This is a genomic window from Shewanella sp. SG44-2, assembly GCF_014164215.1.
GTDB classification, from domain to species: domain Bacteria; phylum Pseudomonadota; class Gammaproteobacteria; order Enterobacterales; family Shewanellaceae; genus Shewanella; species Shewanella frigidimarina.
This window is the reverse complement of record NZ_JACJEU010000008.1, coordinates 57672-115342: the sequence shown is the minus strand read 5'-3', so window position 1 is coordinate 115342 and position 57671 is coordinate 57672. Positions and strand designations below refer to the sequence as shown.

Sequence of the window (57671 nt, the reverse complement as noted above, 5' to 3'; positions counted from 1 at the left end):
ATGAACTTAGGTTTTGAAGTTGCCGATGGTCAAATGTTGCGTTTTGCTGCTGCGCGTACGTTAACTCGTGCTCGTATGGATAAAATGAACGCTAACGTTAACTTTAGCTACAACCAAAACCCAAATGACGGTGTTAACTGGTCAGGTGGCGCAGGTAATCCTGAGCTACGTCCATGGTTAGCGCGTCAATACGACATAAGCTATGAAAACTACTTTAGTGACCAAGGTTATTTTTCGGTAGCGGTTTTCTATAAAGACTTAGAAAACTACGTTTATGATCAACAAACTAACTTTGATTTCAGCACCCTTTTACCACAAAACCCAGGTGACAACCCAATTGGGAATGTCAGCCAACCTCAAAACGGTAATGGCGGTTATGTACAAGGTATTGAAGCATCGTTATCAATCGACTTTGGTTTGTTTGCTGATTCTCTAAGTGGTTTTGGTACCATCTTAAGTGGTTCATACAACGACAGCGAAGTGAAAGAAACGTCAGACAGTGATCCAACGACTCTGCCAGGCCTTTCTGAAAAAACCTTCAATGCCACTGTTTACTATGAAAACTCTGGTTTTGAAGCACGTATCAGCTCACGCTATCGTAGTGACTTCTTAGGTGAAGTAACTAAAATCAGTCTACAGCGTGAAAACGTTAACATAAAAGCTGAAACTGTTGTTGATGCACAAATTGGTTATGACTTTACTGAAAGCGGTATCGATGCCCTATACGGTTTATCGGTGCAGTTCCAAATAAACAACTTAACTAACGAGCCATTTACATCGTACACAGGTGATGATCAACGTTTAGTACGTGATTATCAAAACTACGGTCGTAACTTTATGTTAGGCGCAAACTACAAGTTCTAATGGGCTTGTAGAATGTACTAAACCGACAAAAAAGCCTCTGTAACCTATTACAGGGGCTTTTTTACAATATCGGATTCAGTAAAAATAAATCAAAAATAGTTAAAAAGGCGATAACAATGGATCAAACGATAATAAAAAACATTGTCATTGTAGGCGGCGGAACATCGGGCTGGATGACCGCAGCCATGTTAGCAAAATTGTTTAAAACACAACTTAATATCACTCTCATTGAATCTGACACCATCGGCACTATAGGTGTTGGTGAAGCCACCATTCCGCCACTGCAGATATTTAACAGCGTATTAGGCATCAGCGAGAAAGACTTTATTAAAGCGACCCAAGCAACCTATAAATTAGGCATCGAGTTTGAAAACTGGCACCAACAAGGCGATGCTTACATGCACGCTTTTGGCAATATTGGTCGTGACTTAGGCTTTACCTCGTTTCATCATTATTGGCTCAGCGCACAAGCTCATTGTGGCCAACAAAATCAAAGTACGTTTAGCGCTAAAGATTTCTGGCAATACTCACTTAATTATCAGGCTGCTAAACACAATAAATTCCAACCTATTCAAAGTATTACTCAAGCGCAGATGAGTGGTATCACCCATGCATATCACTTTGATGCTAGTTTATATGCCAACTTACTACGCCAATACAGTATACAACGTGGTGTTGTTCGGGTTGAAGGCACTATTACCAGCACTCAACTCACCAATGATGGCGCGATAGACAGTGTCACCTTACAAAATGGTGACTGCATTAATGGTGACTTATTTATTGATTGTTCGGGTTTTTCTGCTTTATTGATTGAAAAAGCATTAGGAGTAGAATACGAAAACTGGCAGCATTGGCTACCCTGTGACAGCGCATATGCCGTGCCTTGTGAAAGCACCTCTCCTCTCACGCCTTACACTAAATCAACCGCTAATGATGCTGGTTGGCAATGGCGTATTCCACTGCAACATCGCACTGGTAATGGCATTGTGTATAGCAGCCAACATATGAGCGACGACCAAGCTAAACAGCATTTATTAGCCAACCTAGACGGAAAACCGTTAGCCGAGCCGCGTAAAATTAACTTCACCACTGGCAGGCGCGTCAAGCAATGGCATAAAAACTGTGTTGCTATTGGTTTATCGAGCGGATTTTTAGAACCGTTAGAGTCCACCAGCTTACATTTAGTCCAATCGGCTATCATTCGTTTAACAAAGTTATTTCCCCGAAACGGCATTCAATCGCAACACATTGATGAATTTAATCGCCAATCACAAACCGAGTTTGAACAAATCCGCGACTTTATTATTTTGCATTATCATCTTAATGCAAAACAATCTGCCGACGGTGAACACGGTTTATGGCAGCAATGTCGCGACATGAACATTCCCGAAAGCTTGCAACGAAAAATCGATTTATTTAAATCCACTGCAACGGTTTTCAGGCATCAAGATGAACTCTTTACCGAAGCAGCTTGGATCCAGGTAATGTTAGGACAAGGCATTATTCCTTTAGATTATCATCCACTTACCCAAGCTGTCAGCCGAGTCGATTTAACAGACTATTTAAGCAATATCCGTAAGGTCATTGCCACCACGGTTAACCAAATGCCGACCCATGAAGCCTATATAAAAAAATGTTAAGCGATTGATTAACAATCAGTCAAAAGAATAAAAACAAATTAAATAGAACAGGACCAGTAATCATGTCATCACATTGCTCACACCCAACGCCACTAGGCCAACACCGCATCAGCAAGCTCGCATCACGTTTATTATTGAGCTGTGCGCTCAGTGTCAGCGCCATGTCGGTGAATGCCGCACTTAACGTCGAACCCATGTCATGGTGGGCCGGTATGCAACAACCTAAGTTACAACTGTTGATTGCTGGCGATAATATTCGTGACACCCAAGTGAAATTAATCAAGGCTCAAGGTGTCACACTCAACAGCGTTGATAAAACTGACAGTAACGACCATTTATTTATTAATTTGGACTTAAGCCAAGCTAAACCACAACGACTTACTTTGGGTTTATATAAAGGCGAACAATTAGTTGAACAATTTGATTATGTGCTGCAAACACGTCAAAAAGGCTCACGCGATCGCCAAGGGTTTAGTAATAAAGATGTGATTTACTTAATCACTCCAGATCGTTTTGTTAACGGTAATCCCGACAACGATAACCATCCAGACATGCTTGAAAAAGCTAATCGTAGCCTTGATGGTGGTCGCCATGGTGGTGATATTATGGGGATCCGCAAAGCACTGCCCTACTTGCATGATTTAGGTGTGACTCAGTTGTGGATTAATCCATTGCTTGAAAATAACCAACAAAAATATTCTTATCACGGCTATTCCACTACTGATTTTTATAAAATAGACCCTCGCTTTGGTAGTAATCAAGAATACCAAGCCTTGGTAGAAGAAGCGCAAACCTTTGGCATTGGCATCATCCAAGATGTGGTTGTTAATCACATGGGATCCGGTCATAAATGGATGAGCAGTATGCCGAGTAACACTTGGATTAATGGTCAATCACGTTGGGTCAATGATCCGACAGATGTCAGTTACTCAAGCCATAGACGCACTACCGTACAAGATCCTTACTCTGTGAATGCAGACACGGTAGATTTTAGCGATGGATGGTTTGACGTCACTATGCCAGATCTCAATCAACGCGATCCGCACATGGCAACATACTTAATTCAAAATAGTATTTGGTGGGTTGAATACGCGGGGCTGAGCGGTATTCGCGAAGACACCTACTCTTATGCTGACAAAGATTTTCTAACAGCATGGTCAAAGGCCATTATGGATGAATACCCGCATTTTAATATTGTTGGTGAAGAATGGAGTAGTAACCCAGTGACGGTAAGCTACTGGCAAGCTGGAAAGAAAAATGCAGATGGTTATCAATCTTTTGCACCTAGCATGATGGATTTTCCGTTGTATGACACTCTTATAGCAAGCTTAACCAAAGAGGAAGATTGGGGAGCTGGATTTATCGATCTTTACCAAATGTTGGCTAACGATGTGGTGTATGCCAATCCAAGCCAGTTAGTGTTATTTGAAGGTAATCACGACACTAACCGTATTTACAGTTTAATGAAAAACGACATTGAACTGTACAAAATGGCCATGGCTTATGTACTGACCAGCAATCGTATTCCACAAATATTTTACGGCTCAGAAATAGTCATGCAAAGTCCTACAGAAGACCGTAACGACGGAGCTGTACGCGCAGACTTCCCAGGTGGCTGGCCGCAAGACAGTGTCAATGTATTTACAGGTAAAGGTTTGAATGCACAACAAACTGAAGCACTTACCTTCGTACGTACATTATTAAATTACCGTAAAAATTCATTAGCGATTCAACAAGGTAAGTTACAGCACTTTGTGCCAAAAGACGGTGTTTATGTTCAAAGTCGTCATCAAGGCGATGAAACGTTACTGATCATTTACAATAAAAACAGCCACGCCATTGAGCTTGATTTACAACGTTTTAAACCTGCTATTAATGACAACACTGCTGGCGTTGATATTATCAACAAACAAACGTATTCATTATCTAAACCGCTTACGTTATCCAATAAAGGTGTCACGATTCTTAAACTGAACCGTTGATTTTTATCACTGATATTTTGATCCGTTATTTGAAATTAAGGAGTGGTTCTATGTTCTTCAATAGAACCACTCCCATAAAAATAATAAAAGAGAGACTCATGCGCACCATCATTAAACCGTTAGCAAGCCAACTTCACCGACCTTCCCCAACCTCTAAGGCATTGGTACTAGCCAGTATGCTGGGATTAGGATTAAGCGCTTGCCAACCCAATACCGTTGAACAAACTGATACTGCGGTAAAAAACGATAACGAAAACGTATCAGTTACTCAAATAAACCAAACTGCTACAACAGGCAAACCGGTGGTATATCAAGTATTCACTCGCCTGTATGGCAACACCAATACCACCAATAAAGCTTGGGGAACTATTGCCGAAAATGGCGTAGGAAAATTCAGTGATTTTACCGATGTGGCATTACGAGATATTAAATCCTTAGGCACCACTCACGTTTGGTATACCGGCGTACCGCATCATGCGTTGGTCAATGACTATACGGCTGATGGTATTAGTAATGATGATCCTGATGTGGTAAAAGGCCGCGCGGGCTCACCATATGCGGTAAAAGACTACTACAACGTCAATCCTGATCTGGCTGACAACCCGGCTAATCGCTTGGCAGAATTCGAAGCCTTAATCGGTCGTACTCATGCCAATGGCATGCAGGTGATTATCGACATAGTGCCTAATCATGTCGCGCGCAATTATCATTCTATTTCAGCGCCAAAAGGCGAGCCAGACTTTGGTGCTAACGACGATAAAACTAACACCTATAGTAGACACAACAATTTCTATTATGTAGTCGGTCAAGACTTTCAAGTCCCACAAGCATCGGATGGTTATCAGCCATTAGGCGGCGAAACACATCCCCTCATCGACGCAAAGTTTGCCGAATCACCGGCAAAATGGACCGGCAACGGCTCACGTTTAGCCAAGCCCGATGCTAACGATTGGTACGAAACCGTTAAAATAAACTATGGAGTAAAACCCGATGGCAGCCATGACTTCCCTGCACTGCCTAATGATTATGCAAATAAAACCGCAGCCGAGCATTTAACCTTTTGGCAAGCACAAGCGGCCGATGATATTCCAGATTCATGGCGTAAGTTTGAGCACATCGCACAATATTGGCTAGCCAAAGGCGTAGATGGTTTTCGCTACGACATGGCTGAAATGGTACCAGTTGAATTTTGGAGTTACCTCAACAGCCACATTAAGCACACCAACCCAAATGCGTTTATTCTGGCTGAGGTGTATAACCCCGATTTATATCGCGATTATATTCATTTAGGTAAAATGGATTACTTATACGACAAAGTCGATTTATATGACACCTTAAAAGCCATAATTCAAGGTAAGGCCAGTACAGCAGCCATTGCCACAGTTCAAGCCAAAGTCAGCGACATCGATCAGCATATGCTGCATTTTTTAGAAAACCACGACGAACAACGCATCAACACAGCCGACTTTGCTCGAAATCCGTTTAATGCACTGCCAGCGATGGTGGTGTCTGCAACGTTAAGTCGCTCTCCCACCTTACTGTATTTTGGTCAAGAAGTAGGTGAATCAGGCGCTGAAAATGCAGGCTTTGGACAACCGACTCGCACCAGTATTTTTGATTATGTTGGCGTGCCTGCTCATCAACGCTGGATGAACAACGGCAAGTTTGATGGCGGACAGTCAACATCTGATGAAAAGACATTACGGGCTTATTACCAAACCTTGTTAACCCTAAGCCATAGTGCATCAGCATTAACTGGCGAATATAGGGAACTAGATAGTCTACAGCGCCAAAATAAGGTTGTGGGTTATGACGACAGCGTCTTTGCTTTTAGTCGTTTTAGCAATACTCAGCAATTGATTATTGTCAGTAACTTTAGTCAAGTCCAGGGCAAACAATTTACCCTTGAGTTACCAAGCTCACTAATACAAGCTTGGCATCTTTTGGGAAATGCAAAACTGACAGATTTACTAAAAAACGCTCAACTCAATCAGCAACTCATATTGAATAAAGATGGCAGTGCTAGTGTTAACATTGAACTATCCCCTTTACAGTCTGTGATTCTTGGAGTAAATAAATAATATATCCAAGAACAACTTAAGAGATATTATCACGGCTCTATAAATAATAACCAGTTGCTGTAAGTGCTTTAAATATGATAAAAGCATGACTATCAATCGAGATTAACGCATTAGACCTCGCTAGATAAAGCGAGGTCTAAGCTACAATTTGTTGATGTAAATGATTAAGGGTTGCTAATCTTTCAAGGCCATTTTTTCAACACATTGATGGTTCATAGCGTAAACAGTGAGTGACAAAACAGAAGCTTTACGGTGATGCTAACCTATATAAAAAGCCAATATTCGAGTTCATATGGCTAATAAACGCTTTCGTAATAGTTCGTCTGAAAGCACTTTACACTTTGTTGAGCAATTATTTATTAAGCGAGTGTTGCTTAGATTACTAGAAATAATCCACTCGCCTCGATTAAAATGCTTTTATTTAGAAAAAATTAACCAGCTAAGTTTAACAAACCCTAGTGATTACAGATTTTTTCTATAGCGGTTGTAATGCCACCTTCGCTTGGGATGAACTTGCCTTTGCCTTCTAAAAACTCAATCAACATCTCAGCATCCATCTCGGTTGCTGAACAAGTATGATAACGAGCCTCTGCGCCAAACTCAGTATGCATCATGGTTTTAAGATCATGCTTTGTTAACGCAGAGCCATGGGTTAGCATCATTTCCATCACTTTATGGCCGTGAACTGATTCTGACATTGTATCTCCAATTAAAGGTGTAATTTATTTGTATTTTATAACGTATTTTTTAGTTATAAATACCGATCTCACACACAAGATTTGAAAAATATTATTGTTGGCGCCTATATTGAAATTGATGCCGATAACACTCAACTTACCGGCATAAGAGGCGCTAATAAAAACCAAAAAATCATAGCGTAAAAAGATTTTCTGGTTAAATCTCAATAAAAACAGTTGTCAGGTAACTGTAAAATGTAGCAACATCTGCTGTTATTTTTACGGCTACGTTCATGACGTCAAACTTTTATTGAGCTTGTTTCAATTTCAACAACGGCAGCATGAATGGCTTGAAATATGAGCCTATCAGCTTCCACAGTGTCATTATCAGGGACATCCCACGCCATAATTTCGCGATATCGCTCTACGACTTGACGAACGTCTTCGGTGATCTGGTCATGGTAGCGTTCAATTTCTATATTTTGTATATCGGACATATAAATATACCTTAGCCATAATAAGTTAGAACACAGGACCTTGAACCGGAACGATTAATATTTCACAACGACTATGATTTTGAACGTAATGCGGCACTGAGCCTAATAACTTGTTTATGCCTTTTTTCTTTTTTGCCCCAAAAATGGCTAAATCAATATGTTGTGCTTCCAAAAAAGACACAACGCCATAATTTATCTCACCGCAAATCACTTTGGTCTCAATGGGAAAATTTGTATCCAAATCATTCACAAAAGCTTTCATCTGAAACTGAGCTGCATCAATATTTTTTTTGTTTTGATCTTTGATGATGTCTAGATCAACAACGTTGTAGCCCACTGGATCGCCATAGAGTGTATAAGCGAGTACTTCTGGAACAACATTGAGTAATGTTAATGAAGCTTGATAGTAGTTAGCTAATTCTATTGCGCGTTTGCATGCATGCTTTGAATACAGGGAGAAATCCACCGCAACCACAATGTTTTGATAGGGTTGCAATTGTTCTACCGCTTTTTCAAACTCTTGCTTTTCACGTAACCAGTCCCATGCTTGTTGCAGATTTTCTCGGTTAAAATAACGCACTTCACTAGATATCAAAAAAGGCTTCGCGATTAACGCCATCCAATGTTCCCAAGACTTATCGCCAACCATCGCAATGCGCTCAAAATCACTAAGGTGTTTCATACCAAACTTAATATCATCTATTGCGGCATCTAAATCCCAGCCGGAAAAATTATCAAACTCAAAAAGTAATGAGATTTTACCTAATCGTTTAATTTGCGTTTCAAGTTGGGGAAAGAATTGCTGGAAATCCTCAAGAGTTAGTTTTCCAGAAGCTCGCACAGCAATGGTATTGCCATCGAATACAGGTATAAATTGCAACATGGAATTTTCCTTCTATTTATGGATAGTTCACATCCAGAATGATGTTAAAACATACTGCTCATTAACTTCATCTTAAAACCTTTTTTTATGCTGATTATTGATCAATGACATCATTTCACTATTCAATTTCGTTTATTTTTCGTACTCATCGATTACAGTTTTTCATTTTTTGTTTATCTGTATTTCAAGCCTATACATAGCGCTATAATTGAATCAAAAAAACGGCCTACAGCGCGACTTAAAATTGATAACAATCTAACGTAATTAACGATTAGTTTATCGATTCAAGGAATCTTGATCGCAAGTGATTTATTGTTTCTTTGATGACTTAAAGGTCAAGCTAGGTATAAAGACTTATCGGACACATCACGAGGTTGATAATTTAACACTATGCGGCATATGAACAACAACATCATTTATCTCGGGTGGGTCAGTTTTTTTACTGATTTCGCTTCGTCTATGGTCACAACTCTAGTGCCTTTATATGTTGTTTATATCCTCAACGAAGGCGTCGACAAACTGGGCATTATTATCGCAGCGGCAAGCTTTATCTCTTATTTTTTCAGAATATTGTTTGGTTACCTAAGTGACCGTTTTACGCTAGTCAAACCTTTGGTCGTAAGCGGTTATTTAATCTCCGCACTTACCAAGCCAATGTTGGCATTGACGCAGGGTTACATAGGAGTAGCAATAATCCGTGGCGTGGAACGTGCGGGCAAAGCTGTCCGCAGCGCCCCCAAAGATGCATTAATCAGCGCCTACAGTGAAACGAATTACTCTGGCAAAACCTTTGGCTTTCACAAAACAATGGATATAGCTGGTGAGCTTGGCGGCGCTATCTGTATTTTCCTCATCCTCACGTGGTTTACACTGGATAAAGACAGCATTCGGCTAATATTCGCCGCCACGTTGATCCCTGGTCTCATTGCTAGCGCCATCGCGTTATTTTTGGTTAAAGATATTCCTACTTCAATTCAAGCCAAAAATGAAAAACGCAAAGCGGTAATCAACCAACAAGACATGCGCTTATTGCCTTTGATTATCATTTACTTTACTTCACTATTTTTTATCTTGAGTAATCAGTTTCTGATCATTAAAGTTAAACAAGCGGGTTATTCTTTTTCAATTATTCCTCTATTTATCATTATCCTGACGCTAAGCCAAACCTTATTCAGTTATTATAGTGGTGTAATAACGGACAAAATTGGCAACCATAAAATGCTGTTAATTGCCTTTGTATTCGGCACCCTATCTCTCCTAGCCTTATGGCAAGAATATTTATGGTTGTGTTTTATTTTATTGGGAATGTTTACGGTTATGTCACTTAACGCAATCAGAGCCTACATATCTCAATATGCTATTAGCAAAGCTTTCGTTTATGGCATCTTCTATGGTGGTATTGCATTAACTAGCTCGCTCGGAGCTATTATTGTTGGTCAATTATGGAAACAATTTGGATTTGAAACAGTTATCCTTTTTTCACTTTCTGGCATGATCATACTTTTGTTGGTACTGGCTGTTTGGATTTAGAAGAAACCAACTTATAAACATGAAGATAACGCTATTACATCTTTAGATATATAACCAACCCGCCACTAACAAAACCTATAACCTATAACCTATTGTCATAAAAGGAAAATACGTTATTTTTAGTTAATACCCTTCAGCACTCAAATTGGGGTAATTGAAGGCTGTTGTGTTCAATTCTTGGGATGATCAGCTAAACACGCAAGCAAATAGTTACAAAATATTGACTACAGGCTAACGCCCATTCAATCTTGATAATATTTGCTGCTTTTATGGCTTATCGACACGGAGCAATACTGGATAACAAACTGTTAACATACTAAGATTATGTTTCAAATATACTAACTACAAGGTTATAGGTCATAAAAATGAACAAAAAACTATTACTAACAATCGCAACTTTATCGCTGTCAACCAACGCCATAGCTAAAGACAATCTCTCAGAACATCATGCTACCGTCGCTGATAGCGTGGTCGCAGAACAAAGAGCAAATCTTGCCACTAGCACTAAAGGTGAGGGTTTTGGACCTCAGTCACCTCGAGATGTAAACTCACTTGTCGGTACTAATCCAATACAATTTTCTCAAGCCCCTTCTTTCACTAAAATGAATTTATGTAATATTCATTTTCATAAAAATGCTGAACACTCAGGTGGAGAGTTCACCACTTATGCAGGTAATGGCGATGGTAAAGGTTTCCAATCAGGTTTTAAGTATTCAGGTAAACTAAATAAAGCGGAATTAACGCCAACTAAAAATGCTATTTGCCCAAGTGAACATGGTGCTTTAAAGGCTGGAGATACCATTGAAGTGCATTATGTACATTCAAGCGCACAAGTCGTACCTGGTCCAACATTAGGTGCTTGTTTAAATGATGCGATAAACAACCCGCAACTACGAGTTGAAACTCAAGTGTTTGTGTTGGTCAATGACAATAAAGCGTTAGATTTTACAGCACTAACTGCATCAGAAATAAAACAAGGTTTTCATCAAGCGGTTAATATTCCAAATAATACCGGTGATGCAATTCAGTATAATGGCTCAACAACAGGCCCTGGTTATAATGAAATAGGCTCACCATTCCAAGTCTCTTGGAGTGTCCGTCCTAAAGTAGCTAAAGTGAATATTAACACTGTAGGCAAGTGGTGTGAGGGTAACGTCTTCAAGGAAGATCACGCTCATGGTGTGAGAAACCTAGTCACTAACCCAGCGCTACTGTCACCGATCAAATAAGCCTTAACAGCTGAAGTCTTCACTCAGAATAACAAAAAGCCACTGATGAAATAACAGTGGCTTTTTTAATTTTGTAATGATGTAAAGAGTTTCACTTTTGCGTCTCTCCTTTGATAAAAAGCGATATTCAGGAAACACATTACCTAGTATTTACAGTTATCCTACCGTTAGCTTTAATTTTGGAACCACAACATTTAACCACTATCTCCTTCACCTTAATTTTAACTAACGATAACTCACTTTAAAACATTACAATATTGCACGCTTAACGCTAAAAATTAATCGCGTTACAGCCACCACTAAAACTGAGATAATAGCCTGATTACAATGCGCAATAGCTGATAGATTTTCTATTTCAGTTATCACATTTACACTCCAATCTTTCCTCATTAGGATTTACTATGCGCGCTTTTGTCGTTCGAGCCAGAGCTGCTCCAGTTGATAGTCAACAATTTCTAGCCGCTATTGGTCATGAAGCTCACACTGAAATTTTAGCTCACACCTTAATGAATACCATTTTTGTCGCCCAATCTCATCGTGACGATGTTGTGGTGTATTTAGTGCTAGAAAGTACCCAAGACTTTTCTCGCACAATTTGCTTTCGTTCAAACGAATTAGGTCATATCGGTGGCTTTCACGAACAAAACTTAACCAATAAAATAGCTAAAGCCTTAACGGCATCTAAAGGCATGGCGAAAGAACAATTACGTGAAGTTGAAGCAGGAATTACGGTACGCACCGTGAGTTTCGAAAAATTGATACAGGAATTAGCTGAAGATTATCAACTGTATATGTTAGAGAAAAAAGGTACACCAGTACGTGATATAGAGTTTGCAGCTAACCCGTGTTTTTTACTCACCGATCACATCCCTATGCCTAAGAAGAGCTTTAATAGCCTTAAACGCTTGGGTACTCAACACATTAACTTAGGCCCTAAAATGCTGTTTGCATCGCAATGCGTGGTGCTGATCCACAATGAATTAGACATGAGATTGTAAATCAGTACGATTGAATAAAGGATAAAGTGTTGACGAATCAATGTGTGAGCCGATTAATCAACACTGAGCAATCATTGTTCATGAGGTAACAATATTGTTGCGTAAATTAACTTCAAGCACTTGCTTGGCACACTGAATACGTATGCAAATCTTTGCTGTATAAACGAAAAACGCCTTATATTACTTGTTCTAAAGATAAAATAATAATCAACAAGGACATACTATGGCGCGCGTTTTATTTAACGGTGCAAATCCGCTATCCACACAGTCACACTTTGCACTTAATGTTATCGCAGTAGCTTGTGCTATCGCGCTAGCCACCATTCCCAGTCTCGCTCAAGCTAAAACTGTCAACGTCGAATCCCCAGACAAACATATCAATATCAGTTTGACTGATGATAATGGCCGTCCAGAATACCAAGTAAAATTTAATGACAATATTGTTATTAATCCAAGTAAATTAGGGTTGGTATTTCAACAGTTAGGTGAATTAGGTACTGATTTCAACATTAAACATGTGACTAACAGCAGCGTAGACCAAACATGGCAGCAACCTTGGGGGGAGCGTGAAAATATTCGCGATCATTACAACCGCGTGGTCGCCACCCTGAGTAACGGCAAAATTGACTTCGATATCGAATTTAAAGCGTTTAATGACGGTATTGGTTTTCGTTACCTGGTGCCAAAACAAACCGGACTGGCTAACACGCCAAAACTTGATATTACCGATGAATTAACTGAATTTGCCATCCCAGACCCACAACACACAACCGCATGGTGGATCCCCGGGCGCGGCTGGAACCGATACGAATATTTATACCGTACAACCTCACTTGATAAAATCGACCGAGCCCACACACCTATGACTTTTAGAACTGCTGATGGCGTGCATTTAAGCATCCATGAAGCCGCCCTCACCGATTATGCCGCAATGGTGCTTAATCAAGGGCGTGACGGTATTTTACGTGCTGATTTAACGCCTTGGTCGGACGGTATTCGAGTGAAGACTCAACCTGGCTTTTCAACACCTTGGCGTACGATTCAAATTGCTAAAGATGCCCCAGGTTTACTTAACTCAGACCTGATCCTTAATCTTAATGAACCGAATAAATTAGGTGATGTATCTTGGGTGCAACCGGGTAAATACGTTGGGATTTGGTGGGGAATGCACCTAAATGAAAACACCTGGGGAAGCGGCCCTAAGCATGGTGCAACCACCAGCGAAACTAAGCGTTATATGGACTTTGCCGCCCAATATGGGTTTGATGGGGTATTGGTTGAAGGTTGGAATGAAGGCTGGGATGGTAGTTGGTTCGATAACGGCGACGTGTTTAGCTTTACTAAAGCTTATCCTGATTTTGACATCAATGAGATAACTCAATATGGACACAGTAAAAATGTCCGTTTAATTGGCCATCATGAAACCTCTGGTTCAGTCACTAATTACCGAAATCAAATGAGTGATGCTTATGATTTATATCAAAAACATGGCGTGACTCAAGTTAAAACCGGTTACGTAGCAGACGGTGGAGACATTAAGCGCGTTGATGAAAATGGTATTGTGCGCCATGAATGGCACGACGGCCAATTTATGGTTAACGAATATCTACATAGCGTTACCGAAGCCGCAAAACGGGGTATTAGCATTAATACCCATGAGCCGATTAAAGATACCGGTTTACGTCGTACTTACCCAAATTGGATAGCACGCGAAGGTGCTCGAGGCCAAGAGTATAATGCATGGGGAAGCCCACCGAATACTCCAGAACATACGGCAATTCTACCTTATACGCGTATGCTAGCTGGGCCGATGGACTTCACCCCTGGGATTTTTAATTTAGCGCCTGAAGGTCTAGATGCGGTAAACCGCGTAAAAACCACACTTACTAAGCAATTAGCCTTATATGTTGTGTTGTACAGCCCTATTCAAATGGCTGCAGACTTACCGCGCAACTATGTGCAACGTCTCGATGCTTTCCAGTTTATTCAAGATGTACCGACAGATTGGAGCGACAGTATTGCCCTTGCGGGTGAAATTGGTGACTATGTTGCCTTTGCAAGAAAACAGCGCGGTGCTGAAGACTGGTATCTAGGCGCATTAACAGATGAAGATTCACGAAAATTGACATTAAAATTAGACTTCCTCACCCTGGGGAAACGCTACCAAGCCGAAATTTATCGTGACGGTGATAAAGCTGATTGGTTAACTAATCCATATGATTACGTGATTGAAACCAAAATCGTTACTGCAAATGACGCGATGACACTGAACTTAGCAGCCAGTGGGGGTACCGCGATTCGTTTTAAAGCCTTGTAACACTGGAATGTTACATAAGTGTTCGCATTAGGTTACTAACAAAGCATGAATACGTATGTAGTCAGTTGTACCAAGAACAAGCTCGAGGATACTATAAAACATGCTGTTTCGTTTCTAATTTCAGGATGGAATGGTTAGGTCGTTTCTGGTGTGTCTTCGACCATGGAGACCATCAGCTTTAGAGTACCTTCATTTATTTTATCCATTGATTATTTGACGAAAGTCGCTAATGGATAAAGCGTAGGTCTTGGCGAATACCCGTCTTAGGGAGATGCGTATTCGCCATTTTTTTAACTATTAATATGTAACGTAGCCATCTCAATGGTTATCTACGAATTCGCCATAAGAAGTAAAATTACAAGAAGTAAGCACAATGACTTACCAAAAAGGATGTCACATGTCTGGCAATAATCATAAAAACGTCACCCAACAACCGCAGCTTAATTTTTGGCAAATTTTCAATATGTGTTTTGGCTTTTTGGGGATCCAATTTGGTTTCGCACTGCAAAATGCCAATGTCAGCCGTATCTTTCAAACCTTAGGTGCATCTATTGATGATATTCCCATTTTATGGATTGCCGCACCGCTCACGGGCCTCATCGTACAACCTATTATTGGTTACTTAAGTGACAATACTTGGAATAGCCTTGGCCGTCGTCGCCCCTATTTTTTAATTGGTGCAGTATTAACCACATTGTCACTCTTTATCATGCCGCACTCGCCTACTTTATGGATTGCAGCGGGTATGTTGTGGATTATGGATGCCTCAATCAATATCGCCATGGAACCGTTTCGTGCTTTTGTCGGCGATAATCTACCCAAAAACCAACGGACCCAAGGCTATGCAATGCAGAGCTTTTTCATTGGTATTGGCGCGGTGGTGGCATCTGCCTTGCCATATATTTTAACCAATGTCTTTGATGTGGAAAATACCGCCCCAGCGGGCGAAATTGCCGACTCTGTACGCTATGCATTTTACTTTGGTGGCGCGGTACTAATGTTGGCCGTAGGTTGGACCATTATTTCAACCAAAGAATACTCTCCAGAGCAATTAGCTGAATTTCATCAACAAGACACCACTGACGCACAAGACACTAACGTCAATACGCGTACAGCCAAACAATATCAAAATGGTGCGATTATATGGATTGCGATTGGCGCCATTTTCACTCTCGCAATTGTTAGCCTGGATCTAGATAAGCAACTTTATATTTTAAGTTTGGGTATTTTTACCTTCGGCCCACTGCAACTTTACTGTTCGCGTAAGTTAGCCAAACTGTCAAACAACAACACTGAATCGTCAGTAACGCGCGACGGATTAGGCATGACGTTTAATGTTGTCGATGATTTGTTTCATATGCCCAAAGCCATGCGTCAGCTAGCACTGGTGCAGTTTTTTGCTTGGTTTGCCCTTTTTGCAATGTGGATTTACACCACAGCGGCCGTTACCTCGTTCCATTACGGCACCACTGATGTGGTATCACAAGCCTACAATGACGGTGCTGATTGGGTCGGTATGTTGTTCGCGTCGTATAACGGCTTTGCTGCAATTGCTGCGATTATTATTCCGTTTCTGGCTAAAGCAGTCGGCATTAAACTCACCCATACCATCAACATGTTTATTGGCGGTGCGGGCCTCATTAGCTTTATGTTTATTGAAAACCCTAACCTGTTATGGATACCGATGATTGGGGTTGGTTTTGCCTGGGCATCTATTCTATCAGTGCCTTACGCCATGTTGTCTGGTGTATTACCCCCGAAGAAAATGGGCGTTTACATGGGGATTTTTAACTTCTTCATTGTGATCCCACAACTGTTAGCGGCCAGTATTCTTGGCTTATTGCTTAAGGTATTTTTTGATGGCCAACCTATTTACGCGTTAGTACTTGGCGGGATATTTATGATGTTGTCGGGCATTGCGGTGCTATTTGTCGATCAAGACAAGCAAACACAATAAGTATTACCAGTCTTTGTCACTGGTAACTAGATTGAGATTATTATTTTGGGGAATTCCATGTTAAAACCACATTTACTCACGCATCGCAGCATCATAGCGAAAGCTGTTACGACCAGCATGATGGCTCTAGCCTTAAGTGCGTGCTCACCAGCAGATACTCAAGTTAACACTTCAGCTCAAGTTGTTAACGTCGCCCCCGGTGCGCCAGGCACAGAACCTACTTGGGCATTCTCAGGAAAAACGGGCATAGGCACATCTTACGAGCCCTATGTTAACGGCAATTATCAAGACACAGCGGCAAACCCGGTCAGTAAAGTATGGTTTTCGATTGCTCAAGGCGTATTAACCGAAACCATGTTTGGCCTTATTCACAATGCCCAGCTTAAAGAACTGCAATTTATTATCTCTGGCAAAGGCTTTGTCGATACTGAAAAAGACAATACTATCAGCACTATTGAGTATTTAGATACCGATGATATGGGGCGGCCATTATCGCTGGCTTATAAAGTCATCAATAAAGATGTTGAAGGTAAATACCAAATAGAAAAACATATATTTACCGATCCCGATAGAAGTAGCTTGATGATGAAAGTCACCTTTACTGCTTTTGAGGCTGGCATTACACCACACCTTTATGTCAATCCGCACATTGATAACAGTGGTGCCAATGACATTGCTAGTGTTGAAGGCCAATCGCTAGTGGCTTACGCAAGTGACACTAACTCAACGGTAATGACGGTTAAAACAGATGTCGATTTTGTCGCCGCTAGCGCTGGGTTCGTCGGCACATCAGATGGTATTGTCGATTTACAAGATAACGGTAAACTTGATTATCATTACCAAACCACTAGCGACACCAATCAAGGCGGTAACGTCGCCCTAACGGCACAATACCCCACCCTTACCAATGTTAATGACAGCCTAAGCTTTAATTTGGTTATTGGTTTTGGTCAAGACAAAGCAAGCAGCTTAGCCAACACTCAAGCGACATTAGATGCGGGTTATGACGCCGTTAAACAAGCGTATTTAGGCGACGATAAACATCTTGGCTGGAAAGATTACTTAGCCTCGCTGAAGCCATTAAATGACATGAGCAGCAACACTACAGATAACGGTAAATTACTCTATGCCAGCGCCTTAGTGTTAAAAGCTCAAGAAGATAAAACCCATGCTGGTGCGTTAATCGCATCACTTTCAAATCCTTGGGGCGACACGGTTTCAGCAAAAGTAGGCAGCACAGGCTATAAAGCGGTATGGCCACGTGATTTTTACCAATGTGCAATGGCATTTTTAGCCATGGGCGATACTCAAACACCCAAAGTGGCTTTTGAATATTTAAAGCAGGTTCAAGTTCAACAACAAACACCTGGTTTTGCAGGTACTCCTGGATGGTTTTTACAAAAAACTCATGTCGATGGTGAAATTGAATGGGTTGGCGTGCAGCTCGATCAAACTGCCATGCCAATCATGCTCGGCTGGAAACTGTGGCAAGCAGGTGTACTTAACGATGCAGAAATAACCCAATGGTATAACGACATGCTTAAACCAGCCGCTAACTTTTTAGTTAAAGGCGGCAAAGTAAAACTGGATTGGAATGACACTAAAATTACTCCTCCAAGTACTCAACAAGAACGCTGGGAAGAGCAAGCAGGATTCTCTCCATCCACAACTGCAGCCGTAATTGCCGGTTTAGTGGCTGCCAGTGATATTGGATCGCTAGCGAAAGATGAACAAGCACCTGAGTATGCCGATTTAGCACGTAAGCTACAACGTCAGCTCGAAACAACGATGGTCACCACCACAGGCTTATTAGGTCAAACAGATTCCAAAGGTAAAGCGGCACCTTATTATGTGCGCATTAGCCCAAATGGTAACCCTAATAACACCGATAAGCTCATTGATAACAATGGTAAACCTGGTTTAGATCAGCGCTTGATCCTCGACGGTGGATTTTTAGAATTAGTCCGTTATGGTGTGGTTAACGCTAAAGACCCTGTTATTAAAAACAGCGTCATGCTAATAGACAACCAAAATCTTGAAGATAACTTACGAGTTAAATACCAATTTACCGCCAAAGATGGCAGTAAAGTACCAGGATACCGCCGCTATGGTAACGATGGTTACGGTGAAGATACCGTCACAGGCCTTAGCTACGCTGAAAAAGGCGACACCGAAAATCAACGAGGCCGAGTATGGCCCTTCTTTACCGGTGAACGCGGTCATTATGAATTAGCCTTAGCAAAAGCGAACGACACGTTAACCCCAGACACGAAGAAAGTTTTAATCAATACCTATGTTCAAGGCATGGAAACCTTTGCTAACCAAGGGTTAATGTTGCCAGAGCAATCTTGGGACGGCGTAGGCAACGCGACTCGTTATAATTACAAAATGGGCCAAGGTACCAATTCAGCAACACCGCTAGCGTGGACTCATGCTGAATACGTTAAATTGGTGCGTTCGATGACCGATGAAAAAGTATGGGACTTTTACCCTGTTGTACAACAAACACTCGCTAAATAGCACTGTATTAATCACAGTGTATTGATGGCACTATTATTAGCTTGTTCAATAAGCCGTTGTGACTCACAACGGCTTTATTTTTTGTGTGTATTTTGAAAAAAATCCTTGTTAATTCAACACTATCTTGTTACAAATACACCGGATTAATAAAAGTTAACGTTAAGGAACAACAAATGGATTGGTATGTAAAAGTATTGAAGCAGTATTTTGATTTTAGCGGCCGTGCACGTCGTAAAGAATACTGGATGTTTGGATTAATCAGTGCGGTGATCAGTATCGTACTGACGCTATTAGACATGGGTGTCGGTTTTTACAGCGACGTCTACGGTGCAGGGGTATTAAGCTCAATTTATTCACTCGCCATCATGATCCCAAGTATCGCAGTGAGTGTCCGTCGTTTACACGACACAGACCATTCTGGTTGGTGGTTATTATTGATATTTATTCCATTACTTGGCATATTAATTTTACTGGTTGTGATGTGTTTTAACAGTAAAGATGACAACGAATATGGGCCAAATCCAAAAACAGTACCAAATCCAGACAGTCCGGATAATTTAGCGGTTTAGTTCTAAGAGACTGATTAACATCGTCGTTATCGTCAATACCACGAAAAAAGCATAGTCATGGACTATGCTTTTTTTTGTATGTTGTTACCCATCACTGCTTACCACAACAAATACTTGGATTAACTAATCTTTTGCAGGCAGTAACTTGGTCACACCATTCATCACTAATACAGCCAAACCACCAGCAACAACACCAAATAGTGCATTCAACACGCTTGGGGTTAATAACCCTAAAACGTCACCAACAACACTCACTTGGCTTACCAGCGTTTCTGCATGCACAATCCATTCAGACACCACATGAATTCCGTGAGTTAAAATACCGCCACCGACCATAAACATGGCAATAGTGCCGACAAATGTCAGGACCTTCATTAAGTAAGGGGCAGCAGATACTAATCCTAAACCCAATTTATGCCCTATTCCACTTGGCTTACGCTGAGCAAGATACAAACCAAGATCATCGATTTTAACAATCCCTGCTACTAAACCATATACCCCTACCGTAATCACAATGGCAATCACACATAAGGTTAAAAATTGCCCCATTAGATCCATGTGTGCAGCCACACCTAAACTAATAGCGATGATCTCAGCCGATAAAACAAAATCGGTACGAATAGCCCCTTTTATTTTTTCTTTTTCGAATGCGGCTAAATCTTCGATATCCGCTTTTGCTTTGGCGACTACCGCATCGTCATCAATCACAGGAGCACGCTTATGTGTTAGTGAATGATAGACTTTTTCAAAGCCCTCATAACACAAAAACAAACCACCAAACATTAATAAAGGCGTTATAGCCCATGGAATAAATGCGCTGATCAGCATGGCCATCGGCACTAAAATCACTTTATTTTTAAATGATCCCATCGCCACCGCAAATACCACAGGCAGTTCACGCTCAGACGCAACACCCGACACTTGTTGTGCATTTAAGGCTAAATCATCACCCAGAACGCCCGCTGTTTTGCGTGCAGCCACTTTACTCATGGCCGCTACATCATCCAAAATAGTCGCAATATCATCTAATAGAGTTAATAAACTGGCACCTGCCATAAAAAAATTATCCTTTAAAAATTTAACTAGCAAGATCGACGCACAAGTATGATAGCGTTTAATAGTATCTGCATAGGACGGTCACTGGAAATAAATAATATTAACTCAGTGTTTTAGCTCGCCAAGACTCTGCAAACAAAATAAAAAAGGGTCTACATAAAATGTTAGATGCACTTCATGGCTTGATGCCTGTGAGTTAATTATCTTCTACATTTGCACCACATGAACTACGTACCACTAAATGGGTCTTGATTAATCGCTGGCTAACTTCTTGACCACGGATTAACTTCAACACACTTTCGACAAGTATTTCACCTGCGAACTGAGTATCTTGCTTTATGGTTGTTAACGCCGGATTGGCAAAGCTGGCCACAGGAATATCATCGTATCCCACTACAGCAACTTGCTCCGGAACTAAAACTCCGCGTTTTTTCAATGCACGAATCGCCCCTATCGCAATAAGATCACTCGCAGTAAAAATAGCATCAAATGTCACGCCGCTATCTAATAATACGTTGGCGGCAAGATAGCCAGAGGCTTCAGTATTAATAGCGTCATGCTGTAACTGTGTGTCGGCTTCGATACCGGTAGATTGTAAAGCATCAACATGACCTAAATATCTGTCGCGAAATTCAGGGCTGCGACTTGACGAGTCACCTAAAAAAGCAATGTGTTTATGCCCTAACCCAAGCAAATGTTCCGTGGCAACAAAACCACCTTGATGATTATCGCAACCAATAGACAACACCGCTTTATTGTTATGCTCAGCTCCCCAGATAACAAAATGAGTATTTTTTTCGATAAGCTTATCAAGCTTATGGGCATAATCCATATAATCGCCATAGCCTAATAAAATAATACCATCGGCTTTATTGCTGTCTTCATAATCTGCATGCCAATCAGTTGAAAGCTGCTGAAATGACACCAATAAATCATAACCTTGACGGGCTGTTGCTCGAGTGATCGAACCCAACATAGAGAGGAAAAATGGGTTGATCATCGACTCATCATTAGTTGGATCTTCACAAATTAGCAATGCTAACGTATGGCTGTTTTGCATGCGCAAGTTACTGGCATTTTTATCGACTTTATAATTGAGTTCTTTTGCAATGGCTTGGATACGCTGTCGCGTTTCTAAATTTACCAACGGACTGTTTCTTAACGCACGAGACACAGTCGATTGCGACACGCCTGCACGGTAAGCTATATCAATAGAAGTCGCTTTAGATGCCATTTTTATGGTTAACCTTTTATTTTTATTGTCATCGCCACTATAAAAAACCACCAAGTTGATAAACCAACCTGGTGTTATAAAGCGAACTTATAATCCAAGTTCACTAAGCAAGTCATCTGCGTCATCGACAACAATGCCTTTAATATTGGGATCATTTAATACATCTTTTGATTTTGCAGTGTTAACTTGCGCTGCTTTACCATGAGTTTCAATTAACGAATCTAAATCAAACTCTTCGTCCATTTCAAAATCAGCAGAACGAATAAACTCGGTTTTATCCATGGCGAATTCGAGATAAAAGATATGATTATTTTCAGTCTTAAATGATACTCGTCTGGCTACGGCATTATCGAGGTTAGTGTCTACCGAAATCGTTAATTCTTTATTGATAACCAACATTTTAGGTTGGCTTTGGCTAATTGATGTTTGTAATTCTTTTGATATTTTACCAATAAAGTCACCCAAAATTTGGTTCATTAATTCGCCCATAACATTACTGACATCATCAGAAGTATGTGAAAACGCGAGTTCTGTTTCAGGCATACCCATGTTGAGCATATAGCGACGGTAAATCTCAATCGCTGCTGCGGCAGAAAAGTTAATCACAACCAAGCCAGAAAAGCCGCCGTCGAATATGGAGAAACATGCCAAATCCGGTTTTAAACGGGTACGAGAAATACTTTGAACCATCCCAGCATGACTAACATGGCTCGCACTAGTGCTAGAAAGAACATGAGAAACTGAATGACAAAGCTTAAGTAAAATGTCGTCATTTTTGACTGTAGAAGATGAATTCATAACGTTGATACCTTATCCATTAATTAAGCTAATCTTGCGGGTAAAACAAAAAAAAATCAAAATTAAAACAATCGATTAGCATGATAATTAATCAATCGAATTTAATGGTACACTAATCCGTTGATAATCAATAATTTTTTTACCAAAATGATACATTTTATTCACAAATGTAAAAATCAGCTGTCTGCTCACAAAAACAATCTTTCAAGCTTATGTTTTTTGAAATTTTCATTATAATTGCTTCACTTTGTATGGATACTTTGAATTAGGACAGATAATGATTGGATTATTAAGGCGTTTAACCATTTTAAAGCGCTTATTCATTATGTTAGCTTTAGCCGCTGTAGGTACTGTGGTTTTCGGTTCTTTTTCAATTAAAGAACAATACGATCATTTAATCGAAGAAAAATATAAGCAGATAAGTGGGCAAGTCAGCCAATTAAGTAGCACTCTAGATGCGTTTAAATTGGCCAAACCGGATGCTACGGTTGAAATATTAAGCCAATTTGCCAGTAAAATTGAAGTTAATGATCATCAAGCTTTTATCATTGTTGATAACCAAGACCGTATTATTGTTAATCCATTAAATCAAAATTCAGTCGGCAAGCCCCTCTCCAATTTAGCAACATTCAACGGATCCAATTCATACCAACAGTTGTTCGCCAGCGCCAAAAAAAATAACCTCGCACAGGCTGAACTAGCTATTGTTGATCAACAAAATCGGCCACAAACAGTATTAGCAGTAGCGCAATATTATTCAGCCCTTGATTGGACCTTAATCACTCAAGCTAACGTCAACGATGTTAATGAAAGCATGACAGGTATCATTATTGACTATTTTATTATCATGATGATTATTTCAGTGCCTATTTTTGGGTTCTTTTTATTGCTGAATCATTCCATTACCCAACCTCTCAACGTCACTATCGATGCGATGGAACAGATAGCCAAAGGTGAAGGTGACTTGACCCAACGCTTGTCTACCGAAGGTAATGATGAAGTAGCCAAATTAGCAGATGCATTCAATCAGTTTGTGATTAAAATTGCCAATATGGTGGCTAATTTGCAACCGCTCGGGCATACCTTAAATAATGAAGCCATACATTTATTAGACACCGTAAAGTCATCGAATCAAAGTGCGAATCAAGTGCATAGTGAAACTCAAAGCGTCGCCGCGGCTATCAACCAGATGTTGTCGACTAGCCAAGAAATGGCACGAAATACACAAGATGCAGCTGACGGGGCCGCTAATGTAAAACATCAAGCGGAACAGAATCAAAAATTGATGCAACAAACCGTTGAACAAACACAAAGTTTAGTCCACGAATTACATCAAGCTGAAACCGTGTCATTAACACTGAGTCATTCATCCGCTGAGATTGGCAGTATTCTTGATGTTATTGGCAGCATTGCAGATCAAACTAACCTGCTTGCGCTCAATGCCGCCATTGAAGCTGCACGAGCCGGTGAACATGGTCGAGGTTTTGCTGTCGTGGCAGATGAAGTACGAGCTCTTGCGAATAGAACTCAGTCATCGACTAATGAAATCAATAAAATTATTAGTCAGATCCAAACGGGTATTCAATCGGTTATCGACAGCATTACTCATACACAACGACAATCTACTCAGTTACAGTCAAAAGCAGTACAATCAAGCGATGCGATTATCGAAATTTTAGCGCTCATCGATAATATTAGCGGCATGACAGCACAACTTGCTAGCGCCACTGAAGAACAAGCATTGGTTACCGAAGACATCAATGTCAACGTCAATACCATTTCTGAACTCACCGAACAGTCGTTAACAGCGAACGAAACTCACAATCAGGCAGCGCAATCGTTGCAAGGCATTAGTGTTGATATGAGCAAAACTCTAGGGCAATTTAAAATATAGCTATTAAAACAATTGATTAACTAAGGCTTTTTAGACTTGGCTTTACAACTTCCAACCTAAAAAGCCTTTAGATTTACCTTCTAAACTTTCATATTATTACCGCAACCAATATTGACTTAAAGCCTTGATTAATACATCACGGGCAATTTCGAGTCGAACATCACTTTTAGCCCTTATGACTTTAAGGTATATTGTGTCCATCAGATTAAATACTTGAGCTCAACAAGGTATTTTAGCAAAAAATGCTAGTAAACATTTCCCACTAGCGTATTGAAATATTGATACTTAATCCAATGAGTATTTAGTTGTCATTCATTACAGAGTATGTTTTTTATGTATCAAAAAACTGTCACCATTGTTGCTCCTCACGGCATTCACACGCGTCCAGCGGCATTACTGGTAAAAGAGGCAAAAGAGTTCGACTGCGACATCATGGTCGAATGTAATGGAAAACAGGCCAGTGCTAAAAGTTTATTTAAATTGCAAACATTGGGCCTTTACCAGGGCATGTCGGTGACGGTATTGGCGTCAGGTGAACACGGTCAAGCGGCTGTCGACAAGATAGCCTCAATGCTGATTACACTTAGCTAATAGGACAACGTTATGTCAATCAATGGAATCGTTGTATCTGCAGGCATCGCTTTTGGTAAAGCCCTGACAATTACCACTCAACTGCCACCGCTCGATTTTAAACTGCTTTCTATTGAACAAATTGACCAGCAACAGCAACAGCTAACCCAGGCAATTAATCACTTAATTGCTCATTTACAACACTGCCAACATCACCTGTGCCCAGATTGCGATAATTTCCAACTCATTGATAGCGATATTATGTTGCTAGAAGATGAGGAGCTACAGCAGCAACTACATCAACATATTAATCAATTTAGAGTTTGCGCTGCCGTCGCGGTTGATCGGATTTTTAATCAACATGCAGCAGAAATGTCGTCATTAGACGACCCTTATTTAGCCAATCGTAGCGGTGATATTATTTGTTTGGCTAAACGCCTGACCAGTGCTTTGCATGGCCATTTGCAATGGGACTTATCAACACTCGCAGAAGACACGATTTTGCTCGCTGATGATTTAACTCCTGCTGAATTTGCCATATTGCCACTAACCCACATTACCGGACTTATTCTCGAATCTGGAGGTCTAACAAGCCATACTGCGATTTTAGCTCGGGCAGCGGGTATTCCAGCGTTACTTAATTATCAATTCTCACAATCTGAAAACCTCATCACAGATGGCTCGCAGCTCATTTTAGATGGTATGTCAGGTGAGTTACATATCGCCCCATCACCTGAACTTTTCGACCAGTTAAAGCAAAAACAACAACAAGAATTGCTGCGTCGTCAAGCATTGATGATTTATAGAGATAAGCCCAGTCAAACCCTTGATGGTCATAAGATCACTTTGCTGGCCAATGTGGGAAATCTGAGTGAAATATCTCATACAGCCGAAGTCGGAGCACAAGGTATTGGCTTGTTTCGTACCGAATTTTTATTGATGAATGCTAAAGCGCTACCCGATGAACAGCAACAATATAAACTCTATAGCGATGCTCTGCATAGTTTACAAGGCGACGTGTTGACTATTCGAACGTTTGATATTGGCGCAGATAAAGAGATCCCTTGTTTGCCGCAAAGTAACGAAGACAACCCTGCCCTTGGTATTCGTGGTATTCGCTATAGTTTGGCGCACCCAGAGACCTTTATCCCCCAAGTAAAAGCGATACTTCGGGCGGCAAACCATGGCCAAGTTCGATTAATGTTTCCGATGGTTAGCCAGGTTGAAGAACTTGACGCCGCGTTTTTATTAATTGAACGTGCCAAAGCGGAGTTAATTGAACAAGAAAAAGGTTTTGGTACTTTGAGCTACGGTATTGTGGTTGAAACCCCAGCAGCAGTAATGAACCTACCCAGCATGCTGCCACTGCTTGATTTTGTCAGTATAGGCACCAATGATTTAACCCAGTATACTTTAGCGGCCGATCGTACTAATCCGCATTTAGCCAAACAATATCCGCCTCTGTCACCTGCTGTTATCCAGTTAATTTCCATCACCATAAACCACTGTAAAAAGGCAAACGTTAAAGTCTCTTTATGTGGTGAACTTGGTAGCGATCCACGCGTCTTACCTTTATTAGTCGGACTTGGGCTTGATGAATTGAGTATCAACCCAGCTAATTTATTAGATGTAAAAGTGGCATTGATTAAGGGGCATTACGCAGAATATGTCCGCCATGCACAACACATTGCTTTGTTAACTCGAATTACTGATATACGCTCAGCCATTAACGCTTTTGCACTTGATTACAATCAATAGCACGAATAAAGTTGGTAAAGTTCGCAGAGCCGTTTACAATTAACCGCATAAAAATATTAATAAAAGAGGCTTGTTCTTATGGGATTTTTAAGCCGTATTAGACGACTTATTTCTGGACAACCACCATTAACAGGTGGTATTGCCATTTATGCACCTGTATCTGGTGATATTGTTGCAATTGAAAAAGTACCCGACGTGGTATTTGCTGAAAAAATTGTTGGCGATGGCATTGCTATCGACCCAAAGGGCGAATTTATTGTTGCTCCGATAGATGGCACCATAGGTAAAATTTTTGAAACCAACCATGCATTTAGTATTGAGTCTCCACAAGGGCTTGAACTGTTTGTGCACTTTGGGGTTGGAACCGTTGAACTGCGAGGTAATGGCTTTAAACGTTTGGCCGAAGAAGGTCAGCAAGTTAAAGCCGGTGAACCGATTTTGTCTTTCGACCTGGCCTATTTACGCGGCAAAGTCGACAGTTTACTGACCCCGGTAGTGTTGGCCAATATGGAAGACGTTAAACAATTAGATAAGGCTCAAGGCAGCGTTGTTGCTGGTAAAGATATTATTTTTACGGTGCAAATGTAACATCAAGTTGGCTCTATCTATTTAACAACCCTATTCAATGATTGTCGTAAACTATCGCGCCACAATAATATGCAACCTTCAGCTTAAGTGAGCGTAGGTTGCATATTATGAAATCTTTTCAAAACACCGTCTTCGGCTTGTTCAAGCCGCTTCACAATGCCACAATGTTGTTAAATGCATTCAATGATATCCCTTTTACATATGGCACTTTTTCAGGCTTATCTAAAAAGCCAAGCCTTACATGACAACCCTATCGACATTAATGGAGTATTCTTTTGACTTTATACGGCATAAAAAATTGCGATACAGTTCGTAAAGCGCGCAAATGGCTTGAAGCCGAAAAAATTGATTACACGTTTCACGACTTCCGTGAAGATGGTCTAAATGAAACCATGGTTACGCAGTGGGCTGATGTTGTCGGTTGGGAAACCTTATTTAACAAACGCAGCACCAGTTTTCGTGGTTTGACTGATGCTGAAAAAACGGATATCACTCAAGACAAAGCCATAGCATTAATGGTGCAACATCCAACATTGATTAAGCGCCCGGTTCTGGTCAACAACGATAAATTACTGGTTGGTTTTAACCTAGCTCAATACCAAGCGTGGTTCGCATAATGAATAATGATGTAGTTGAATTAGCAAAAGATCTGATATCACGTCCATCGGTAACACCATTGGATGAGGGTTGCCAAACCTTAATGGCCAATCGCCTTGCCGCTGTTGGCTTTAATATTGAACCGATGGTTTTTGAAGACACCACCAATATGTGGGCAAGACGCGGTAACTGTGATCCGGTTTTCTGCTTTGCAGGTCATACCGATGTAGTCCCAACTGGCGATCTTAACCGTTGGCATACTCCTCCGTTTGAACCGACCATTATTGATAACTATTTACATGGTCGCGGCGCGGCAGACATGAAAGGATCGTTAGCCGCGATGATTATCGCGACCGAACGATTTGTTGCTAAACATCCAGACCACAATGGCTCTATTGCTTATTTAATTACCAGTGACGAAGAAGGTCCATTTATAAACGGCACCACGCGGGTTATTGATACGCTCGAAGCTCGTAATGAAAAAATGACATGGGCGCTAGTTGGCGAACCTTCTTCAACTCATAAATTAGGTGATGTCGTCAAAAATGGTCGTCGTGGAAGTTTAACTGGCAACTTAACTGTTAACGGAATTCAAGGCCATGTTGCCTATCCACATTTAGCCGACAACCCTATTCATAAAGCGGTTCCAGCACTAACTGAACTCGCACAAATGCATTGGGATAATGGTAATGAGTTTTTCCCACCGACCAGTTTCCAAATTGCTAACATTAATGGCGGTACTGGTGCATCGAATGTTATCCCCGGTGAATTAACCGTGATGTTTAACTTCCGTTACTCTACCGAAGTGACCGCAGAAGAATTGATCCTGCGGGTGGTGAGTATTCTTGATGCTCATGGCTTAGATTATGATATCAACTGGATTTTTAACGGTTTACCGTTCTTAACGGGTGACGGCCCACTGCTTGATGCCACACGGGAAGCGATTCGCGAAGTCACAGGTTATGAAACCGACCCACAAACTTCAGGTGGTACCTCTGATGGTCGCTTTATCGCACCAACTGGCGCACAAGTGTTGGAGTTAGGCCCAGTCAACGCGACAATTCATAAAGTGAATGAATGCGTTAACGTGGCCGACTTAGAGATATTAGCCAATTGCTATGAACGCATTTTGGAAAAGTTATTGTGCAAATAAGCTCACAGTTTTCTTCGATTGATATCCCTAGCGAGCAAACTAAATTATACGGCTTAGACGATCGACATTTAGTTTCAATCGGACAGTTTTTGCTTGAACAACGCACTGCAACTGCATTTATGCAGTTGCAGTGCGCGGCATCTGTTGCGGGGTTTGATGTACAAATATGTTCTGCATATAGACCATTTGATCGTCAATTGAGTATTTGGAACGCCAAAGCCACAGGTCAGCGACCATTACTCGACCAACACTCAAATCCAGTTGAGTTTACGTCACTCACGCCACAACAACTGATTGATACCATTTTGATATGGTCTGCACTCCCTGGCGCATCTCGGCATCATTGGGGCACCGATTTCGATATATATGATGCGAATAACATTAGCAAACAAGCACTGCAGTTAATCACTGCAGAATATACAGCCGATGGCCCTTGTGCTCATCTACATCAATGGCTTATCTCGCATGCTGCTGAGTTTGGATTTTATTTTCCCTATCAACCTGATTTAAGTGGTGTTAGTCCTGAGCCATGGCACATGAGCTATTTTCCTGTCGCTAATGAGTTGTTGGAGCAATTTAGCGCAGATGAATTTGCAAAAGTGTTGTCTGCGGCAGAAATATCGTTAAAATCACCCTTAATTGAACGGCTAACAGAGTTAGTTAATCATTATGTTTTCTTTGTTGCGCCCTCTCCGGCTTAGTGTCTGCGCGCATTTCCTCTTTAAATGAGTCTGTTATGTCCACTTTACTGCATCACATAAAAATTGATAATCAACCACTGTATTACTTGGATGAAGGGCATGGACCTGTTGTTATCTTTTGTCATGGCTTACTCACCAATAGCACGATGTGGCGATCGCAAATTGACCAGCTGTCATCACAGTATCGATGTATTGCCATCGACTTTTGGGGTCATGGTAAAACAACCACTATCCCTGAATCTGTTGAAAATTTACAAGATGTGGCTCAACACGTATTAACGTTAATGGATAACCTTGAAATCAACTCTGCCGCCATCGTAGGTCATGGTAGTGGCGGCGCAATTGCAGCTGAACTTATTTTACATGCACCGGCTCGTATTAATGGCTTGGTGATGTTAAACAGTTTTGTGGGGTTTGAACCGCAAGTTAATTGCGTTAAATACCAAGGGTTAATGGCTCAAGTTGCCAACGAACAAGCAATATCAGCAGACCTTGCCCAAACCATTAGCACATTATTTTTTAGTAAAGATATTGAGCAATTGATCAGTCTAGACCCTAATCTAGCTAATATTGTTGCACAATTTAGCGCTGAATTAACGTCTTACTCTAGCGCACAACTTAGTGCGTTACTGAAGTTTGCCAATATGGCCATATTCAAACGAGACACACTCGAATCGGTTGAGTTATTAACATTACCGACTTTGGTGGCGGTAGGATTAAGTGGTTATTTGCGTACTGCACTGGAAAGTTATTTAATGCATGACTGTATTGATGGCAGTCAATTATTGCACATTGAACAAGCAGGTCATTTAGCTAACATCGAAAAATCAGTCATTTTTAATCAGCATCTTATTGATTTTTTGAGTAAAGTTAATTTTAATTAATCACCTCAATGGATAGACCAGATCCGTCAACATTGCTGATATACTCATTACAAAATGACATATTACCTGTAATACCTTACCGGTAAAAACGACCTAATTCGAGCGCTCATGAAACTTCTTAAACCATTATTTGATAATAATCGCCGTTGGGCTGAACGGATCAACAAAGAAGATCCTACCTTTTTTGCGCAGCTGGCAAAACAACAAAACCCAGAATATTTATGGATTGGTTGCTCAGATAGCCGAGTGCCTTCTAATCAGATTATCGACTTATTACCCGGTGAAGTGTTTGTTCACCGTAACATCGCTAATATGGTCATTCACACAGATTTAAATTGTTTATCAGTGCTGCAATATGCTGTTGATGTGCTAAAAGTAAAGCACATCATGGTCGTTGGGCATTATGGCTGTGGTGGTGTTCGTGCAGCAATGAATAAAGAGCGATTGGGCTTGATTGACAATTGGCTCGGACATTTACGCGACATTTATCGTATTCACGAGGAGGCTCTTGAATCGATGAGTGAACAAGCACGTTTTGATCGCCTATGTGAGCTTAATGTAATGGAACAAGTGTCAAATGTTGTGTCGACCAACATAGTTCAAGAAGCATGGGATCGTGGTCAAGATGTAGCAATACATGGTTGGATTTACGGAATTAATAACGGATTACTCACAGATTTAGACGTGACAATTGACCGTCTTCATGGCCGCAATTTAGCATAATCTTGCCTTCTATCTCCATTTACACTTTTAATAGGCCTGTTATTTAGCAGGCCTTTGTTTATTGTTATTAAAAATATGCAATAAAAGTCGCGAACCACCACTGAAGAACGTTATAATCATCCAGTTTATTTAGCGTTACTATGCGCAGAATTTTTAGGAGATGATTTCCATGCCTGGTTTTGAATTATTTGGTCCTGAAGAAAAGCAGGAAGTTGCTGACGTAATGGAGAACGGTTTTACCTTCCGTTATAACTTCGACCATATGCGTAATGATCGCTGGAAAACCCGCGACATGGAGCAACTACTTTGCGAAAAAATGAACGTGAAACACGCTCATTTAGTATCAAGCGGTACTGCTGCATTACAAACTGCAATGGCAGCAGCGGGCATTGGTGCTGGCGATGAAGTCATTGTGCCTCCATTTACCTTTGTAGCCTCTGTTGAAGCCGTGTTTATGGCCGGTGCTGTACCTATTTTTGCTGAAATTGACGAAACATTGTGTTTATCTCCAGAAGGTATTGAAGCTGTAATCACGCCACGTACCAAGGCCATTAACCTTGTTCATATGTGTGGTTCTATGGCCAAGATGGACGAAATCAAAGCAGTGTGTAAAAAGCATAACTTGGTGATTTTAGAAGATGCATGTCAAGCCATCGGTGGCAGTTATAAAGGCCAAGCATTGGGCACTATTGGTGATGTAGGTTGTTACTCATTTGACTCAGTTAAAACCATCACCTGTGGTGAAGGCGGCGCGATTGTCACTAACAACAGCGAAATTTATAACCACTCACACATGTTTTCAGATCACGGCCATGACCATGTTGGTAATGATCGTGGTGCAGAATCACACCCAATTATGGGGTTGAATTTCCGTATTTCAGAAATGAATGCAGCAATGGGTTTAGCACAATTACGTAAGCTTGATAAAATCATTGCTATTCAACGTAAAAATAAGAAAACCATTAAAGATGCAATGGCATCTATTGCTGAAATCACCTTCCGTGAAATTCCTGATCCAGACGGCGATTCTGCAGGCTTCTTAACATTTATGATGCCAACAGAAGAACGCACTCAAGAAATTAATAAAAAGCTGGCTGCCAACAAAGTTGATGGTTGTTTTTACTGGTATGTTAACAACTGGCATTACCTTAAAAATTGGAAACACATCCAAGAACTTAAAGCGCCTGCCGCATTACCTATTATGCTAATCGCTGATCGTCCTGACTACACTAAAGTGCTGACACCCAAATCTGACGCTATCATGAGCCGAACGATTTCGATGTTGATCAAGTTGTCTTGGACTGATGAGCAAATAGCTGAACGTATTGAAAATATCAAACGCGCTTTTGCCTAGCATTGATGCCTCTCGGTCAGTGATGGCTCAGAGCACTTTTTACAGTACTTATCTCAATGGAGACTGTTGTAATGAGTTTTAAAAATTTTAAATGTGTACCAAAAATGATCTTTGGCCGTGGTTCATTTGTGCAACTTGATGTTGTATTAGGTCAAGAACGTCAAGATGCTAACGATTTTGTCGTTTTCCTTGTCGATGATGTACATCAAGGTAAACCGCTAGCTGACCGCGTGCCAACGCAAGCGCACGACCTACTGATTTACGTAAACGTAGATGATGAACCAACCACTGAACAAGTTGATGCGTTAACGGCGCAAGTTAAAGCATTTAACACTAAGTTACCAGTGAGCGTAGTCGGTTTAGGCGGCGGTTCAACAATGGACTTAGCCAAAGCTGTATCACTAATGCTCACTAACCCTGGTAGTTCTTCTGAATACCAAGGTTGGGATTTGATTAAAAACCCTGCGATACACCACATTGGTATTCCAACAGTATCTGGCACGGGTGCAGAAGCATCACGTACTGCGGTATTGTGCGGACCAGTTCGTAAACTAGGTTTGAACTCAGATTACACCGTATTTGATCAAATCATCATGGACTCTGAATTAATTGCAGGGGTTCCGACTGATCAATGGTTCTACACTGGTATGGATTGCTTTATCCATTGTGTAGAATCATTACAAGGCACTTACTTAAACGAGTTTGCTAAAGCATTTGCCGAAAAATCTATGGATTTATGTCGTGAAGTGTTCTTAGACGACCACGCAGAAAAAGACGACAAGTTAATGATGGCGTCTTACATGGGCGGTATGAGTATTGCTTATAGCCAAGTTGGTGCATGTCATGCGGTATCTTACGGTTTAGGTTATGTGCTGGGTTATCACCACGGTATTGGTAACTGTTTAGCCTTTGATGTGCTGGAAGAGTTTTACCCAGAAGGTGTGACTGAATTCCGCAAAATGATGAAAATTCATAACATCACTCTGCCTAAAAACATCTGTAAAGATTTGCCAGATGAAACTATCGCTAAGATGGTTGCCGTTACTAAGAGCATGGGTCCACTTTGGGACAACGTGTACGGTAAAGGCTGGGAAGAGAAAGTTACCGATGAAATGCTGACTAAGTTATTCCGTCGTATATAATAAACGACAGATTAAGTCATAAAGGGCTCTTATGAGCCCTTTTATTTATTGTCTATACCATTGTCACAACCACAAGTAGGTCATATTAATGAAAGTTACTCTATTAATCCCGGCACGTTATGGTTCAAGCCGTTTCCCGGGCAAGCCGCTAGCCCCGATTAATGGTAAACCCATGATCCAACACGTTTATGAACGTGCATCATTAGCAAAAGGTCTCGATAGCATCTATGTTGCTACAGATGACGACCGCATTAAAGATGCCGTTGAATCCTTTGGTGGTAAAGTGGTAATGACCAGCCCTGATGCAGCCTCTGGTACCGACCGTATTAATGACGCCATTGCATTGCTAGGTCTTAACGATGATGATTTAGTGATTAATTTACAAGGCGATCAACCGCTGATTGATCCTATCTCAATCGAACAAATCATTAGTCTATTTGAACGTCACCCTGGTGAATTCGAAATGGCAACATTAGGATTTGAGATCGTCGATAAAAGAGAATTAGACGACCCAATGCACGTTAAAATGGTGTTTGATAATGACCATAATGCATTATATTTCTCTCGCTCTCGTATTCCCTTTGGTCGCGATACCAATGACTATCCGGTTTACAAACATTTAGGTGTTTATGCTTACACTAAGCGTTTTGTGAATGCCTTTGCTAAGTTGCCTTTAGGCAGACTTGAAGATCTTGAAAAATTAGAACAGCTACGCGCACTCGAATACGGCCACAAAATTAAAATTGCTATCAGCGCATTTGACTCTCCAGAAGTCGATACCCCTGAAGATATTCGCAAATGTGAGCTACGTTTAGCCGTCGACTAATAACCAAACACGTATGGTTCTAGCCCTGTTGTCTTAAAAACACGGCTAGAAAATTTCAGCTTAAAAGGAGTTTTCAATGAGTCTTGAAGGTTATGAAGTTTGGCTAATTATTATTTTAGTTATAGGCGTTATTGCAAGTAATATCGCGGTATTGAAATATTCTGCCAAATTTAAAATGCCTCAATTTGGTGAACATAAAGATCAAACGCACACCAAAGGCAAAGAAACTAGTTCACCAGAATCGGAAGATAAACTGACAGCAGCACCTTCAGATGAGAAAGACATAGACAGCAAAGACAAAACGTTATAATGCTCAATTGACCTATTAATAAAATGAACCTAGCTATTTTTTATAGCAGTATGCAATTAACATAACGTCCATGTTGCTCTATATTCTTATGCTTAATCGTTGTTATTTGTCTAACGGTCATTCTTTCTATCGCGATTACCATTCGTACAATCTCTAAATGTTACAACATAAGCCTGATAATAAAAAAGCTAACACCATAATGGGGTTAGCTTAATGTGTATCCAACAGGCTTTGTTTCTGTACAGGTGTAGTTCAATACCATAGGTAAGTGTTATTCACTGTCAAACTTGACTCGTTGTTGCTCTTGGTTATTAGGCCAAGCATTGATGACGGCTTTGACTAACGAAGCTAGTGGTATGGCAAAAAAGACTCCCCAAACGCCCCATAAGCCACCAAATACTAACACGGCGGCAATAATCACAACGGGATGTAAATCAACAGCATCAGAAAAGAGTAGCGGTACTAACACATTGCCATCTAACGCCTGAATAATCCCATAACCTAACATTAAATAACCAAATTCAGCACTAAAACCCCACTGAAAAAATGCCACTAACGCGATCGGTAATGTAACCAATGTTGCGCCAACATATGGGATCAATACCGACAAACCTGTTAATACGCCCAGTAGCGCTGAATAACGCAACCCCATGATAGCAAAAAAGATATAACTGGCTACGCCAATAATAACAATCTCAATCACTTTACCGCGAATATAATTAAAAATTTGTTGGTCCATTTCAAACCAAACTTTTCGTGCAAGACCACGGTTAGACGGGAAAAATCGTTTGCTACCGTTTAATAAAAACTCTTTGTCTTTTAAAAAGAAAAATACCAATAATGGTACTAAAATCGCGTACACCATTAACACTAATAATGACGCAGAATAACCAAGAATTTGTTTACCTAAATCAATCAGGTGCTGTGTATCAAGCATCTTGTTGATTTCTTCCATCATCGAATCAAGTTGCGATGCACTCACAAACTGCGGGTAATCAGCACTAAATTCGCGCACGATTATCATGCCCTTATCGATCATAGAAGGTAAATCGGTGACCAATGACACTCCTTGGCGCCAAATACTGGGCACTAAACCAAACGTCAAAATAATCATCAACCCTAAAAAAACCACCAACACAATTGTTGCAGCAGCGGTTCGGCTTATACCCAGTCGCGACATCTGTGCTACTGGCCACTCTAATAAAAAAGCTAACACCAAAGCAACCAGTAATGGCGCAAGTAATCCGGAACCAAAGTACAATGCAAGACCAATCCCAATAATGATAAACATTAACGTTATGGCTTGTGGGTCACTAAAACGGGTTTTGTACCAATCAGTTAAAATTTCCAGCATTGAAAAACCTTTTATATAAACAATATTAATTTGTTTTGGTGATGATAAATGACAAGCATTGCGGTTGATCAGCAATGATTTCAATACCAAAACCCATTTTTTTTATCAACAAGGGAACATCTCGGCGTGAACCAGGGTCAGATAAGAGTACATGTAATTTTTCATCCAGATCCATTTGCTTTAGTAAAAGTTTAATTTTTACTAAAGGATAAGGACAAACATAGGGTGTTAAATCAATTAAAATCATTATCAACTTGCTTTAAACAATCTAGGGCTATTATCCTAGCTTGTACAATAAACCACAAGCAATGTAACTTAAGCAAACTTGTTGGTTAAGCTTATATTTTCGATTCAATCATCATTAAAGGTTCCGCTTGAGTAAATTATCATTATCGACCTTTTCAAAATCACTGGCTGCTAGCGCTATTAGTGTGCTTTTTGCTGCCAGTATTGGCCACAGTTTTGCCAATAATGATCTTCCAGATCTAGGTACCGCAGCGGTCAATACTTTTAGTTTAGAAAAAGAAACTGTCTACGGTGACGCTTATATGCGCGTTATTCGTTCATCGGCACCGGTACTCAGTGATCCAGTGTTAACCCAATATTTATCTGAACTGGGTAACAAGCTAGTTGCTAATGCCACGGGGGTAAAGACACCATTTTATTTCTTTTTACTCCGCAATGATGAAATCAACGCATTTGCGTTCTTTGGTGGTCATGTTGGCGTGCATACGGGTTTATTTTTAAATGCCGACAACGAAAGTGAGCTTGCATCAGTATTAGCCCACGAAATTACCCACGTGACTCAACGCCATCTAGCACGATCTCTTGAAGCACAACAAAAAAGCTCGACTGCAACGATTGTGGGAATGTTAGGGGCTATTTTATTAACAATTGCTGCACCTCAAGCCGGTATGGCTGCCTTGGCGACAACTCAAGCATTAGCAACGCAATCTAAAATAAACTATACCCGCTTACATGAAAAAGAAGCTGATCGTATTGGAATGCAAATTCTTGTCGATGCTGGATTTGATCCTAATGCTGCTGCTACATTTTTTGGTCAATTAGCAATTCGCTATCGTTTTACCACAACACCACCACAAATGTTGCTGACGCATCCATTGCCAGAATCACGTATTACTGAGGCTCGTAACCGCGCAGCTCAGTACCCTAAACGTAATGTCCCTAACAGCCTTAACTTTCAGCTAGCTAAAGCCCGTATCCAAGTTCGCTTTTCAAGTTTTAGTGATGATGCCGCGTTATCTTTGTTTGAACAACAACTCAAAAAGAATGAGTATTCTTTTAAACAAGCGGCACTCTATGGCAAAGCGTTAGCACTTTTCCGTTTGGAAAAATTTGCTCAAGCTGAAGTGATCATCGATGATCTACTAAAACAAGATGACAATAATCTGTTCTACATCGACACCAAAACAGATTTGTTAGATCAGAAAAAAGATTTTGCAGGCGCAATAGCATTATTAGAAGCTCAGCGGAAATTGAAACCGACTTCGCAAGTGGTCAACACAAACTTGGCCAATATTTATGTTCAGGCAGATCAACCGAAAAAAGCGATTCCACTTTTAGAAGAACTGATATTTTTCGATAAGCAAAATATGCTGCCGTATCAAATTATGGCTGATGCATATCGTAAGCTAGACAATAAAGCGCTTGAGTATTATAGCAATGCTGAACTCATGGCCTTATCGGCTAACTATAAAGGTGCAATTGATCAACTCAATTATGCATATCGCTATTCTGATGGACAAAACCTGCAACTGGCGCGAATTGAGGCAAGAATAAGACAATTCAGACAAGCAGATAGGGCAATGGAAGAATTAAAATAGCCGCGATAATCTAACCTTATAAGCTATTTTTTGATAGAATAATTGCAAACAATAAATCTACTTATTGTTTGCCATTTTTTAATGACGGACTATGACAATGACAACCACAAAAACAACGATATACCATAACCCTCGCTGTTCAAAAAGCCGTGAAACACTCGCTCTGTTGCAAGCTAATGCAGCAGATGTCACTGTCGTTGAATACTTAAAGACGCCACCTACAGCGGATGAAATTCAGACTATTTTACAACAACTTGGTTTAACAGCTCGCCAGCTTATGCGCACTAAAGAAGACGAATATAAAGCTCAAAATTTGGCTGACGCATCGTTATCGGAAGATCAGCTCATCGCTGCAATGGTAGCAACACCTAAATTAATTGAACGCCCTATCGTGCTAGCCAACAACAAAGCAGCCATTGGTCGTCCGCCAGAAAATGTTTTGTCTATTCTTTAACGAGTAAAATAATGACTTCACAAACCTTGTTTCAACTAAGTCGAATTGGTTACCTTGCATTACTCCTGCTGCTCAGCGGCTGGTTTATCCAACAAGGCATGAATGGCACCTACTCTTTAGGGTTCAGCTTAATATGGATTGTACCTTTACTGTTTCCACTTAAAGGCATCTTAACCGGTAACCCATATACATATGCATGGGCCAGTTTTATTCTGTGTGTATACTTATTACATGGCTTAACCCTTGCTTATGTCACTACTGATGCGCTGGTATTTGCACTGATTGAATCAGTATTGATTTGTGTGTTGTTGGTGAGTTTTCCATTCTATGCTCGTAAGCGCGGCCGAGAGCTAGGATTAGGCTTGAAGAAAAAGTCTGAACAACAATAAACAACTTTCATTTTTGTTGTTTATTTGAGCGCCTTCGGGCGCTTTTTTGTTGCTTGCATTTAACCAAAACAGCGTGCTACATTCGTTCGTTAACAAGATGTTATGTAAGTGTATTTAAATAATAACAATATAAACATGGAGTCGTTTAATGAAGTTATCACGAAATTTAGGAACCTACAGCCTTTTAGCCAGTGCTATGTTAGTTAGCGCCTGCGGAGGAGATTCAGACAATAACGATCAAGGTGTGCCTACCTCATCCGCTTTCGAAATTTGTAGTGAAAATATCACTTATTCCATTGCCGACACAGACTCTCAACTGACTTTTGTCCTTGAACACGATTATGCCAAAGACAAGCCTGGTAGCATTATTGCCAACCTTAATGAACAAGACACTATTGGCAAAACATTTTTGTGGCAGCAGGTTTCAGGACCCATTCTTGAACTTGCTGCAGTTAATAGTCAGGTTTTAGCATTCACACCCACAAGTAACCAAGATTACGCTTTTAAGGTGAAGGTCTCTGGCGATAATATCAACATTGAAGAAACGATAACAATTACTGCCGATTCTAATGACAATATTTTACGCATTAATAGCGATCATCAAATGGTGAGTTTAACTGATGCTAGTTTGCGTATACAGAATATAAACGGCCAAGTACCTGAAAATATTAGTTGGTGTATGTATCCTAGTACTAATAATAAAGCCTTTACCAACGTGGATTTAAGTGACAGTAATAGGCCGCTTTTTGTTGCGCCAAACGTCGATACCGATCAGCTATTCAGCCTGAAAGCCACTGCCACATTTGACGGCCAAACCATTAGTGATGACGTTAATTTACTCGTAACCAAAGAAAAAACGACTCCATCGGACGCTTTCTTCAATTCCTCTGTTGCACGAATGCACGCTTACAAGCATGACTCACCATATGCAAAGCAGCTAACCTCTTGTGTTTACTCGAACCAACTCGTTGATGCATGCAACATTATTAATGAGTTACCCTTCATTAGCCAAGATACTAAACCAGATCCGATTGATACTATTATGGACAGAGTACTCGTTTCACACGACTGGATGGGGGCAAACTTTGAAGCCTATTTACGTGCACAAACTCATAATGATTTTGTAGAATTGTTGCAATCAGTGACGGCTGTAGTCATCAGTTACGATATCAGACCAGCCTTTTATGCTGGTTTTATTGGAGCAATATATCTTGATCCTGAATATGTGTGGCTAACTTCGGTTCAGCGAGATACGATTAATGAAACCCCTGATTATCGCAGCAACTTTGGTGAAGAGCTAAATTACCTCTCGCCATATCGTTATGTTAAAAACAACAATTATGCTGGTGAATATATTGAAATAGGCAACCGTACAAATCGTACCATGGAGAATATGTCTTCTAACCTAGCCAGGCTCTTGTACCATGAACTGGCTCATGCAAATGATTATTTTCCACAAAGCATGCATGAAAATCTGCAAGGTCCAACCTTAGAAAATGATTTTAATCGTCGGTATGATAGTAAAGAGATGACATCAGACCAACTTAACATCCGCTATCCATTAACCAGTACTGAAATGTATGCTCTTGCTAACGTTCAATACTCTGGTGAAAATGCAAATAATACCCAAAAAGCGTATACACCGAACGATGTAGCGCAATTTTTTGCAAACGATCTCGCCAACGATGATTATGCCTATTCATCAACACGAGAAGATGCAGCGATGCTATTTGAAGAAGTGATGATGAGCCATCGTTACGATGTATTACGTGATATGGCAATAACTGATAAACCTGAAGATGCCACTGGTTCCACCATTGTGGTTGAGTGGGGCCAACGTGGCCGAGTCGGTCAACCTGAGTTATACGATCGCGCTAGCTACGTCTTGAGCCAAATACTGCCTGAAGTTGATGTTAGCCAAGTGATGGACGGTTTACCTGCACCAGTAGCGTTAGTTAAAGGCCAAACCTGGGCACAAAACTTGGTGCTAGCAACTGATCCATCAAAATCACCACAGAAAGTCGCTGAACAAAATGCTGTTGACACTAGACCATTGCAATTTAGTGGCAGTGATCACGTGAAACACTAAGCCATTGACTCACGTAATAAAAAACGCCAAATGAATTCATTTGGCGTTTTTTGTTACTTGATTAGTTAGACTAATGACGATAATTTTTTACCTAAGGAATTAAAACCTAAGGTATTAAAGCCTCAACATCTCTTTTATAAACGGAATAGTCAGTTTACGCTGATGTACCATAGAAGCTTTATCGAGTTTATCGAGAACATCAAACAAGGTGCGTAAATCACGCGCCATTCGCGTCAGTAAGAAGCGCCCTACTTCATCAGACAACTGTAAACCACGCATTGCCGCTCGGCGCTGCAAGGCCACAAGCTTTTCATCGTCTGCCATTGGTTGTAATTGATAGATTAATCCCCATTGCATACGAGAAACCAAATCAGGCAATAAAAAACCGGTTTCAGAAGGTGATGCCTTTCCGCTAACAATTAAACGACAATCTTGTTGCTCAGCTATACGATTATATAAATGAAAAATAGCTTCTTCCCATACAGGATGACCCGCTATGGCTTCAATATCATCAATACAAATTAACTCCAGAGACTCTAGACCTTCAAATAATGCCGGTGAAATACTGGCATGAATGCCTAATGGGATATAGAGAGTACGGCGTTCAAGGTCATTGGCAAGTGCACAAGCTGCATGCATTAAATGGGTTCGGCCTGATTTTTCTGGGCCATATACATATAAAGAAGACGCTAGATTGCCTTCAGCGCTAGCTTGAAGTTTCTGGATCAACTCATCATTACCCGAAGCAGGATAATAACTCTGAAAGGTTTCATCGTCAGGTAGATAAACGGGTAAAGATAATTGTCTTGGTGAGTTTTGTGTCACTCAGATAGGTCTCAAAATCATAAACTAACTAACGTTATTATACCTAAATCCGTCAATTATGCGAGTATCAGCGAGAAGCCAGCATAGAAAGATAACCTTGGTATAAAATTCACGCTGTACGACTAAAGTGTACAGCGCATCTGGTGATAATACTTATTGGCCCAACCATTGATAAAGTAATTTAGGCGCTGGATTGTCGGCCTTAGATTCATAAAATGACTCCACACTACCCACTGTATCTAATTGTGATAACCGGCTATCAATATTAAGCAATCTTTGCAGGTCATCTACACTACTAAATAATTCTATCGTATATGTTGCTGCATCACCCTTGAACTGACTCAGTTTAAGGGATTTTACCGCACTGAGCTGGCGAAGATATGTTTCAACATGTACCAGTTGAGTCATGTTATTTAACCCAGTAAAGCTAACTTGGGTAGCAACATCTCTGCCTGTAGAGGCTATGGCATACTGGCTAATATAATAATCGGCTAGAATGTTCATCATTCGCTTCGTGGCTTGTTGATTATCAGTCGCATCACCTTGTTGCGAAATTAACGGTTGTAACACACCATTAGTTCTATTTTTATCAAATAATTTGATGGTGTAATGAACGTTAACGCCTTGAGTATCCAAATTGGCAATAGCGAAATAATCAGCTTGATAACGGGTAGATGCGTTAGCTAGCACATCGGTAAACATTCCACGTACATCAGTGATACTGACTTGCATCACATCATCCAAATCCATTATTGGCAACAATAATGGAATGCCTTTGTTACTAGACTCTTGAGCCAACTCAGATCGAATATCGGCCGAAGAAGCATCTGCTAAAATAGATGGTTCATTATTTTCATCAACCGACATCCATAACAAGGTTAATGGGCGTTGACTGCCCCAAACAGGTAAACCTGCTTCACGTAACGTTGAAATAACCCGTTGATGGTCAAAGCTGGCTTTGAGCATCAGTTCGCCATTTTTCTCATAGTAACCATATTGAGTCAAAATGACTTCTGGGTTATTAATTTGGGCTTTAACCAATGGGTTTAATACCACACTTGGTAGACCAGAGTTTTTTAAGAAAACGGCAGCTAATGCCTCTTTAAGGGCGTTGTTTTTCACATCGTTTGCGCGTGATGCTACCGTAATATCGGCTTCATCAAGCTTGTTCACTTCCGCGGCATGTACAAGCGTAATCGAAGTTAACGCCATTAGTGGTAACGCAATGAGATTAATTAGTTTTTTCAGCATCTGATAACATAAACGCAGCAAATATAAGTGAACAAATTATATCATAATAAAATTCTATCGAGTAATGGATAACGAAAACTCTTTTTTACTACTGCCAAATTGACCCAGTATTGTAGCCATATCAAATAACAATAATCGCTACAGCGTCCTCAAAGTTGTTATGCATATGATCGCTTTTATGTGACAATTCGCGCCGTTTAATCACACGCTAACTTTCTAAATAATGATGGAGAACAATATGAAACGCGTGTTAATTCCGCTTCAAGGCGCACAAATGCTATTTGTCGCTTTTGGTGCACTCGTGCTAATGCCGTTATTAACGGGTTTAGACACAAGTGTCGCCTTATTTACAGCCGGTTTCGGTACCCTACTGTTTCAATTAGTCACTAAACGTCAAGTCCCTGTGTTTCTCGCTTCTTCCTTTGCTTTTATCGCTCCCATTTTATATGGCGTACAAACATGGGGTATTCCAGCCACCATGGGCGGTTTAATGGCTGCTGGCGTGGTTTATATGCTACTTGGATTAACAGTGAAACTTCGTGGCACTGGATTTATACATACTTTATTGCCACCGGTTGTTGTCGGCCCAGTCATTATGATCATTGGCTTAGGCTTAGCACCTGTAGCTGTCAATATGGCATTAGGTAAAAGTGGTGATGGAAGTCTTATCATCGTAGAGCAAAATGTCGCGCTAATGATTTCACTTTCGGCTTTAACAACCACCATAATCGTCGCGATTTTTGCTAAAGGATTGGTCCGATTAATGCCCATCCTAGCGGGTATTTTAGTTGGCTATGGTGTTAGCTTAGCCTTTGGGGTTGTCGATTTCACCCCTGTTACCCAAGCCGCTTGGTTAGCTATGCCAAACTTTGTTGCCCCTGAATTTAACTGGCATGCAATCCTATTTATGATCCCAGTTGCCATTGCGCCAGCGGTTGAACATATCGGCGATATTTTAGCCATCTCTAACGTGACGGGTAAAGACTATTTTAAAAAGCCAGGTTTACATCGCACACTTACTGGCGATGGTATTGCTACGATAGCAGCATCGGCGTTGGGTGGACCGCCTAACACCACTTATAGTGAAGTAACAGGAGCTGTTACACTAACCAAAAGTTTTGATCCACGTATTATGACCTGGACAGCCATTACTGCGATAACCCTCGCCTTTGTAGGTAAACTTGGCGCTATGATGCAAACCATACCAGTACCGGTAATGGGCGGTATTATGTGCTTACTGTTTGGTTCGATTGCAGCAGTTGGATTAAATACCTTAATTCGTCATCAAGTCGATTTATCTGAACCACGTAATCTTAGTATTGTTGGGGTAACGTTGGTATTCGGTATTGGCGGAATGGCGTTTGGTATTGGCTCGTTTAGCTTAACGGGGATTAGTTTGTGCGGTATTGTCGCTATTTTGATGAACTTGATTTTACCTGCGGTGAAAAAACCACAAGCTGAAAAGTAACTTTCTGTAACCGCATGCAGCAACACTGCTTTGTAAGTGCTCGTTTTAAAACGATATAAAAAAGCCCCAACAGCCTTTAGCTGTGGGGCTTTTTATTCAGTGCGTAAAGCACTTAATCTTCTGCAATTACTCTGCAGCGTCTTCTGTACGGAATTTGTCAGCAGTCGCTTTAATGATAGGTTGAAGTTCACCTTTTTGGAACATTTCAGTGATAATGTCACAACCACCAATCAACTCGCCTTCAACCCATAATTGTGGGAATGTTGGCCAGTTAGCGAATTTTGGTAATTCAGCACGAATATCTGGATGCTGTAAAATATCCACGAATGCAAATTGTTCACCACAGTTGATCATCACTTGAGCAACTTGAGATGAAAATCCACAGCTTGGTAATTTAGGTGAACCTTTCATGTACACAATAATTGGGTTTTCGCTAATTTGCTGTTTAATCTTTTCTACAGTTTCCATTTGATTTCCTAAGTACGACGACTGAACACATTGTGCCTATTGTACGACACCTAGACAAAGAACAAAATGCCACAGTTTGTAGGGTTTATTTAAAATCCATAAAATCGATTACTGCAATCCACATAATTCCTTAAACAATGATTCACATCACAAAAATAATCAGTACAATAGCAGTAGAGCAATGTTACCTGATTGGTAAACAAAAACGATAACCTGAATCCATGGAGAGATACTAATGGCTTTCGAACTACCAGCATTACCTTATGCAAAGAACGCACTTGAACCACACATTTCTCAAGAAACCATTGAGTTCCATTATGGTAAGCATCACAACACATATGTTGTAAAACTAAACGGTTTAGTTGAAGGAACTGAGTTTGCTGGCAAAACACTAGAAGAAGTTGTTAAAACTTCAACTGGCGGTATGTTCAACAACGCGGCTCAAGTTTGGAACCACACTTTTTACTGGAACTGCTTAGCACCTAATGCTGGCGGCGAAGCAACTGGCGATATCGCTGCTGCTATCAATGCTTCATTTGGTTCTTTTGAAGAATTCAAAGCTAAATTTACTGATTCTGCAGTAAATAACTTTGGTAGTGCTTGGACATGGTTAGTGAAAAAAGCTGATGGTTCATTAGCTATTGTTAACACTAGCAATGCTGCTACACCGTTAACAGATGAGTCTGTTACGATTCTATTAACTGTAGACGTATGGGAACATGCTTACTACGTTGATTACCGTAACGCACGTCCAGAGTATTTAGCTCACTTCTGGCAGCTTGTTAACTGGGAATTTGTTAACAAGAACTTTGCTGCTTAATTTCGATTAATGGCAAAAACTTAAGGAGCCTTTTGGCTCCTTTTTTTATCATTTTATCCGCCTAAAGTACGCAGTCGGTCATCGCACTATTTTTGCAACTATTGCAAATGCTACTGTTTGTTGTTGTTTTTATTTGATTTATTTTTCACTAAAACTTAGCCAAGTTATTTTTCCTGTCCTACACTTTAGTCTTAAAGCCTAATATTGCGCTAACAGATATAACATTACATTCTTGACCATCGCATTAATCACTCAGGCTTTTTAAGTCATACAACGGTACGTTTTGAGGGGGTTACTATGGGCATTTTTGAACACTATCAACAACGTTATGAGAAAAAACGCGACGAAGAATATACCTTAGAGCAATTCCTCGACATCTGTAAACAAGACAGAAGTGCTTATGTGTCTGCGGCTGAACGGTTACTCATGGCCATTGGTGAACCGCAGATTATTGACACTGCAAAAAATCCAATTTTAAGTCGGATTTTTTCTAATCGTGTTATTGCACAGTATCCCGCATTTAAAGATTTTTATGGCATGGAAGATGCGATTGAACAAATCGTGGCCTACTTAACACATTCAGCTCAAGGCCTTGAAGAGTCAAAGCAAATATTATATCTCTTAGGTCCTGTCGGTGGCGGTAAATCATCGTTGGCCGAAAAACTCAAAGCATTAATGCAGCAAGTACCGATTTACATATTAACTGCCGATGGCATTCGCAGCCCTGTCAACGACCACCCATTTTGTCTGTTTGATCCTGAAGAAGACAGTGAACTACTCAAAAACGAATACAACATCCCAAGTCGTTATATCAAAACGATTATGTCACCATGGACTGTAAAACGTTTACACCAATATGGTGGTGATATATCAAAATTCAGAGTTGTTAAAGTGTACCCATCGGTGCTCGATCAAATCGGTATTGCTAAAACAGAACCTGGAGATGAAAATAACCAAGATATTTCTGCTTTGGTGGGTAAAGTTGATATTCGTCAGTTAGAGCATTTTTCTCAAGATGATGCCGATGCTTATGCTTACTCAGGTGCGTTATGTCGTGCAAACCAAGGATTAATGGAGTTTGTTGAAATGTTTAAAGCACCCATTAAGGTACTTCACCCATTATTAACTGCGACTCAGGAAGGCAATTACAACGGTACTGAAGGCCTGTCAGCCTTGCCGTACAACGGTATTATTTTGGCCCATTCGAATGAGTCTGAATGGTCCGCGTTTAGGAATAATAAAAACAACGAAGCATTTTTAGATCGCGTCTACATCGTCAAAGTGCCCTACTGTTTACGGGTATCTGAAGAAATGGAAATTTACCAAAAACTATTAGCCAATTCTGAACTATCGACGGCATCTTGTGCACCTGGCACCTTAGAAACCCTGGCACAATTTAGCGTGTTATCACGGTTAAAAGTGCCCGAAAACTCCTCTATTTATTCAAAAATGCGCGTCTATAACGGTGAAAGCTTAAAAGACACCGATCCAAAAGCAAAATCCTACCAAGAATATCGTGACTATGCTGGCGTAGATGAAGGCATGCAAGGGCTATCGACCCGCTTTGCATTTAAGATTTTGTCACGTGTATTTAATTTTGACAGTGCAGAAATAGCCGCAAACCCAGTCCACTTATTTTATGTACTCGAAAAGCAGATTGAACAAGAACAATTTCCTAACGATATAAGTGAGAAATATTTAGAGTTTCTTAAAGGTTATTTAATCCCTAAGTATGTTGAGTTTATCGGTAAAGAGATCCAAACAGCTTACCTTGAGTCGTATTCTGAATACGGACAAAATATTTTCGACCGATATGTTACCTATGCAGATTTTTGGATCCAAGATCAAGAATATCGCGATCCAGAAACAGGACAACTTTTTGATCGTGGTGCCTTAAATGCAGAGTTAGAGAAAATTGAAAAACCAGCGGGGATCAGTAATCCAAAAGATTTCCGCAATGAAATTGTTAACTTTGTCTTACGTGCTCGAGCCAATAATGAAGGTAATAATCCTCTGTGGACTAGCTATGAGAAATTACGCACAGTGATTGAGAAAAAAATGTTTTCCAACACTGAAGATTTACTGCCTGTGATTTCGTTTAATGGCAAAACATCGAATGACGATCAGCGTAAGCATGACGACTTTGTTAATCGCATGATGGAAAAAGGCTACACCAAAAAACAAGTCAGACTATTGTCAGAATGGTATTTACGAGTGCGTAAATCTTCGTAGAAACCCAATGTTGGTAGCGCCACTGGCAAAGGCGCTTCCAAAAATAAGACTTGGGAGCAGCGTATGGCAAATTTTATTGATAGACGACTTAATGCAAAAGGAAAAAGCACAGTTAATCGGCAGCGTTTTATTGAACGTTATAAAAAACAAATTAAAAAAGCTGTCGGTGATGCCGTAACACGTCGAAGTGTCACTGATATTGATAAAGGTGAACAGATTACTATTCCCAAACGGGATCTCAGTGAGCCTGTATTTAGACAAGGACAAGGTGGCATAAGGGACAGAGTTCACCCAGGTAATGATCAATTTAATCGTGGCGACCAAATCCAACGACCTAAGGCCGGACATGGAGGCGCTGGTCAAGGCGATGCATCAAATAGTGGCGAAGGTGATGACGATTTTGTATTTACTATTTCAAAAGATGAATATTTAGCATTGTTGTTTGAAGATCTCGAACTGCCAAACTTACAGAATAATCGCCTTAATAAATTGGTTGAGTATCAAACTTATCGTGCAGGTTTCACCAATGATGGCGTGCCCGCCAATATCAATATTGTCAGATCACTGCGCTCATCACTTGCTAGACGCATTGCCATGAGCGGCGGCAAGAAAAAAGCATTACAGACATTAGAAGCTGAACTTACAGTATTAGAAAATACTCCTGGCGCTAAGGCCGAGCGCATTATAGCCATCAAAGAGCAGATAATTGTGCTTAAGCAACAAATCGCTAAAGTGCCTTTTATCGATACCTTTGATTTACGCTATAACAACTATGCAAAACGTGAAGTCCCTTCTAGTCAAGCGGTGATGTTCTGCTTAATGGATGTGTCAGGATCAATGGATCAAGCCACCAAAGACATGGCTAAACGTTTTTATATTCTATTGTATCTATTTCTGACCCGCAGTTATCAAAACCTCGAGGTTGTGTACATTCGCCACCATACACAAGCAAAAGAAGTCGATGAACACGAATTTTTTTACTCACAAGAAACTGGCGGAACCATAGTATCAAGCGCATTAAAACTAATGCACGAAATACAACAAGCTCGTTACCCTGAAAATGAGTGGAATATTTATGCCGCGCAAGCTTCTGATGGCGATAATTGGTCAGACGACTCTCCTATTTGCCATGAGATATTAGCAAAACATATTCTCCCCAAAGTACGCTATTTCAGTTACATCGAAATCAGCCATCGGGCGCATCAAACCTTGTGGCATCAATATGAACAGTTACAACAGCAGTTTGACAACATTGCGGTACAGCAAATTCACCAAGTTGAAGATATCTATCCCGTTTTCCGTGAACTCTTTAAAAAACAAGCTATATAGGAGGCTATCATGGTTCAACATAACCGTAACCCGTTAGATGATGGTCCCGAGTGGACATTTGATTTACTGCAACAATATCAACATGAAATTGAACAGGCCGCAGCTTTCTTTAAACTTGATACTTACCCGAATCAAATTGAAATTATTACCGCGGAACAAATGATGGATGCCTATGCAGGAATAGGAATGCCCATTGGTTACACTCACTGGTCATTTGGCAAACGATTTATTCAAACAGAACAAGGCTACAAGCGCGGCCAAATGGGGTTGGCGTATGAAATTGTGATCAATTCCGACCCATGTATTGCCTACTTAATGGAAGAAAATACCATTACGATGCAAGCATTGGTCATGGCCCACGCTTGTTATGGCCACAATAGTTTTTTTAAAAATAACTATTTATTTAACACCTGGACCGATGCAAGTTCGATTATCGATTATTTAGTTTTTGCTAAGAATTATATCCGTGAATGTGAGTTACGTTATGGTGTAGAACAAGTTGAACTGACCTTAGACTCTTGCCATGCATTAATGAATTACGGTGTAGACCGCTACAAACGTCCAGCTGAAGTGTCACTAAAAGAAGAACAAGCAAGACAACAAGAGCGTGAAGATTATTTACAAAGCCAAGTGAATGACTTATGGCGAACTCTGCCGACATCGCCACCAAAAGACAACCCTGAAACGACAGTCGTTTTTCCTAGTGAACCTCAAGAAAACATTTTATATTTTATTGAAAAAAACGCACCATTATTAGCACCTTGGCAACGTGAATTAGTCCGTATAGTACGTAAGATGGCGCAGTATTTTTACCCACAAAAGCAAACCCAAGTAATGAACGAAGGCTGGGCAACTTTTTGGCATTACACCATCCTCAATCGATTATATGATACTGGCAAAGTCACCGACCGTTTCATGTTGGAATTTTTGCAGAATCACACCGCGGTGGTCGCGCAGCCTGCCTATAATAGTCCACATTATAGTGGCATAAACCCCTATGCTTTAGGTTTTGCGATGTTTATCGATATCAGACGTATCTGCGAAACCCCCACTGAAGAAGATCGAAAATGGTTTCCAGACATTGCAGGCAGCGATTGGCTCACTACGGTTCACTTTGCTATGAAACACTTTAAAGATGAGAGTTTTATTAGCCAATATTTATCACCTAAAGTGATACGTGACTTTAAACTATTTGGTATTTTAGATGATGAAAAACGCGGTCAACTATCAATATCGGCCATTCATGATGATCAAGGTTACCAGGATATTCGCAACACCCTATCACAACAATATAATCTGTCGAATATCGAGCCCAATATACAAGTACAACAAGTTCAAGTGAACGGTGATAGGTCAATTATCTTACGCTACATACCATTTGATAACATTCCGCTGGCTGACAACCATCAAGAGGTATTAAAGCATTTACATCGATTATGGGGATTTAATGTCACTTTGGAGCAATTTGATCACTTAGGCATTGTTAGTACCTTGTCAATGTGTCCAGAAACGACACCACAAAGTCTATCTAGTTTACATTCGATGCTGTGAGTATGAGCAATTTTGTTGTTAAAAAAACCAATCAATTTGATTGGTTTTTTTAACGTGTAATGAGAGATTTAATGGCTTAAGTTACTATCTCACTATCTCACTATCTCACTATATCAATATGATTTATCATGACCCATTTCAGCGGGTAAATCATCACGCAATTTTTGCCACATTTTGCCACTTTCAATACCATTTGTACGCATTAACGCTGGTACGTCTGAGTAATTTTTATCCTGAGCCAGTTTCTCTAATTTAAGATAAAAACGCATGGTTAATTCACGAGCTTCTTGGCTAGAAAAATAATATCGACCAACACGATTATAAAGGCCTTTAAAACCATTTAAAATCAACACATACAATGGATTGCCTGACGCAAAAGCTAATGTATGGTGCAACTGATAATCAAATGTTGCATACGCTTCAGCATCATTTTCTAAGCTATGAATACCTGCTAATACTTGAACTACTTTTTCAGGGTTGTGACGGATAGAAGCCCGAAAATAAATATTACTGACATTACCACGAGCGGCCATTAACTGGTCGACTAATAATGGAAAACCATCAGGATTCAAGTCCGCAATGGTTTCTAAAATATTTAGCCCAGACGTTTCCCAAAAATTATTCACTTGGGTAGGTTTACCATGTTGAATTTTCAACCAACCATCTCGAGCAAGACGTTGTAATACTTCTCTTAACGTTGTACGTGTAACGCCGATAAGTTCAGACAGCTCACGTTCAGCAGGTAAAATTGATCCCGGTGGGAATTTGTTTTCCCAAATGGAACGAACAATATATTTCTCGGCAAAACTCGCTGGCCCTTTGGCATTGATGATCATCAGCCTTAATATCCTATTGCTAAACAATGGCGAAACTATTGGGACTGATCATACCAGAGCGGTAGAAAATAAAAACCATTGTTTAAACACGACACTCATTACGATTGAATTTCAAACAACTGAAGCAGAGCAAGTAACAATAATTGAATATTAATCACATTACACTACTATAATCATCGACATATCATCACTTTATCTGATAAAACCCTAGCAGTTTAGTATATACTGATGTAATTAAATTGTTAACGCCACGTGTTTTTACTAACAAAAATAACAGCGTTACAATTCAATTTTTTTTACGCTACACTAGCGATGAAAAATAAGAGCCATGCGTAGTTAGTGAGTAAATTATTTAACTAACACATTGTTTGCTATAACAAGATATCTATATTCTACAGAGAGAAATTGGCCAAAATCACTCATTCAATCGAGTTGAATTTAAAACTCAATTAACGAAAAGTTGATACTCATCAAGTTTTCGAATATGAGTTGCCTCTATTCTCCCAAATCTGTTTGAAAATAATGATGTATTGTAAGCTATCCAAAAATGGTACCAATACAGTCACAATAACAATATCGGAGAGGCTGCTATGCAGGCAACCAAAAGTCAGGCGCTATTTGTCAACTTTTTAGGCAATTCACCTAAATGGTACAAATACGCAATTATGGCATTTTTAGTCATTAATCCCCTGCTGTTTTTTTATGTCAGTCCATTTGTCGCTGGATGGGTACTGGTAGTTGAATTTATTTTCACCCTTGCCATGGCACTTAAATGTTATCCACTTCAGCCCGGCGGTTTGCTCGCAATTCAAGCCGTATTTATTGGCATGACATCCCCCTCACAAGTTCTACATGAAATTGAAGCCAACCTGGAAGTATTGTTACTTTTAGTCTTCATGGTCGCCGGTATTTACTTTATGAAACAGTTATTACTGTTTGTATTTACCAAGATGATTACTAAAGTGCGTTCAAAAATCATTGTTTCGTTGATGTTCTGTACTGCGTCGGCATTCTTATCTGCGTTCTTAGATGCGTTAACAGTCATCGCGGTTATCATTGCTGTTGCCGTTGGTTTTTACTCCATTTACCACAAGGTCGCTTCAGGTAAGAGCTTTAACGATGGCCATGACCATACATCTGAAACAACCGAACAGTTAAACAATGAAGAATTAGAAGCATTTCGTGCATTCTTACGTAATTTATTAATGCATTCAGGTATTGGTACCGCTCTTGGTGGTGTCTGTACTATGGTGGGCGAACCACAGAACTTGATCATTGCGGCACAAGCCCACTGGCAGTTTGGTGAGTTTTTCTTACGGATGTCACCGGTGACTATGCCGGTATTGGTTGCAGGAATATTCACTTGTTTTCTTGTCGAAAAATTCAAAGTATTTGGTTATGGCGCGCAATTACCTGGTGCAGTACATAAGATTTTAACCGATTACGCTAATCATGAAGACTCACACAGAACCAACCAAGATAAAATGAAACTGGTTGTACAGGCTCTTATTGGAGTTTGGTTAATTGCAGGTTTAGCACTTCACCTAGCTTCTGTGGGCCTCATTGGTTTATCGGTCATTATTTTAGCAACAGCATTTAATGGCATAACCGACGAACATTCTTTGGGTAAAGCGTTTGAAGAAGCCTTGCCTTTCACTGCGCTTTTAGCGGTATTTTTTGCCATCGTTGGTGTGATCATTGACCAGGAACTGTTTGCTCCAGTGATCCAATGGGCATTAGGTTATGAAGGCAATATGCAGTTAGTGATTTTTTACATCGCTAACGGCTTATTATCTATGGTCAGTGACAACGTGTTTGTGGGCACGGTTTACATTAATGAAGTGAAAGCTGCATTGATGAGTGACCAAATCACTCGAGATCAATTTGACTTACTTGCTGTGGCAATTAACACCGGTACTAACCTACCTTCTGTGGCTACACCGAATGGACAAGCAGCGTTCTTATTCTTGTTAACCTCAGCCATAGCACCGCTTATTCGCTTGTCATACGGCCGTATGGTATGGATGGCGTTGCCTTATACGATTGTATTATCGATTGTGGGTGTAATGGCCATTGAGTCTGGTTTCTTAGTCGACATGACTGATGTTCTTTATGAAACTCAATTAATAATCCACCACTCTGCCAAAGACATCAGCGGTGCGGTAATGGGTCATTAATTAAATCAGCATATTGGACTTAGTAGATAATTTATCTTAAAGTCGTGACAATCCATCTGAACACCCTCATTTGAGGGTGTTTTTTTACCAGCACATTTATTAGGAACTGAAATTGTCACAACTACAGCAGTTTTGCCATAATCGTTTTTCTTGGGGTTTATTATTATTATCCGCTATTGGATTAGAGTTGGCAGCCCTCTTCTTTCAATATGGAATGGATCTAGCACCGTGTGTAATGTGCATTTATATTCGTGTTGCTGTACTCGGTATTATTCTGGCAGCGCTGATAGGCATACTACAACCTAAAGTGTGGTTGCTACGATTAGTGGGTATGGCTGGATGGGCTGTATCGGCGGTTTGGGGCTTTAAATTAGCTTATGAGCTAAACCAGATGCAAGTTAATCCTTCACCGTTTGCGACTTGTTCTTTTTACCCCGAATTCCCCAGTTTTATGCCATTAGACACCTGGTTACCTGCAGTCTTCTCGCCAACGGGTATGTGCAGTGACTCACCATGGTCATGGCTGTCTGTCAGCATGGCACAATGGATGATGCTTGGTTTTGCTATTTATGGTGTTATTTGGTTGTTAATGTTGTTACCGGCACTTAAATCTGCAAAATAAATCAGCAAAAGGTTCGAAATCAAATATAAAAAAGACCTCAATGAGGTCTTTTTTATATTTAAAGAATTGATTATTCAACGTCCAGCATCGGCCACAATACAATACAGTCTTCCAAATACTTCACTTTCATTTCGTTTACCGTTTTACCTTGTACCGAAATGCCCGCTGCATGCATGGCCTCTTTATTCCCCGTCAGCAACGGATGCCAACTAGGTAAGTCTTTGCCAACATGCAAACGACGATAGGCACAGCTATCTGGTAACCAAGTTAATTCAGCAATATTATCTGGCGTAATGGCAGTACATTCAGGCACATAAGTAAAACGATTAGGGTATCTGCGGCAACCGCAAGTATCGTTGTCCAATAGGTGGCAGGCGGCATTTGTATAATAAAGTTCATCAGTTTCATCATCGATGATTTTATTTAGACAGCACTTACCGCAGCCGTCACAAAGAGACTCCCATTGTTCGGGTGTCATTTTTTCTAAAGGTGTGGTTATCCAAAACTGAGTCATCATTTTATGTCTAAAGTGGCTTATTATCTAAATTTTCACGCATTTTACACCTAAAACAGTACAATTTACTGTTTAATTTTCTCAGAAAGGTAGGTTATTGCCAACGTATCGTACAAAGAATTATTAAATTGATGTAATAAACGAAAATTATTATAGGTTAAATAAAAGCGACCTTTGGGTCCATCCGGCGCAATTAATGATACTTCCATGTCATTACGTTGGGGTAAATCTGTACCATCAAAACGCCTGACACCATAGGCTTGCCAATGTGGAAATGTGTGATGTGTTTGTAAACCAAGTAAGTTGGGATCTAACATCAAGGTCGTTTTTACCTGTCTTCCCCATGTAGAATCATATTGCCAACCTTGTCGATGTAACATATTAGCCGTAGATGCAAAGGCATCATCCATACTGTCCCAGACATTAATGATGCCGTCTTTATCGGCATCTATACCGTATTGGAGTATCTGGCTAGGCATCATTTGCATCTGCCCCATAGCCCCAGATGAAGAACTCCGCAATAAATCTTCGGTAATATTTTTTTGTTCAATTAATTTAAGCGCTGCAATAAATTCATTAATGTAAAAAGCTTCTTTATCGCCTTTATAAGCCAGTGAGGCTAAAACAGATAACCCAGAAAAACGTCCTGTACGTTCACCAAAACGAGAGTTCATCCCCCATAGCGCCATCAAGAAACGTGGTTGAACCTGATAAGCTCGGCTTAAATTTTGTATTTGTGATTCGTGCTGCTGAAACATTGCTCTAGCAGTACTCACGGTAATTTCAGGTACAGCTTGGGGAATAAAGTCTTCTAATGTTTGTGATTCGTCTGAATGGGTATTAAGGCTGGCTTTTTTGAAGATTTTAATATTAGCAATATAGCGTTCTGCTGTGAGCTGATTAACGCCAGTGGCAATTGCCTTTTGCTGTAGTTCCAACAAGTAGTCAGTAAATTCGCCACGGCTGTCTTCCGCCATGGCAATATTAGAACAAATGAAGTAAAAAAATGCGCATAAAATGATTTTTTGAATCATATTCGTCTTGATTACTCCTTTAAGAATGAGCTTATTTCTTAAAAGCTAATTCTTGTTTGTGTTGTTCGAGTAAATTAATTTGTGGTGGTGGTATTTGTAAGTAATAGCCTTGTTCAACTAATGCTACCTTCACTTTGTCAATATCAGCGATACCTAAATGGTCTCGTTTAGATAAAGGTACAATCATCACTAATGTCTTTGAGCCAAACATTTCCATTAACGGTTCAGGAACGTCATCAAAAACATCACGTTTTTTGACAAAAAGGTAAGTATCTGCTCTTCGACCGCTTTTATATACTGCACATATCATTTTAGTGTAAATTTCCAAAGGTTCAAACTTGATAGTCAACTAAGCACACTATAACATGGTGGCACAAGAAAATAATTGTAAATCAGTTTATCGCTGAGTATTGGAGAATCACGCCGGGATGGCTAAACAAAATCTCGAATTAAAGGCCACGTCTTTTACATTATCAGTGCTGCATATCAATCATAACGATCTCGATATCATTGCGGCTGAATTAGACAACAAATTGGCTCAAGCTCCTCAGTTCTTTTTGGGCGCACCCTTGGTATTAAATTTATCTGCCATTCAGCATACCCACATTGATTTTAATGCGCTAAAACAATTATTAATTGACCGAAATCTTATTATTGTAGGCATTACCGATGCAAGCGCTGAGCAAATTGAACAAGCAAAGAGCATGGCAATTGCAGTGGTAAAGTCAGGGAAACAAGCCCGCAAAGCAGAGTTACCTGAACGAGCAACTAAAATTGTTAAACAAAATGTGCGTTCTGGACAACAAATATACGCACAAAATGCTGATTTAATCATTTTTGGTGCGGTTGGTAATGGCGCTGAAGTCATTGCTGATGGTAGCATCCATATATATGGTGCTCTTCGTGGGAAAGCCATGGCGGGTGCTGCGGGAGATAATCAAAGTGTGATTATCGCTAACTCGTTAGAAGCAGAATTAGTATCGATTGCTGGACAGTATTGGTTGACAGAACATTTGCAACAATACGATCTAAGTCAAAGAGGCTGTGTTCGCCTTGAAGGCGCATCTCTTACTGTTGAATCA

At 40.3% G+C, this 57671-nt stretch carries 51 protein-coding genes (2 of these 51 cut by a window edge); 36 read left to right on the top strand and 15 right to left on the bottom strand.

Features of this window, described 5'->3' with window-relative positions:
* The 4 genes from H5181_RS08690 to H5181_RS08675 all read left to right on the top strand — a co-directional run.
* Nucleotides 1-864, top strand: partial view of a TonB-dependent receptor gene (locus H5181_RS08690; protein ID WP_182750798.1) — the end only. Its footprint begins 1857 nt before the window's first position; the window shows 864 of its 2721 coding nt (coding positions 1858-2721); its start codon lies off the left edge, out of view; it ends in the stop codon at nucleotides 862-864.
* A 116-nt stretch (nucleotides 865-980) separates the two neighbouring features.
* Entirely contained in the window at nucleotides 981-2504 is a 1524-nt protein-coding gene (locus H5181_RS08685) for a tryptophan halogenase family protein (protein WP_182750797.1), read from the top strand.
* A gap of 62 nt (nucleotides 2505-2566) precedes the next feature.
* Nucleotides 2567-4486 carry a glycoside hydrolase family 13 protein gene (locus H5181_RS08680; protein WP_182750796.1) on the top strand — a complete coding sequence of 640 codons (1920 nt, stop codon included), beginning with the start codon at nucleotides 2567-2569 and terminating at the stop codon, nucleotides 4484-4486.
* A 98-nt stretch (nucleotides 4487-4584) separates the two neighbouring features.
* Nucleotides 4585-6567: an alpha-amylase family protein gene (locus H5181_RS08675; RefSeq protein ID WP_259397008.1), complete on the top strand. Its 1983-nt coding sequence runs from the start codon at nucleotides 4585-4587 to the stop codon at nucleotides 6565-6567.
* A gap of 455 nt (nucleotides 6568-7022) precedes the next feature.
* On the opposite strand, the gene H5181_RS08670 is transcribed toward H5181_RS08675, so the two are convergent.
* The 3 genes from H5181_RS08670 to H5181_RS08660 form a co-directional block, all read right to left on the bottom strand.
* Nucleotides 7023-7265: a YecH family metal-binding protein gene (locus H5181_RS08670; RefSeq protein ID WP_182750794.1), complete on the bottom strand. Its 243-nt coding sequence runs from the start codon at nucleotides 7263-7265 to the stop codon at nucleotides 7023-7025.
* Nucleotides 7266-7543: 278 nt separating this feature from the next.
* Nucleotides 7544-7741 (bottom strand): hypothetical protein, encoded by a 198-nt coding sequence (locus tag H5181_RS08665; RefSeq protein ID WP_123883475.1) that lies wholly within the window; start codon nucleotides 7739-7741, stop codon nucleotides 7544-7546.
* Nucleotides 7742-7766: 25 nt separating this feature from the next.
* Complete coding sequence (locus H5181_RS08660; RefSeq protein ID WP_011637247.1) at nucleotides 7767-8624, bottom strand: STAS/SEC14 domain-containing protein; 858 nt, start codon at nucleotides 8622-8624, stop codon at nucleotides 7767-7769.
* Nucleotides 8625-9023: 399 nt separating this feature from the next.
* Here H5181_RS08660 and H5181_RS08655 point away from each other — a divergent pair, with 399 nt between their 5' ends.
* From H5181_RS08655 to H5181_RS08625, 7 genes are all read left to right on the top strand, one after another.
* The gene (locus tag H5181_RS08655; protein ID WP_259397007.1) at nucleotides 9024-10154 is read left to right on the top strand and encodes an MFS transporter; all 1131 of its coding nucleotides are present in this window, start codon (nucleotides 9024-9026) and stop codon (nucleotides 10152-10154) included.
* Nucleotides 10155-10519: 365 nt separating this feature from the next.
* Nucleotides 10520-11383 carry a delta-class carbonic anhydrase gene (locus H5181_RS08650; RefSeq protein ID WP_182750792.1) on the top strand — a complete coding sequence of 288 codons (864 nt, stop codon included), beginning with the start codon at nucleotides 10520-10522 and terminating at the stop codon, nucleotides 11381-11383.
* A gap of 401 nt (nucleotides 11384-11784) precedes the next feature.
* Nucleotides 11785-12381 carry a tRNA (pseudouridine(54)-N(1))-methyltransferase TrmY gene (gene trmY / locus H5181_RS08645; protein ID WP_182750791.1) on the top strand — a complete coding sequence of 199 codons (597 nt, stop codon included), beginning with the start codon at nucleotides 11785-11787 and terminating at the stop codon, nucleotides 12379-12381.
* A 223-nt stretch (nucleotides 12382-12604) separates the two neighbouring features.
* On the top strand, nucleotides 12605-14698 hold the full coding sequence (locus tag H5181_RS08640) for a glycoside hydrolase family 97 protein (RefSeq protein WP_182750790.1): 2094 nt from the start codon (nucleotides 12605-12607) through the stop codon (nucleotides 14696-14698).
* A 397-nt stretch (nucleotides 14699-15095) separates the two neighbouring features.
* A complete protein-coding gene (locus H5181_RS08635) occupies nucleotides 15096-16655 on the top strand; it encodes an MFS transporter (RefSeq protein WP_182750789.1) in 1560 nt (519 codons plus the stop codon).
* 57 nt (nucleotides 16656-16712) lie between these two features.
* Nucleotides 16713-19175, top strand: coding sequence for a glucan 1,4-alpha-glucosidase (locus H5181_RS08630; RefSeq protein ID WP_182750788.1), 2463 nt, complete (start codon nucleotides 16713-16715; stop codon nucleotides 19173-19175).
* A gap of 173 nt (nucleotides 19176-19348) precedes the next feature.
* Nucleotides 19349-19744, top strand: coding sequence for a DUF805 domain-containing protein (locus H5181_RS08625; RefSeq protein WP_182750787.1), 396 nt, complete (start codon nucleotides 19349-19351; stop codon nucleotides 19742-19744).
* 123 nt (nucleotides 19745-19867) lie between these two features.
* On the opposite strand, the gene H5181_RS08620 is transcribed toward H5181_RS08625, so the two are convergent.
* The 3 genes from H5181_RS08620 to H5181_RS08610 form a co-directional block, all read right to left on the bottom strand.
* The gene (locus H5181_RS08620; RefSeq protein ID WP_182750786.1) at nucleotides 19868-20800 is read right to left on the bottom strand and encodes a DUF808 domain-containing protein; all 933 of its coding nucleotides are present in this window, start codon (nucleotides 20798-20800) and stop codon (nucleotides 19868-19870) included.
* A 196-nt stretch (nucleotides 20801-20996) separates the two neighbouring features.
* Nucleotides 20997-22034, bottom strand: coding sequence for a LacI family DNA-binding transcriptional regulator (locus tag H5181_RS08615; protein ID WP_182750785.1), 1038 nt, complete (start codon nucleotides 22032-22034; stop codon nucleotides 20997-20999).
* Nucleotides 22035-22121: 87 nt separating this feature from the next.
* On the bottom strand, nucleotides 22122-22832 hold the full coding sequence (locus H5181_RS08610) for a DUF3334 family protein (RefSeq protein WP_011637237.1): 711 nt from the start codon (nucleotides 22830-22832) through the stop codon (nucleotides 22122-22124).
* A 277-nt stretch (nucleotides 22833-23109) separates the two neighbouring features.
* On the opposite strand from H5181_RS08610, the gene H5181_RS08605 reads away from it, so the two are divergent.
* From H5181_RS08605 to H5181_RS08545, 13 genes are all read left to right on the top strand, one after another.
* The gene (locus H5181_RS08605) at nucleotides 23110-24726 is read left to right on the top strand and encodes a methyl-accepting chemotaxis protein (protein WP_059745332.1); all 1617 of its coding nucleotides are present in this window, start codon (nucleotides 23110-23112) and stop codon (nucleotides 24724-24726) included.
* 333 nt (nucleotides 24727-25059) lie between these two features.
* Nucleotides 25060-25317: an HPr family phosphocarrier protein gene (locus tag H5181_RS08600; protein ID WP_041413537.1), complete on the top strand. Its 258-nt coding sequence runs from the start codon at nucleotides 25060-25062 to the stop codon at nucleotides 25315-25317.
* Nucleotides 25318-25329: 12 nt separating this feature from the next.
* A complete protein-coding gene (gene ptsP, locus H5181_RS08595) occupies nucleotides 25330-27054 on the top strand; it encodes a phosphoenolpyruvate--protein phosphotransferase (RefSeq protein WP_182750784.1) in 1725 nt (574 codons plus the stop codon).
* 78 nt (nucleotides 27055-27132) lie between these two features.
* On the top strand, nucleotides 27133-27642 hold the full coding sequence (crr, locus tag H5181_RS08590; protein ID WP_011637233.1) for a PTS glucose transporter subunit IIA: 510 nt from the start codon (nucleotides 27133-27135) through the stop codon (nucleotides 27640-27642).
* 275 nt (nucleotides 27643-27917) lie between these two features.
* Nucleotides 27918-28259, top strand: coding sequence for an ArsC family reductase (locus H5181_RS08585; protein ID WP_011637232.1), 342 nt, complete (start codon nucleotides 27918-27920; stop codon nucleotides 28257-28259).
* On the top strand, nucleotides 28259-29392 hold the full coding sequence (gene dapE / locus H5181_RS08580; RefSeq protein ID WP_011637231.1) for a succinyl-diaminopimelate desuccinylase: 1134 nt from the start codon (nucleotides 28259-28261) through the stop codon (nucleotides 29390-29392). The genes H5181_RS08585 and dapE overlap by 1 nt, the downstream gene beginning before the upstream one ends.
* The gene (locus H5181_RS08575) at nucleotides 29383-30093 is read left to right on the top strand and encodes a M15 family metallopeptidase (protein ID WP_182750782.1); all 711 of its coding nucleotides are present in this window, start codon (nucleotides 29383-29385) and stop codon (nucleotides 30091-30093) included. The genes dapE and H5181_RS08575 overlap by 10 nt, the downstream gene beginning before the upstream one ends.
* Nucleotides 30094-30128: 35 nt before the next feature.
* On the top strand, nucleotides 30129-30977 hold the full coding sequence (locus H5181_RS08570; protein WP_182750781.1) for an alpha/beta fold hydrolase: 849 nt from the start codon (nucleotides 30129-30131) through the stop codon (nucleotides 30975-30977).
* Between the two features lie 108 nt (nucleotides 30978-31085).
* Complete coding sequence (can, locus tag H5181_RS08565; protein WP_011637228.1) at nucleotides 31086-31700, top strand: carbonate dehydratase; 615 nt, start codon at nucleotides 31086-31088, stop codon at nucleotides 31698-31700.
* A gap of 169 nt (nucleotides 31701-31869) precedes the next feature.
* Nucleotides 31870-33054 (top strand): 8-amino-3,8-dideoxy-alpha-D-manno-octulosonate transaminase KdnA, encoded by a 1185-nt coding sequence (gene kdnA / locus H5181_RS08560; RefSeq protein WP_011637227.1) that lies wholly within the window; start codon nucleotides 31870-31872, stop codon nucleotides 33052-33054.
* Between the two features lie 71 nt (nucleotides 33055-33125).
* Nucleotides 33126-34196 (top strand): 3-deoxy-alpha-D-manno-octulosonate 8-oxidase KdnB, encoded by a 1071-nt coding sequence (kdnB, locus tag H5181_RS08555; protein WP_011637226.1) that lies wholly within the window; start codon nucleotides 33126-33128, stop codon nucleotides 34194-34196.
* 88 nt (nucleotides 34197-34284) lie between these two features.
* Nucleotides 34285-35022 carry an 8-amino-3,8-dideoxy-manno-octulosonate cytidylyltransferase KdsB gene (gene kdsB / locus H5181_RS08550; RefSeq protein WP_011637225.1) on the top strand — a complete coding sequence of 246 codons (738 nt, stop codon included), beginning with the start codon at nucleotides 34285-34287 and terminating at the stop codon, nucleotides 35020-35022.
* A gap of 76 nt (nucleotides 35023-35098) precedes the next feature.
* Entirely contained in the window at nucleotides 35099-35332 is a 234-nt protein-coding gene (locus H5181_RS08545) for a DUF2897 family protein (protein ID WP_182750780.1), read from the top strand.
* Nucleotides 35333-35603: 271 nt separating this feature from the next.
* Here the strand turns inward: H5181_RS08545 and H5181_RS08540 are convergent, their stop codons facing one another.
* Entirely contained in the window at nucleotides 35604-36686 is a 1083-nt protein-coding gene (locus H5181_RS08540; protein ID WP_011637223.1) for an AI-2E family transporter, read from the bottom strand.
* A gap of 25 nt (nucleotides 36687-36711) precedes the next feature.
* Nucleotides 36712-36933, bottom strand: coding sequence for a sulfurtransferase TusA family protein (locus H5181_RS08535; protein WP_011637222.1), 222 nt, complete (start codon nucleotides 36931-36933; stop codon nucleotides 36712-36714).
* Between the two features lie 163 nt (nucleotides 36934-37096).
* Here H5181_RS08535 and H5181_RS08530 point away from each other — a divergent pair, with 163 nt between their 5' ends.
* From H5181_RS08530 to H5181_RS08515, 4 genes are all read left to right on the top strand, one after another.
* Nucleotides 37097-38530, top strand: coding sequence for a M48 family metalloprotease (locus tag H5181_RS08530; RefSeq protein ID WP_235585896.1), 1434 nt, complete (start codon nucleotides 37097-37099; stop codon nucleotides 38528-38530).
* A 97-nt stretch (nucleotides 38531-38627) separates the two neighbouring features.
* The gene (gene arsC / locus H5181_RS08525) at nucleotides 38628-38984 is read left to right on the top strand and encodes an arsenate reductase (glutaredoxin) (RefSeq protein WP_041412910.1); all 357 of its coding nucleotides are present in this window, start codon (nucleotides 38628-38630) and stop codon (nucleotides 38982-38984) included.
* Between the two features lie 11 nt (nucleotides 38985-38995).
* The gene (locus H5181_RS08520; protein ID WP_011637219.1) at nucleotides 38996-39373 is read left to right on the top strand and encodes a DUF2069 domain-containing protein; all 378 of its coding nucleotides are present in this window, start codon (nucleotides 38996-38998) and stop codon (nucleotides 39371-39373) included.
* A 148-nt stretch (nucleotides 39374-39521) separates the two neighbouring features.
* Nucleotides 39522-41462, top strand: a complete 1941-nt coding sequence (locus H5181_RS08515; RefSeq protein ID WP_182750779.1) for a hypothetical protein — start codon at nucleotides 39522-39524, stop codon at nucleotides 41460-41462.
* A 114-nt stretch (nucleotides 41463-41576) separates the two neighbouring features.
* On the opposite strand, the gene hda is transcribed toward H5181_RS08515, so the two are convergent.
* On the bottom strand, nucleotides 41577-42287 hold the full coding sequence (gene hda / locus H5181_RS08510) for a DnaA inactivator Hda (protein WP_059745344.1): 711 nt from the start codon (nucleotides 42285-42287) through the stop codon (nucleotides 41577-41579).
* Between the two features lie 153 nt (nucleotides 42288-42440).
* Nucleotides 42441-43538, bottom strand: a complete 1098-nt coding sequence (locus H5181_RS08505) for a DUF2066 domain-containing protein (protein WP_182750778.1) — start codon at nucleotides 43536-43538, stop codon at nucleotides 42441-42443.
* 238 nt (nucleotides 43539-43776) lie between these two features.
* Here H5181_RS08505 and H5181_RS08500 point away from each other — a divergent pair, with 238 nt between their 5' ends.
* Entirely contained in the window at nucleotides 43777-45006 is a 1230-nt protein-coding gene (locus tag H5181_RS08500; RefSeq protein WP_059745346.1) for a uracil-xanthine permease family protein, read from the top strand.
* Between the two features lie 126 nt (nucleotides 45007-45132).
* On the opposite strand, the gene grxD is transcribed toward H5181_RS08500, so the two are convergent.
* On the bottom strand, nucleotides 45133-45474 hold the full coding sequence (grxD, locus tag H5181_RS08495) for a Grx4 family monothiol glutaredoxin (protein WP_011637214.1): 342 nt from the start codon (nucleotides 45472-45474) through the stop codon (nucleotides 45133-45135).
* A 235-nt stretch (nucleotides 45475-45709) separates the two neighbouring features.
* Here grxD and sodB point away from each other — a divergent pair, with 235 nt between their 5' ends.
* The 4 genes from sodB to H5181_RS08475 all read left to right on the top strand — a co-directional run bounded on the left by sodB (nucleotide 45710) and on the right by H5181_RS08475 (nucleotide 51406).
* A complete protein-coding gene (sodB, locus tag H5181_RS08490) occupies nucleotides 45710-46294 on the top strand; it encodes a superoxide dismutase [Fe] (RefSeq protein ID WP_011637213.1) in 585 nt (194 codons plus the stop codon).
* Between the two features lie 297 nt (nucleotides 46295-46591).
* Nucleotides 46592-48526, top strand: a complete 1935-nt coding sequence (locus H5181_RS08485; protein WP_102036894.1) for a PrkA family serine protein kinase — start codon at nucleotides 46592-46594, stop codon at nucleotides 48524-48526.
* A 63-nt stretch (nucleotides 48527-48589) separates the two neighbouring features.
* The gene (locus tag H5181_RS08480; protein WP_182750777.1) at nucleotides 48590-49855 is read left to right on the top strand and encodes a YeaH/YhbH family protein; all 1266 of its coding nucleotides are present in this window, start codon (nucleotides 48590-48592) and stop codon (nucleotides 49853-49855) included.
* A 9-nt stretch (nucleotides 49856-49864) separates the two neighbouring features.
* On the top strand, nucleotides 49865-51406 hold the full coding sequence (locus H5181_RS08475) for a SpoVR family protein (protein WP_182750776.1): 1542 nt from the start codon (nucleotides 49865-49867) through the stop codon (nucleotides 51404-51406).
* Nucleotides 51407-51519: 113 nt separating this feature from the next.
* Here the strand turns inward: H5181_RS08475 and fadR are convergent, their stop codons facing one another.
* Nucleotides 51520-52242, bottom strand: a complete 723-nt coding sequence (gene fadR, locus H5181_RS08470; RefSeq protein ID WP_182750775.1) for a fatty acid metabolism transcriptional regulator FadR — start codon at nucleotides 52240-52242, stop codon at nucleotides 51520-51522.
* A gap of 590 nt (nucleotides 52243-52832) precedes the next feature.
* Here fadR and nhaB point away from each other — a divergent pair.
* Together nhaB and dsbB are read left to right on the top strand one after the other, a co-directional pair.
* Nucleotides 52833-54419 (top strand): sodium/proton antiporter NhaB, encoded by a 1587-nt coding sequence (gene nhaB / locus H5181_RS08465; RefSeq protein WP_182750774.1) that lies wholly within the window; start codon nucleotides 52833-52835, stop codon nucleotides 54417-54419.
* 112 nt (nucleotides 54420-54531) lie between these two features.
* Complete coding sequence (gene dsbB, locus H5181_RS08460; protein ID WP_182750773.1) at nucleotides 54532-55041, top strand: disulfide bond formation protein DsbB; 510 nt, start codon at nucleotides 54532-54534, stop codon at nucleotides 55039-55041.
* 70 nt (nucleotides 55042-55111) lie between these two features.
* Here the strand turns inward: dsbB and H5181_RS08455 are convergent, their stop codons facing one another.
* The 3 genes from H5181_RS08455 to H5181_RS08445 form a co-directional block, all read right to left on the bottom strand.
* Nucleotides 55112-55558 carry a YcgN family cysteine cluster protein gene (locus H5181_RS08455; protein ID WP_182750772.1) on the bottom strand — a complete coding sequence of 149 codons (447 nt, stop codon included), beginning with the start codon at nucleotides 55556-55558 and terminating at the stop codon, nucleotides 55112-55114.
* Between the two features lie 62 nt (nucleotides 55559-55620).
* Nucleotides 55621-56589: a lytic transglycosylase domain-containing protein gene (locus H5181_RS08450; RefSeq protein ID WP_123778330.1), complete on the bottom strand. Its 969-nt coding sequence runs from the start codon at nucleotides 56587-56589 to the stop codon at nucleotides 55621-55623.
* A 31-nt stretch (nucleotides 56590-56620) separates the two neighbouring features.
* A complete protein-coding gene (locus tag H5181_RS08445) occupies nucleotides 56621-56899 on the bottom strand; it encodes a YcgL domain-containing protein (RefSeq protein WP_011637204.1) in 279 nt (92 codons plus the stop codon).
* A 118-nt stretch (nucleotides 56900-57017) separates the two neighbouring features.
* On the opposite strand from H5181_RS08445, the gene minC reads away from it, so the two are divergent.
* Nucleotides 57018-57671: the 5' portion of a septum site-determining protein MinC gene (minC, locus tag H5181_RS08440; protein ID WP_011637203.1), read on the top strand. 12 nt of this gene lie beyond the right edge of the window; 654 of the gene's 666 nt are visible here — the first part of the coding sequence; it begins with the start codon at nucleotides 57018-57020; its stop codon lies beyond the right edge, outside the window.

Coding starts and splice junctions, on each gene's coding strand:
- H5181_RS08685 (WP_182750797.1), top strand. CDS start 981: ATGGATCAAACGATAATAAAAAACATTGTCATTGTAGGCGGCGGAACA.
- H5181_RS08680 (WP_182750796.1), top strand. CDS start 2,567: ATGTCATCACATTGCTCACACCCAACGCCACTAGGCCAACACCGCATC.
- H5181_RS08675 (WP_259397008.1), top strand. CDS start 4,585: ATGCGCACCATCATTAAACCGTTAGCAAGCCAACTTCACCGACCTTCC.
- H5181_RS08670 (WP_182750794.1), bottom strand. CDS start 7,265: ATGTCAGAATCAGTTCACGGCCATAAAGTGATGGAAATGATGCTAACC.
- H5181_RS08665 (WP_123883475.1), bottom strand. CDS start 7,741: ATGTCCGATATACAAAATATAGAAATTGAACGCTACCATGACCAGATC.
- H5181_RS08660 (WP_011637247.1), bottom strand. CDS start 8,624: ATGTTGCAATTTATACCTGTATTCGATGGCAATACCATTGCTGTGCGA.
- H5181_RS08655 (WP_259397007.1), top strand. CDS start 9,024: ATGAACAACAACATCATTTATCTCGGGTGGGTCAGTTTTTTTACTGAT.
- H5181_RS08650 (WP_182750792.1), top strand. CDS start 10,520: ATGAACAAAAAACTATTACTAACAATCGCAACTTTATCGCTGTCAACC.
- trmY (WP_182750791.1), top strand. CDS start 11,785: ATGCGCGCTTTTGTCGTTCGAGCCAGAGCTGCTCCAGTTGATAGTCAA.
- H5181_RS08640 (WP_182750790.1), top strand. CDS start 12,605: ATGGCGCGCGTTTTATTTAACGGTGCAAATCCGCTATCCACACAGTCA.
- H5181_RS08635 (WP_182750789.1), top strand. CDS start 15,096: ATGTCTGGCAATAATCATAAAAACGTCACCCAACAACCGCAGCTTAAT.
- H5181_RS08630 (WP_182750788.1), top strand. CDS start 16,713: ATGTTAAAACCACATTTACTCACGCATCGCAGCATCATAGCGAAAGCT.
- H5181_RS08625 (WP_182750787.1), top strand. CDS start 19,349: ATGGATTGGTATGTAAAAGTATTGAAGCAGTATTTTGATTTTAGCGGC.
- H5181_RS08620 (WP_182750786.1), bottom strand. CDS start 20,800: ATGGCAGGTGCCAGTTTATTAACTCTATTAGATGATATTGCGACTATT.
- H5181_RS08615 (WP_182750785.1), bottom strand. CDS start 22,034: ATGGCATCTAAAGCGACTTCTATTGATATAGCTTACCGTGCAGGCGTG.
- H5181_RS08610 (WP_011637237.1), bottom strand. CDS start 22,832: ATGAATTCATCTTCTACAGTCAAAAATGACGACATTTTACTTAAGCTT.
- H5181_RS08605 (WP_059745332.1), top strand. CDS start 23,110: ATGATTGGATTATTAAGGCGTTTAACCATTTTAAAGCGCTTATTCATT.
- H5181_RS08600 (WP_041413537.1), top strand. CDS start 25,060: ATGTATCAAAAAACTGTCACCATTGTTGCTCCTCACGGCATTCACACG.
- ptsP (WP_182750784.1), top strand. CDS start 25,330: ATGTCAATCAATGGAATCGTTGTATCTGCAGGCATCGCTTTTGGTAAA.
- crr (WP_011637233.1), top strand. CDS start 27,133: ATGGGATTTTTAAGCCGTATTAGACGACTTATTTCTGGACAACCACCA.
- dapE (WP_011637231.1), top strand. CDS start 28,259: ATGAATAATGATGTAGTTGAATTAGCAAAAGATCTGATATCACGTCCA.
- H5181_RS08570 (WP_182750781.1), top strand. CDS start 30,129: ATGTCCACTTTACTGCATCACATAAAAATTGATAATCAACCACTGTAT.
- can (WP_011637228.1), top strand. CDS start 31,086: ATGAAACTTCTTAAACCATTATTTGATAATAATCGCCGTTGGGCTGAA.
- kdnA (WP_011637227.1), top strand. CDS start 31,870: ATGCCTGGTTTTGAATTATTTGGTCCTGAAGAAAAGCAGGAAGTTGCT.
- kdnB (WP_011637226.1), top strand. CDS start 33,126: ATGAGTTTTAAAAATTTTAAATGTGTACCAAAAATGATCTTTGGCCGT.
- kdsB (WP_011637225.1), top strand. CDS start 34,285: ATGAAAGTTACTCTATTAATCCCGGCACGTTATGGTTCAAGCCGTTTC.
- H5181_RS08545 (WP_182750780.1), top strand. CDS start 35,099: ATGAGTCTTGAAGGTTATGAAGTTTGGCTAATTATTATTTTAGTTATA.
- H5181_RS08540 (WP_011637223.1), bottom strand. CDS start 36,686: ATGCTGGAAATTTTAACTGATTGGTACAAAACCCGTTTTAGTGACCCA.
- H5181_RS08535 (WP_011637222.1), bottom strand. CDS start 36,933: ATGATTTTAATTGATTTAACACCCTATGTTTGTCCTTATCCTTTAGTA.
- arsC (WP_041412910.1), top strand. CDS start 38,628: ATGACAACCACAAAAACAACGATATACCATAACCCTCGCTGTTCAAAA.
- H5181_RS08520 (WP_011637219.1), top strand. CDS start 38,996: ATGACTTCACAAACCTTGTTTCAACTAAGTCGAATTGGTTACCTTGCA.
- H5181_RS08515 (WP_182750779.1), top strand. CDS start 39,522: ATGAAGTTATCACGAAATTTAGGAACCTACAGCCTTTTAGCCAGTGCT.
- H5181_RS08505 (WP_182750778.1), bottom strand. CDS start 43,538: ATGCTGAAAAAACTAATTAATCTCATTGCGTTACCACTAATGGCGTTA.
- H5181_RS08500 (WP_059745346.1), top strand. CDS start 43,777: ATGAAACGCGTGTTAATTCCGCTTCAAGGCGCACAAATGCTATTTGTC.
- grxD (WP_011637214.1), bottom strand. CDS start 45,474: ATGGAAACTGTAGAAAAGATTAAACAGCAAATTAGCGAAAACCCAATT.
- sodB (WP_011637213.1), top strand. CDS start 45,710: ATGGCTTTCGAACTACCAGCATTACCTTATGCAAAGAACGCACTTGAA.
- H5181_RS08485 (WP_102036894.1), top strand. CDS start 46,592: ATGGGCATTTTTGAACACTATCAACAACGTTATGAGAAAAAACGCGAC.
- H5181_RS08480 (WP_182750777.1), top strand. CDS start 48,590: ATGGCAAATTTTATTGATAGACGACTTAATGCAAAAGGAAAAAGCACA.
- H5181_RS08475 (WP_182750776.1), top strand. CDS start 49,865: ATGGTTCAACATAACCGTAACCCGTTAGATGATGGTCCCGAGTGGACA.
- fadR (WP_182750775.1), bottom strand. CDS start 52,242: ATGATCATCAATGCCAAAGGGCCAGCGAGTTTTGCCGAGAAATATATT.
- nhaB (WP_182750774.1), top strand. CDS start 52,833: ATGCAGGCAACCAAAAGTCAGGCGCTATTTGTCAACTTTTTAGGCAAT.
- H5181_RS08455 (WP_182750772.1), bottom strand. CDS start 55,558: ATGATGACTCAGTTTTGGATAACCACACCTTTAGAAAAAATGACACCC.
- H5181_RS08450 (WP_123778330.1), bottom strand. CDS start 56,589: ATGATTCAAAAAATCATTTTATGCGCATTTTTTTACTTCATTTGTTCT.
- H5181_RS08445 (WP_011637204.1), bottom strand. CDS start 56,899: ATGATATGTGCAGTATATAAAAGCGGTCGAAGAGCAGATACTTACCTT.